Genomic DNA, 57,671 nt, shown 5'->3' with positions numbered 1-57,671 from the left:
CTAAAGTCACCGGTTTTATCCGCTGTGACAGTGGCAATCACCGCGCCATTATCTTTAATGGTAACGATAGCATTAGGCTCTGCACTGCCCGTGATTGGCGGCGTATTGTTCGAGTTATGCGTTGGGTTGGCCAGTCCATTGAGCGTAGGTACTGCCGTTGTGGTATCTAACTGAATATGAGCTGAAGTCGCATCTGTACTATTACCCGCGATATCCGTTGAATGTATTGCAACACTCAAATCACCATCCACAAGCTGTGAAGCGGCGCCCGACTCACCATTTGCTTTGGTTAATTCCACATTCAACTCAAAAGAGCCATCGCTTTTAACCTTAACGTGAGAAGTATCAACGGTTACGCTATGACCTTGACTGTCCGTTACCACTAGGCTATCAAGATGTGCGCCTGCTTCAATGGTACCTGTAATATGAGCTTTGCTTTGCTCTACGTTATTAATAACCCCGTCAAGATTCGCTCCATCTGTTATTACAACACTTGCCACTGTGTGTTGATCAACCACAACAGGTAAACCCGTCACTGTTTGACCATCATGTCCCGATGGATCTGTAACTTTAGCACCTAGATTATGAGTATCCCCCCCTGTAGAAATGGATGAGCCTAAATCTACTTGGATTTCAAAATGACCCTTGCCATCGGTGTAGCCAGAGCCGACTACCTTGCCTGTGCCATCGGTGATATCAACATGGGAGAATGGAATATCGGTATGACCGACCACCGTTGGGGTCGCGTTAAAGGTAATACCGTCGGTATTGCTTGAGCCTGTATCTGTTGCTGACGTTAAACCTGTTAGCGTCACCGTTGGTTGTGCCGGAGATTGAGTTGGCACTGTTGGCGCCGTATTACTCACATTCGTTGGCGTTGGAACTGTAGTGGTGACCGTTGGTTGACCGCCAGTCGTTGATGGCTTGCTAAGCGTTGCAGTGGGTTCGAAAGTAATGAACTTAGTATCTACCCCACCATGATGATCATCGGTGCTCACCTCAAAGGTATCTTGACCTGAGTAAGTGTATGTTTTTGCGTCATAGCTCATGCCTTGATGGATAGCATCAGCATGTAAGGTGTAGTGATAATCACCTGTTTTTGGATCTAAGCTCAGATCACCAAAGGTGCCTGTAGCGATAACCATCTGGCCAGAAGCTGCGCCCGTTTTCACCCCATAAGTGTGCGAATCTTTGCTGTCCACATCGGCTGTTTGTAATGTGCCTGCAATGTGCGTGGTTTGCGCCACAGATAAGACAGGTTTGTCATTGGTCCCGAGGATCGTAACAGTCAGATCGCCAGTATTGGTGTTACCTGCCACATCCGTCACTGTGTACGGTGTATGATCGGTGATCTTCTCACCTTCCGCTAAATGCTGAGCGGCTTTGTTATCTAACTGATACGTGTAATGACCATTTTGATCAAGATGGAACTTGCCATGCTGACCTTGAATATCACCCGCCGTAACCACATCACCGTGTTCGGCATGAGGAATAAGCTCCCCCGCGGCTGATGGTTGATGATCTTCCGTCACCGTATTCGTTGCATCTGGTGCATTCACTGACTGATCAATCACTACCGGTAAATCCGTAGTGGTATGGCTATCATGGCCCGATGGGTCTGTGACTTTAGCACTTAGATGATGCGTATCCCCCCCAAAAGAAGTAGGTTTAGCTAAATCAATTGCGATTTCAAAGTGCCCATTGGCATCGGTATAACCTGAACCCACCACCTTGCCGACACCATCTGTGATATCAACGTATGAATAAGGAATATCAGTATGGCCGACTACCGTTGGCTTAGAGTTAGAGGTAATGCCGTCGGTATTGCTTGAACCTGTATCAGTATTTGGTGTTAAACCCGTTAACGTCACCGTTGGTTGCGCTGGGGTTAAAGTGGGGGTAATTAACGCGGAGGTACTTACGCCAGTTATTGTTGGCACTGTTGTGGTAACGGTAGGGTGACCACCAGCAGAAGTTGGAGCCGTGATTGTTGCTGTTGGATCAAAAGTAATGAACTTAGTATCTACTCCACCATGATGATCATCGGTGCTCACCTCAAAGGTATCATGCCCCGTATAGGTGTGTGTTTTTGCATTGTAATTCATACCTTGATGGATGGCATCGGCATGCAAGGTATAGTGATAATCACCGGTTTTAGGATCTAAAGTTAAATCCCCAAATGTGCCTTTAGCGACGACCGATTGACCTGATGTAGTACCACCTGAGATACCATAAGTATGAGTGTCCGTAGTATCTATGTCTGCCGTATTTAATGTACCTGCTGTATGATCATTTTGTACTACTGATAGCACTGGGACATCATTAATACCCGAAATGGTTACAACAACATCGTGAGAAGTACCGCCATCTTTTGATGTCACCGCAAATGTTTCTGAGAATGACTCACCAACACCAAGCTGCTGAATTGCTTTATCACTATCTAAAACAGAAAATGACCAATGCCCATCCTCATCCATGGTAAACTCACCATGCTGGGCTGAGACATTTAACGGACGAAAGAATGCATCATCATGGTCTGAATCAGTAATATTAAATTGACCTTTTGTATGCAGATTTCCAGCCTGAACATCAGTATCTTCAATGACATGACCAACACCAGCCCCAGAAATAATCGCTTTGTCTTCAGTGCCTCGAATCACAATCGTAATATCATGATTCCAACCACTATTACTTGAGGCAGGAACAACTTCAGTTAGGGTCTCCCCTAGCTTCAATGCCTGAATTCGTGGATCGAGATCATTGGCAGAATACTGCCAGTGGCCTTGCTTATCTAGTTGGAAATGACCATATACGCCTTGAAGATCAGAGTCATTAAACCCTTTTAAGCTAGTCGCACTTTCAACAAGTACACCACTTGCAACCAACTGGCCAGCTTGTACCGCAACATCTTCGGTAACAACAGCCGCAGTATCTCCAGAAATAATTGAAATACCGGCACCACTTTTAACCATGGTAAAAGAGTGACCAACAGCATGCCCATCAACCATCTGATGAACTAAAATGGGTGCAGAGCCACTAACAAGAGTGGGACCTACTGAGAAAACCTGAAATACCCCATTAGAATGCACTTCAACAACACCATGTGGAGTCACAACTTGAGAATGTTGGAATTGTGTGTGATCGCTATTATTCTGAGGTACTACCTTGCCGATAAAGACAGGAGCTGCCACATCATGCTGCGTTAGCACTGGATGACTGATATGCTCAGTTGATTGCGCTGCCGGCAACTCACTCTGTGGATTTTGAACCGATGCGCGTGCAGTGTGCGAATGAGATACCGACTGAGCAGCAACAATATCAACAACCGGCCTTCCCAGTTCATTCTCTTGTACACGAAACTCTGACGCTTTTAACTTCTCTGCTTGTTTCTGTTGCTGTTTCGCTTTAGAGATAGTTTTGTCTTGTGGTGTTTTTGTAGTCTTAGACATTTTTTTCTTTCCTTATCTCTCGCCAAACGCGCCAGTAACATTGGTAAATACGGGTTTCCATAAATATTCAAAAACAGTTTTTTTGCCCGTAATAATGTCGGCCTCACCTGTCATACCTGGAATCGTTTTCAAATCTGTTGAACCCTTTGTAAAATAGGGCTTTTCGATAGCTATTTTCACTTTGTAATAAACTCCACCACGCTCATCTTGATCCGTGGTTGGGGAAATATGCGTAACAATGCCAAGCAATGTGCCGTATCGGCTATAATCGAAGGCATCAATTTTAATTCTCGCAACATCACCTACTCGAACAAAACCAACATCGCGTGGGGATAATTTAGTTTCCATTAAGCCTTGTTTGGTCATAGGGACAATGACAGCAACAGTGCCACCGGGTTTAACTACACTCCCTACCGACTTACTAGGAATAGACTGGATGACACCATCGACAGGTGTTCTCACCGTATCAGCCTTCACCTCATTGGTATTTTTTCTTAATCTGGCTTGAGCTTGGATTAATTCAGTTTGAACTTCGGTTCGTTTTTCAGATACTTCGGCAACTAACTCTGCTTTTTTTTGTAGTGACTGTTGCTGAAGATGAACTAAGGTTTTATTGAGTACGTCATGCTTCCCTTTCAGTACTTTTACCTGACGTAGTAGTGATTCATATTTCTGTTTGGTATCAAGGCGTTGCACCTCTGACACCGCATCACCCACCCCAGGCTGGCTCATCATGTCGAGTTCATCTTTTGACGATTTAAGCTGAGAGCGTAGTACTGGCTCTTCTTGCAATAAGCCCGATACCTCTGCCTGAGTTTTAGCAATTTCTGCCGCTGTTACTCGAATAATGGCATCTCGTTTTTTGTTCATATCATTCAGCGCATCTAAATGGCTTGATATCAACTTGCTATATTTACTATCGAATTTGCTGAAATCTGGGGTAGTGCCACGCATAAAGGCATCAAAACGCAGCAATTTCATTTCTAAATTGGCTTTTTTTGCTTCAAGTTCTTCTTTGGTCGATACGCTGACCACAGAAGAAAAATGAACCAAACTTTCACCTTTTGAGACCACTCCGCCTTCTTGTGCATCTACTGAGAAAATCGTACCGCCATGCTCAGACTGGATAACTCGCTTATGCCCTAGGGGAACAATTTGACCTTTACTCTTAGAGATTTCTTCAACCTCAGCTTGAGTAGACCACAACACCAATCCGGCGATAGATACACAAATAAACAATGCAACCCAACGAATGATGCGGCGATCTCTAGAGGATTCGATGGTGTTTGAAAATTCGTGCTCTGGCCAGTCACGGTTTGAATTGCTCATATGTACCTCATTAATTGTAATATTTGTTTCATCACTAGCATCTAAAGACGCTAACCTGAAACTGGCCCGCTATATGCGATGGTTCCTTTATCCATAACGATGACTTGATCTACATGCTCTAAAATTGATTGATCATGTGTAGAGAAAATGACGGTTTTACTTCCTTTCGCGCTATCTAAAAACTTAGAGAACGCAGCTTTGACGACTGGATTACCACTTGAAATAGGTTCATCCATTAAAATGAAATTAGAGTCACTAATAATCACTCTAGCCAAAGCGATGGCTTCAACCTCAAGTGACGACATCATGATATTGCACGCATCAAATAGATCTTGATTGATGTCCCCACCCACAATATCAAGAAGAGGCTGAGCACCCGCTTGGATTAAGGCATTTAAAATATCTGCGTCTGTCGCATCTGCTTTAACCGCTCTTATATTTTGAGCCAAAGATCCTTCCACTAAATTCGTTTCTGCAGGCGCATAAGAGCACCACCCCCTAAAGACACTTGGATCGTATTGACGAATGTTGCTTTCATTCACCGAAACAAACCCAGCTTGAGGTTCTATCACCCCAAGGGCTGTTAATAACAAGGTGCTTTTACCACAACCATTTGGTCCAATAACGGCGACAATCGAACCATTCTCAATACTGCTTTCAACATTACTAAGTGCTGGAGAACCTTCGGCTGAATATCGAAAAGTCACACCTTTAAATAATAGTTTTGGTGCTTGTTGAATATTGGGAATATCCAACCGCAATTCATTATTCTCAGTGGGAACACTTAAGAATCCATCAAATTGCTTAATCGCACTTTGTATCATGGTGAATTTAAGTGAAGAAGAAAACGCCATTGATGCCGGGCCGGTAATTCGCCAAATAAGCATGACACAAGCGATTAGCGCTCCTGACGTGATTGACTGATTAAGTACTAAAAAAATACCGACAAAAATGGTAGTTAATCCTGTTGCCATCGCCATAAATTGACTAACGGCTGCAAACAAGCCATTACGTTTCGCAAACAAAAAGTTCTGTCTGGCATTTTCTCGATTAACGCGGTGCAAGTTAGTAATCCAACCACTCGCACTCCCTCCCGATTTCAAGAAAAGAATATTTCTTGATAATTCAGTTACTGCATCTTGATGCTCATTGTAAATTAAGGGTAACGCTGCATTAGTATATTTAGTCAGTAGTAACGATATAATATAATTAAGCACCAACATACATATTGGCACTAATACTAACCACCCCGCCAACAGTGCAATAACAACTAACACTATGACGACAAACGGTAAATCAAGCATACTGCCACCAACGGTACCAGCTAATATAGAGCGTACTCGTTCGGTGTTTTTCATACGATTGATATGATTGGTAATACCAACTCGGCTTAATAGCATCAGCGGTATATAACACAATCTATAGAAAGTTATATTGGCAATTTCACGAACAAACTCAGTAACTGTTTTAGATAATATATATCCACGTAGCAGCCTTGCCCCAACATAAATAAATAGTGCAATAACAGCCCCAACTGCAATTTGAGGTAATACCATGACTAAATGTGAGCCAATAACCTTGTCATATACTGTCATGGTAAATAAAGGAATGGATAATCCAGTAATAGTCGACATCAAAGTCAAAATCAAAACAGGCCAATACCACTTACGGCGTTGATTTAATTCTTTTAAATATGTTCGAATATTTATTTGACGACTAGGAAGCGTTTCTAAAACTATAATATGAGAAAAACTTTGAATCTCTTCAAAGCTTATTTCTTCCCAGGTATTTGAACCAACAAGATTAATCTCGTATCTCTTCCCTCTATGACGGAATAGAGATGCTTGGTACTCGTTTTCTGAATCTTTTTCAGCCGTTCGAATACCAATAAAAGGATGATAGCTCTCTTCAAGTTGATTTCTATGAGCCTTATTAACCGTAAAAGTAATATTAAACTTCTTTAATTGCTCAGATAAATCTACAGGCGTCATACGCTCGAGAGTGGGGTTTCTTGTCAGGTTTCTCGCCTGAGCATTCATCCCGACTTGTTTAAGAAGCGCAATAGAGGTGCGCTTTAACGTATCAAAGTGTTCACTATTTTTATTCATTACAAACCACCTTGAGACAAATCAAAATGACCTATCCCATCAGTATCTATGCTAAGTACACCATCAAAATGATCATCAAGTGGCGTTGCATAACTAGAGATCAAAATTGTACGCTTTGATTTTTGCGAGATAAGATAGTGAGTCAGTTTTTCTGACGATGTAATATCAAGAGACAAAAATGGTTGCTCTAACGCAATAATGGTAGCCTCTTGAACAAATGCACGAACCAAGGCAATAAGTTTAATTACCCCTTTATTAAACGAATCCGTGCCACTTTCATTAATCCGCGTTTGGTATCCAGAAGATAATTCAGCCAACATTGTGGTGATACCTAACTCATCGGCAATCTCCATCGCTTTATTTTCTAGAGCAGGAGTAAACATGGTCATATTTTCCAGAACCGTACCTGAGAATAAGGTTGGCCATGCACTAGAGAGCACGACGGATTCACGAAATTGTTCATAGTTGTAATCATAAAGATTCGTGCCCCCTATTTTGACTGAACCTTGACGAGGTGGCTCCAGTCCAGCAACTAAGGACAATACCTCAGAAGCAAAAAATAGAGCATTGGAAGTCACCTTAATAAGGCCGTTTTTAGGAAGCGTGATATCTTTGAATACTAATACTTTACTAACCACATCCATCTCAACATCATCAAAATGAATCTCTTCAGCCTCAAGCTTATCTTCAATTTTCACCTTATTGGCAAACTGAACTTCGGGTAAATCAATAAGATCTTGGACTTCTTTCTTAGCAACTTGAGCTGCCGCAACTCGCGTATAGAGACCAATCAATGAGCTTAATGGTGCGACTGCACGGCCAGCTAAAATAGAGCATGCAGTCAATCCACCGACAGTCATCTCTCCATAAATAACCATAACTGAGCCAAGGAATATAATCGCAAGTGTTGTGAATTGAGAGGCGCCACCGATGCACTCTTGTAAGCGAATAGACAGCCAGTCGACTTGCTTCTGCTGCTGTTGAATACGATAGTTAGTACGGCGAAATTGATTAAAAAGTGTTGTTTCTTGAGCCGTAGCTTTAATCGCCGTTAACCCAGAAAAAACCTTAATAAAAATACGAGATCGTTGACTTTCAGTTAATGAAAGATCATGGGTAAGCCTTGTTAGCTTGCGGCCTAACACGAGAATCATGACACCCACAGCAAGCCATACCATCACTGGAACCCAAATAAGCTTTCCACCGATGAAATAAACAAGCCAAAAAAACAATGCAGCAAAAGGCAAATCCACCAACGCTAATAGCGCTTGCCCTGAATACATATCACGAATATTGGATATTGCAGAAACACCATTAAATACACGTCCAACATTCATTTTCGCAATGTTTTGATAATTCCCCTTAAATAATGAGGATATAACATCTTTAGCTGTATGCAGTTCAAAATTAGCACCTGATGCAGCTAATAACCAACTACGAAAATAACGTAAAATAGCTTCTAAAGTAATAGCGATAAGCACGCCAACAAATAATATAGTGGCTGTATCATAACTTTGATTAGGTAAAATACGATCGTAGGTATGCAACATTGAAAATGGCATAGCCAAAGATAATATATTGATAAACAATGAGATTATTATTAATATATAAGTATTGCTTCCACCAAAGAAAAGCTTAAATTTTTTATTTTTCACTCTTTATCCAATATAGTGGAATTAAAATAGTGAAATATTTTAGTGCTTCTACCTCTTATTAACAAGTGTAATGCCCCGACCTATCACCCCATAATTAAAAACTTACTTATCAAAAATAAGACCCTAAATTGAACTGTCTTACTGTATGATAAATACACAAGCGCTTGATACAAAAACCTTTATTTTTCAGTGCGTAAATCAACCCCAGCACGTTATGCATACTGGCATTAAGTAATACAAAATACCAGATTAATCAATATTTTATAGCATTTGTTTTTATAAACTTATTAGCATAATTTGTTGTTGGCTATCATATGTCTAATCTAATGTTTATGAGTATTTAAAAGAACAGGCGCGTCAACCTGCTTAATAATTACTATTATTTAGATTATGAAATCTTGAACGAATATTATGAAAAAACCATTAGCAATATTGATCGGACTGTTCTTCCTCTCTACCTCAAGCATTACTCAAGCAACAAACTTATCTGAAGTCTATAACCAAGCTAAACAAAAAGACATTAAGTTACAAACAACAAAAGCACAGCGTGATGCTGCTTTTTCTAATGTAGACGCACAACGTTCCCCCTTACTTCCTCAAATTAATTTAGTTGGTAAAGCTGAAGCTTTGGTTCAAGATCACCAGGGTGGAGAATATACAAATGGCAATCATCCTGTTCAAGACTACGAAGAAGGTTACACGACGAGTGCGCGCCTTGTTCTAGAACAAGAGTTATATCAACGCTCTAGTTGGGTCAATCTTGCCATAGCTGAAAAACAAGCCCGTCAAGCCGATGCTGTCTATGCCGCTTCCCAACAAGACTTAATATATCGCACCACTGATGCCTATTTCGCCGTTTTGCGTGCTCAAGATAAATTGGAATCTGTGCGTCAAGAAAAACAAGCCGTTGCAAATCAACTTGATCAGGTAAAGAAAAGACACCGAGCAGGGTTATCTGCCAATGCAGACATACACGATGCCGAAGCACAATATGATGGTGTTGTTGCAGAAGAAGTGATTGCTGAAAATAGTCTAATCAATAGCTATGAGAAACTACGCCAAATCACTGATGAAAAATATCAAGATATCGACACTCTTAATCTTAAGCGTTTTTCAGCAGCACGCTCTACGGCTAGTGAAGAAGAATTGGTTCAAAAAGCTCATAAGCAAAATCTAGAATTACTTGCGGCCCGTATAGAAAAAGATGTAGCCAAAGACAACATTGCAGCCAATCAGTCTAAACATCTCCCTTCTCTCAATCTCAATGCTTCCTACGGCAATGAAGACTACAAAAATGCTTGGGGACGATCCAGTATTGACCACTCGCATGGCAATGAATTAAATGCCGGATTAACGTTAACAGTACCCATCTATTCTGGTGGTAAAACGACCGCCAAATCAGAGCAAGCCGAGGCTGATTTCGTCGCATCTAGTAAAAAGCTAGAAGGTGAGTACCGTACCGTAGATAGTGAAATTCGTGCATACCATAATAATGTGAATGCAGCCTATGGCACTTTAAAAGCATACGAGCATTATATTGAATCAGCTCATGCCGCACTTAAAGCAACCTTGGCTGGATTCAAAGTTGGAACACGTACTATAGTGGACGTCCTCAACTCGAATCGTCGAGTATTTGAAGCTGAACGCAACTTGGCGAATGCTCGTTACGACTACATCCTCAGTGGCCTGCATGTCAAACTCGTTACAGGCTCTCTTACAGAGCAGGATATTTTAGATATCAATCAAGGATTAACAAAACCTCAGCACACTGTGGGTAATAAACAATCGTAGGCTAAGGTTTTTATAAGGAGGTAGAGTCCAACAACATACCTCCGCTATCTATTCTCAATTTATCTAAAGGGATAAATCATCTTTAGAGTTAAACTAAAAAAGCAGCCCGAAGGCTGCTTTAAAGGTATTAAGTTATCAACTTAATTAGTCATGAGTAACATCAATAACTGTGAATGTTACAGAAGCGTATGCTGGAGACTCTGTTCCTGATTTGTTTTGATTATATAGACCTGCTTTGAAGTACATATAATCAGAGGAGTAGAAGTCATCAATTGTAATAGCGTCTGTATCTGTTGAGTTATTAATTAACTGCTTAGAACGAGTTTTAGTATAAGCAATTGAATCGGCAGTAGTATAAGTGTAGCCGTCATGCCATACAGTAACTTTTAGTTGGTCACCTGTTAGGTCAATCTCGTAGCTCCACTCATCGCCTAGTGCAATACCATTTTCTGGTTCAACTGGGTCACCACTTGCGTCTTGGTCAGTATCATTCTTATCCGTGAAACCAATAATGTTGATACGGTCACCTGGGTCGCCACTTGAATCATCTACAGTAAAGAATACCGAACCTTTGTCATGCTCAGGCAGTTTACGGTAGTAGATTTTCACTGGCTCATGATCTTCACCGTGGATTTGACCAACGATGATACGACCAATTTGATCTTCACTATCAGCATCAACCGATACGGTATTAACAACTAGCGTAGCTTTCATGTTGCCATCAACACCACCAACTTTATCTTGGTTCGATGATGATGCTTCACTTGTTACCCAGTTATTTTTAGTTAAACCAGTAACGTTTGCATCGCCGCCATCAGTGTATCGTGTGATAAGTTCACGTAGCTCAGAACGTGGGTAGCTTGAGCCACCTGAACTGCCTGCTTCGTTAGCAACTTGGAAGGTTACACAACCATTTTCAAATGTAATTTCTTCTTCGCCGTCAGCACCCAGTGTTTTGTTATCAACTAAGTCTTGAATGTCTTCAACGTCGTTCATTGATACGCCGTCACCAACCGTGTAACCCCAGATAGACATGTCAATGTTACAGCTACCTACAACTACATCATCACCTGAACCTGAATCGCCGCCACCGGTACCCGAATCATCGCCTGAACCTGAGTCACCTTCACCAGAGCCAGAGTCGTCACCGCCACCTGTGTCAGAATCATCTTCTGTACCATCACAACCATAAACTTGTGTTTCGATGATACTGTTCCAGCTAGAGCCTGCAGAGTTACCAGAGCCCGTAATACGTACATAACGTGCATCACTGTCTTCGACATCGATATCTTCATAACTTGAGTCTGCACCCGATGAAATGCCACCAGCTAATACATTTGTCCAAGTGCTGTTATCTGTTGATGTATCAATTTCGAAGTAAGAACTACGCTGATTACCTTTGTACCACTGAATAGCAACATCAGTAACCGATGCTTCAGCACCTAAATCAAATGTAATCGACTTGCCAACACCGTTTGAAGACCAGCGAGAGTCATCAGTTGTATTATTATCGTACGCATTTTCTGGACCATGACCGTCATTGGTACCGTCATCAAATCCGTCAACAATGGTCAATTCATTGCTTGTAGAACAACTGCCCACAGCGCCTGTATCACCAGAATCTGCATCAGAACCCGAATCATCACCAGAGCCTGAATCGCCATCAGATCCTGAACCAGAATCATCACCAGCGCCTGAGTCGGCATCAGAATCTGAGCTTACTAAAGTGAAATCATCGAAGCGACCTTCGTCGCCATTATAGCCACCATAGATAGTAACTGATGTTGCTGAGCCTGAATTGAATGAAAGAGTGACCTCTTCAAAGTCGTCACCGCCACCAGTGCTGCTGTATGTTTCTCCAGCAACATCTACGCCGATTTCACCCGAACCTTTAATATAAGCACTTAATAAATAAGTAGTATTTGCATCAACGGATAACACCTGCTCAACTTTACCAGCAGAACCTGTGATCTTTGCTGATGCTGAACCTGTGTTAGCGTCTCCAGAAATGGCAGAAGGATCAGTGTCAGCCCATCCATCAAAACTACTTTCAAAACTTGAGTTTTCAATCGAAACAGTTGCGGCATGAACAGCAGGTAATGTTCCAACAGATAAAGCGGCAGCAACAACAGCTGCAATATAGTTACGTTTTGTCTTAAGTATCATAATAATGATATCCCTAAAGATTATTATCTCATGAAGATTTTTTACGACTCAACAACCTTCAATCCCTATCAAACAGACTCATGATGTTTATATTCTTATAATACAAGTTCATTTTCTGTAGGAATTAGAATTGACCAGAAGCGACCACTTCGCAACAAAAAAGCAACCTTAAAATAAGAACTAAGATGCTTATCACAATAAAAATGACACGAAACAGCAACATTTTAATATTGCACACAAGCAGATCACACTTTAAAGCTCTGCTTAAAAGCTTCGAACATGCTGATAAAAAACATAAAGTTCTGATAAAACACGCAATAACCCGCTTTAGATCACACGAGCTATGATGCATTCAAATTGAATCGGTAAAATAGATGGTCAATATACAATCAAGGGGAAAGGTGTCACTTAACATTAATTTATGTACACAAAGGTAACAGTTATCTTATTAATGAGATCTCGAACTAAAGCGTAATTAAATACAACTCACCCGTTAAACGTTCAATTAAAGATAAAAACATAAAACCTGTGAGTATTTGATAAGGAATACTCAGGATACATTCGGTTACAAAGTTCTTTGCTGTATTCACTTATAGTGACCTCATTGAAGTTTGAGACAGAAAAAAGGTTTTATTATGAAAAAATTATGTTTAGTTGCTGCGGCACTTTTACTTTCACAATCAGCTCTAGCAGATGCAGGTAACACATACATTCGCAACGGTAATGTTTACTCTCACCAAGGACAAGCATTCGTCGGTGGCGGTCTAGTTACTGCCAGCAAATTCTATAAAGGCCAAAAACATCAAGTTAGTGCTTACCTTAACGGCGGTTACCACGGTGAAGACTTTAACGCTGACCTAACCGGTGTTAACTATCGTTTCCTAGGTAACAACGACGATGTTCTTAACATGGGTGTTTACGCCGTTCTAAACCCAGGTTTTGATGCGGATGATGCGACTATTCTAAAAGGAATGAAAGACCGTAACCCTAGTGGTGACCTAGGTTTAAGTGCTGATGTACACCTTGGTCAAGGCACTCTTTCTGGTAAATTCCAACAAGATGTGACTGGCGCATACGAAGGCTTCCAATCAGACATCACTTATTACCACCCAATGAACTTAGGCTTTGCAGATCTAGTACCTTTCGCTGGTGTTCACTACTACAGTGAAGACTTTGTAAACTACTACGGTGGCGTTTCACAATCTGATGCAACAGCAGGTCGTCCTGCCTATAAAGCAGACGGCGCGTTTGCTTATAAAGTGGGTTACAACCTAATTATTCCTGTAACTGACCACCTTGATATTACTCAAGCAACTGGCTACTCATACCTAAGCAAAGACTTAGCTGATTCTCCATTGATTGATAGCCAAAACCAATGGGCTACCACTCTAGGCGTGAACTACGCATTCTAATTAGACAAAGGTAATCAATAATGAAAAGCCAGAGAATGAAATTATTTAGAAACGTATCACTCATCACCGTATTGGCATTTATGCTTACGGCGTGCGCCACACCTTACGGCACCAAAAAGAGTTTTTGGACATTTGGTAAAGGGTTTGAAACCACCCAAATTGCATCGGATAGTTGGCAGATTAGTTTTGTCGGTAATAGCTACACTGACCGCTCAAAACTTCGTAAATACATTATGTATAAGTCAGCGGAGCTTTGCCACCAAGCAAACTACCCTTACTTTACCTACACAACAGAGCTGACTAATCGTGACTCTGTAGGTCAAGTTGGTGTCGGTCATACAATGAGTAATGACTTCGTGATAGGCACATCCTCTTCTTTAAGAGAAGGATCGAGCGTTGTTGAAGTAACGGGATTAGCCAGTAAGCCGAGCAGTTCGACAAATAGAGTTTATGACACTGAGTTTATTCTTAATCATTTAAAAGTAGATAACTAATTTCATTTCTCTGACTGACCATTAAGCGCCTTGTTTTTAACAAGGCGCTTTTATTTTATCTCTTTGGCAGGTGTAAAACTCAATCTCATACTTGCCCCGCCAAGATCTTTAGAGCGATGAATCGAAAGTTCCGAGCCCATCCACACTCCAATACGATCAACAATCGCAAGCCCCATACCATGACCTGCATTGTCGCGGCTTTGCTGACCACGAACAAACGGTTTAATCACTTGCTCTACTTCTTGATCTGCCACACCTTGACCATCATCATCGACACTTAATTCAATCACCCCTTGCTGTAACGTCAGCTGTAATCGAATTTTAGAACGCCCAAAACGCTCAGCATTACTTAATAGATTGCCTAACTGAAGTGATAGATATTTAGGATCGCTATTCACCACTAATGGTTGAGAATAAGGAATAAATTCAATTTCATGTGAATATAGGGTGCTCTTAGTTAGCTTATCTTCTAGCCAACTATTCAGCTCAATAGGCTCTAGGTTAGGCTGGATATTAGCCTGATCTAATCTCGCATAATTAAGCAAGGTCGAGACTAATTCTTCCATTGCATCTAAATCACGATTTAAACGGCTAAAGTATTTTAATCTTAATGTTTCATTGTCCGTTTCTTCAATTGCCTCAATACCAAAGCGCAGTCGAGCAATCGGTGTTTTTAGGTCATGGGAGACAGCCCGGCTTAGCAGCTTGTTGTCGTCAATAAGTTGCTGAATACGATCGGCCATTCGATTAAATTCTGTTTCGATTTCGGCGATATAAGAGGACCGATTAATAGTGATTCTTTGCTGCAATTCACCTGAGCCAAAGGATTTAGTCACTTTACTTAAATTAAGTAATTGTTTTATTAATGGAGAAACCCACAGCAATAAAATAAGCACAATTCCTGCATAAAATAAAAGCGTATATAGCTTATTTAAATCGGGACCGACTTGTGGATTAGGCACTAGTTGAGTTTGAATATGCAGTACTTTCCCAGTGTCGGGCAGTCGATAATTAAAGGACAGCCCTTCATCGGACTCAAGTAACAGCTGACCTTCAGATTCAAACTGAATTTTTAAAGACGAAGGGAGTGGAAACTGGCTTTCATCGATTAAAGACAGTTGCTCATCATTGTGTTTATTCCAACTGTCTATCCATTGTGGCAAATCAACATGCTGATCATCCAAAGAGCGAGCAAGCTTTGTACCGGCTAATTGCAATGCTTGAATTCGTTCTCGGTTTACTTCGGAACTAGAATGAGTCTCGTGCTGACTAGCATATTCACTAATAGACCAACCAAGTGTCACAATCGAGGCAAGAACCACCACCACCAGCGAGATAATTAACTTTCTCATACTCAGAACTCTTACTGATTAATCATCATCACGACAGAAAAGGTAACCCTGTCCACGAATGGTTTTGATTTTATATGGCTGCTGTGGCGCTTCTTGTAGCTTTTTTCTTAATCGAGAGATACGAATATCAATCGAACGATCAAATCCATCATATTCAATGCCTCGCAACTCTGTGATCAGATCAGTACGAGCCACAATGGAACCTGCATGAGAGGCCAAAGCCCAAAATGCATCAAATTCGTTAGCATTAAGATCTAAGGTATGTGAATCAATCATGACTGATTTAGCCGTCGCATTAAGGACTAAAGAACCAAATTGCAGTACTTGTTTAGGTTTTTCATCAGTAGAGCGGCGCAGTAATGCTTTAATATGTGCCAGCATGACCTTGGGGCGAATCGGCTTAGTTAGATAGTCATCGGCCCCAACTTCCAAACCTCGTATTTCATCACCATCTTCAACACAGGCAGTCATAAAGAGTATTGGACCGAAGTAAAACTCCCTTGCCTCTTTGCACACATCAAAACCATTTTTCACTGGCAACATGACATCCAATAAAACAAGATCGGGAGTTTCTTCTTCTATCATCTCTAGGGCAAAGTCACCTTGGCTTGCCACTGTCACGCTATAATCATGATCCAGTAAGTAGTCACCAATCCATTCTGCTAATGACGTATCGTCTTCGACAACTAATATGTGCTGTTTATTGGTCAAAATAATCTCCACCCTGACTGAGACTGCTTAGGTGCTTTGTATACCCAGGTTACTTCCACTTTTACTTCAGCTAATAGATCGGTTGTACTTTGATCGATTAAAATAAACTTCGTGGTTTTGCTGCCTTTAAAGCTATATTCAAATTGCTGTACAACATGCCCACTCCAGCAAGTAACTGTTTTTTTACTATCATGTTGCAGCAGACAATATCGACCTTCGTCGGGCGTTTTCCACTGAAAAGTGACGTTTTGATAACAGTCCTGTCCTTTGTGCAACGCAACACATTGCTTAGGGGTTGCCGTAAATTCAATTAAGGCATCTTTTGCAAAGGCAAAACTAGGTTTAATAATCAGTAATAACAGACAGCATAATATTTTATTCATGATGCCACCTAGAACACATAGCTGACTGAAACGTTAAATAACGAATTGTAATCAGCTTGGCTAAATGGGCTATCTGTAATCTCATCGGAGAGTGCGGTTATGCGGTAGGTTGAACGAAAAACCACGTTCTGACTAATTGGGTAAGCCGCTCCTAGCTCAAAGCTGTAGCTAAAGGCATCATCTGGTTCATATTGATGAAACTGAGTTGTTGCCTCTTCACTGCTTACGCCATAGACATTTCGCACCAGTTTACTCGACGAATATATAACGCTACCTAATGCGTGTAAGTCCCAATTTTTCACCTGCCAAGATTTACCTAGCCGTGCCGTACTTTGGAAACCCATATTGTCTTTATAATCGCTTACCGCGCGAAGTTGAAAGACATAATTATCACCCCAATAACGAGTTGCTCTTAGTCCTGCGCCTATAAAATAATCCTCATCACCCATTAAATAAGCATCGCGTTGTTCTTCATTTAACTGGCTAAGATCGACATCATCATCCGATTTTTTCCACACGCCTGTAATATTTGCAGCAAGAAAATCAATAGACCAATGCTCTGAGTTCCAAAAATTGTACCCCAAATTCACCCCATCTTGGGATAGGTGAACCATTTCGACAAAAGCCCCTTTATATTGATACACACCACTAAGAAGCAGTAATGGGCTAATATCTTTATGCTCTGTTTCACGAATATCAATTTGATTGGTCACCAGTAAACTGCCACCAATTTCAAAATATCCACCATCTTCATGGCGACCACCAACATCATTTGATATATCCGTAGCAAAGGCTGATGCCGACAGAAAAAGACTGCTGAATCCAAGCGCTATTAATGGCAAGCGAGCAAAACGGTGCAATCGACTTAATAGGTCAAACTTCATAGCAAGATGAGGCCCCACTGGTATGTTTATATATGATTTTCTTACAGATAAAACCATTATGACTTACGCACTAACATGAGTCTATTTTATCCAATTAATGCTGATTATATTCTATCGGTCAATAGTGCCCTCACTACAGTAGTTAAGCCCGCTCCCACTGCATCATTTGTATGGTTTTTAAAAAATTAATAATTAATCAAAGTCACTTTTAACTAATCAATATTTTAGCCTTACATATACCGCCACCAGCAACACAGCTCAAGCCGTTGATAAATAAAGCATTTTAACCAAGTGAGCTTGATTGAAATCAACTTTAACTCTGCTTTTAATTTGCATTGTAAACGACTCGATTTTTTCTGATTTTAGTATTCCGATTTTTTCGTTCTAAAGGCGCAGGGGTATAATAACCAATAGATATAATGTATTCTTTATGGAAACAAGCGCATATATAAAGGATTTATTATGAAGTGGAAGCTAGCCTCACTGGCTGTAATTGCAAGTGTTTCAACCCATGTTCACGCCAACGAATGCGGTACCGTGACTATCGCCGATATGAACTGGAACTCAGCCAGTGTTATCGCCAATATTGACCAATTTGTTCTAAAACATGGCTATGGCTGTGATGCACAACTTACCCCAGGCGATACCATGCCAACGGCCACCTCTATGATTGAGAAAGGACAGCCTGATATTGCACCAGAGCTTTGGACTAACTCAGTAAAAGACGCTATAGAAAAAGGCGTTGAAGAAGGTCGACTCGCTTACGCTGGTAACGCACTTGTCGATGGTGGTGAAGAAGGATTTTGGGTTCCATCTTACTTGGTAAAACAATACCCAGAATTGGCAACAATTGAAGGCGTCAAAAAACACGCGAAACTATTCAAGCACCCAGAAGATCCTTCGGTCTCTGGTTTCTACGGCTGTCCTGCTGGTTGGGGATGTCAAATCTCTGGTGGTCACTTATTTGAAGCACTCAAACTTGAAGAAGCCGGCTTTGAACTCATCGATTCTGGCTCAAGCGCAGGTCTATCTGGCTCTATCGCTAAAGCCTATGAGCGCAAAGAAGGTTGGTTTGGTTATTACTGGGCACCAACGGCTGTGCTAGGTAAATACGAAATGGTTAAAGTTGATTTTGGTAGTGGTGTCGATGAAGAAGCATTTACTAGCTGTATCGCTGTTGAAGGTTGTGAAAACCCAACCGTTTCTATGTATCCACCATCGCCAGTAAACACGGTTGTCGTAAAAGATTTTGCGAATAACAACCCACAAGCTATGGAATACCTTGCTAAGCGTGGTTTTACCAACGCAGACATGAACAAGCTACTAGCCTGGATGGAAGACGAGCAAGCAAGCTCTGAAGATACCATGTATCACTTCCTTGAAACCTCTCCTGAAATTTGGAAGCAGTGGGTTTCTCCTGAAGTCGCTAAGAAAATAACCGCTAACCTGTAAATTCATACATAAACCAAAACAAAGGGTAACTCGGGTTACCCTTTTTATTATATAAAGGAATGTATATGTTCGATAGCAGTTGGTTGTCCAGTTTTCCGGAAATCGACCGTTCAACAATGCGTACTATTCGCAAAACATTGGACGGTGCTTACAAAGATTTTTCGAGAGAATATGGCGACTTCATCGAATCCCTATTTGATCCCCTTCTTACTTTCTTGGTGTGGTTTGAAAAGCTTTTGCTTGCCACCCCTTGGTTTGTCGTACTCGCGGTCATTAGCGCACTGATTTATATCGCCAGTCACTCTGTAAAACTGACTGTCGGCGGTGTAATCGCACTTCTATTTATTGGTTATCTAGGAATGTGGGAAGATACGATGCGAACGCTAAGTATCATTACCGTATGTACCGCACTGGCCATTATTGTCGGTATCCCTATTGGTATTGCCATGGCGCGATCTAATCGCATCCAAAGTGTTGTCACTCCTATTCTCGACATCATGCAAACCATGCCCGCCTTTGTGTATTTAATTCCCGTGGTCATGCTATTAGGCATAGGTAAAATCCCCGGGCTTATTGCCGTAGTAATTTACGCAATTCCGCCTGTAATTCGCTTAACAAACCTTGGCATTCGCTTAGTAGACAAAGAAGTGATGGAAGCGGCCACCGCTTTTGGCGCAAGTCGCAGTCAACGCTTGTTTGGCGTACAGCTGCCTTTAGCTATGCCAACCATTATGGCTGGTATTAACCAGACGGTAATGATGGCGCTATCGATGGTGGTTATTGCTTCTATGATTGGTGTTAAAGGCTTAGGTCAGCCTGTTCTTAGATCGATTACCAATCAATACTTCACACTCGGTCTGCTCAACGGATTAGCGATTGTGGTATTGGCTATTTTGATTGACCGCTCCACTCAAGCCTACGCAAAACGAACTCAAGCTCACCTAGGAGATTTAAGACATGACTAAGCCTCTAATCAAAATCTCTGGTCTTTATAAAATATTTGGCCCTAAACCAGAGTCGGTATTACCGATGGTTAAACAGGGACTAAGTAAGGATGAGGTACTGGCAAAAACCGGTCATACCGTGGGTTTAAAAGACATCAATCTTGATATTCATAATGGTGAGATATTCGTTATTATGGGCTTATCTGGCTCAGGAAAATCAACATTGATTCGTCACTTCAACCGTCTTATTGACCCAAGTGAAGGGCAAATAGAAGTTGATGGTGTCGATGTAATGAAATTTGCAGCGAAAGAGCTTGAGCAGTTTCGTCGCCATAAAATGTCGATGGTATTCCAACGCTTTGGACTGCTTCCTCATCGAAAAGTAATTGATAACGTTGCTTATGGCTTGGAAATTCAAGGCATTGAGAAATCTAAGCGCATACAAACTGCCACGCAGTGGATAGAGACGGTTGGCTTAAAAGGCTACGAAGAACAATATCCATCGCAACTCTCTGGTGGTCAGCAGCAACGAGTCGGCCTTGCAAGAGCGTTGTGTACCGATGCGGAAATTCTATTAATGGATGAAGCATTTTCAGCTCTAGATCCATTAATTAGAAGTGAGATGCAAGACCAACTTATCGAGCTGCAAGAGAAGCTGCATAAAACCATTATCTTTATTACTCATGATTTGGATGAAGCACTGCGCATTGGTGACAAAATCGCTATCTTGAAAGATGGTGAGCTCGTTCAGCAAGGTACGCCGGATGAGATCTTACTTCACCCTGCAACAGACTATGTCGAAGCGTTCGTAAAAGATGTCAATCGTGCTCGCGCCCTAACCGTTGAGACTGTAATGCAAAAGCCAGCTTTGCGCATTACCACCAGCACCATTGAAGGCGCGTTAAAACAGATGAGAAACTCAGAGCATGATTATGGTTATCATGTGACAGACGAGGGTTATCAAGGTCTTATTACCGAAGAAGCACTACAAGAAGCTTCTCAAGATGATGCGATTGATAACATTGAGCCGTGTTTGTATGAAGATGTACCGACCATTTCATCTGAATCTGCTATTGAAGAGGTGCTTACCGAGGCCATATCTTCTGATTACTCGTTACCGGTAATCAATGAAGATGGCGAACTTGAAGGCACGCTAGAAAGAGATAAAGTTGCTGATATTTTCTCAGATAAAGAAGAGAAAACAGAAGCGAAAGTGAGCTAATTTATCTCTTAGTATTAGCTGACATAAACCCGACACCTTGTTATTCATAGTTGTCGGGTTTTAACCATCTAGCTCTGCAAATTTTTGATAAAGAAAATCTAAAAAGAGACGAATACGCTTAGGCTGATGTCTTTTATCTAAATAATAAACCTTTAAGTCCGAACTGCTATCAGCGGTAGCCGAATTAAAGTTTTTTATATATTCATCAAATAGTGTCACTAAACTGCCTTGCTGAATCTCCTGCTGAATATCGAGTCGAGACTTCATGGCAATGCCCAATCCATCCACAGCCAACTGCTTAATAATTTCACCATCATCGGACAGGTATGCAGGCGATACGGTTACCGACTCTAGCTTTTCACCTTTTCTAAAGTACCAAGTTTTCAGCTCTTCTTGAGAGCTGAGCATAACTAATGTTTTATGTGTGATTAAATCATTAAGCGCTTTAGGTGCACCGTGTTCCTTTAAGTAATCAGGTGAAGTACACAGCACCCTTTCACTGCGACCTAATCGCCTAGAGATAACATTACTATCGTATAGCTCTCCATAACGAATAATAATATCCACTTCACTTTCGGCAATATTATAGACGTGATCATTTAAATAAATGTGAGGCGTCACTTCTGGGTATAACGAGGTAAACTCGGTCAATATAGGTAAAATAACCTGCTTGCCTATATCTTTAGGCGCAACGATTTTAATTGGCCCTTGTGTGGCCCGAGCCCCTTTCGTAAGTAACTGCTCTACATCATAAACACTTTCAAGAATATCAATGCACGAGCGATAATAGGTTTCGCCCGAATCAGTTAATGATATATGCCTTGTGGTTCTATTTAGCAGTTTTACGCCGTAGCGATCTTCAAGGGCGCGTAAGCGATTGGTAATAGAGGCCGCAGAAACACCAAGCTCACGGGCCGCTCCTGCCATTGTCTTTAACTTCACTATAGTGGCGAACATCGCCATATCAGAAAACTTATCCATACCACTTACTCAAAAGGTTCATTCATTAAATTGCACGTAGAATTTGTTCACAACATTAGGATTATTAATCACAAGTAAATAATGTATTCATATTATAGGTAATTATCAAAATATTTATAACAGTCATAATAACGACATAGATAATTTACACCGTTGGAATACTGATGAACCAAGAAAAAATGCCCCTACAAGTATGGATATTAACGCTAGCTGCGTTTGCTATCGGTACGGCTGAATTTGTTATTGCTGGTATTCTGCCGCAAATCGCAACCTCACTATCCATCACTGAAGGTCAGGCAGGTTACCTCATCAGTGCTTATGCTCTAGCGATTGTTATCGGTGGTCCAATTTTGACCATCTACCTTGCTAAGTTTAATAAAAAGAATGTATTGATTGGCCTAATGGGGCTTTTCATTATAGGTAACGTTCTTTCTGCTCTCGCTCCTAGCTACTCTTTGTTATTAGCAAGTCGCGTAATTGCAGGCCTAGTACAAGGTCCTTTCTACGGTATTGGTGCCGTTGTAGCCACTAACTTAGTCTCTGAAAAAATGGCAGGTCGCGCGGTAGGACAAATGTTCGCAGGTTTAACTCTAGCCAACGTTCTCGGTGTACCGGCGGGGACATGGATTAGCTTAACCTTTGGTTGGAGCAATACTTTCTTCACTGTTGCTGCTTTTGGCGCAGTTGCTCTTATCTTTATTATGCTTGCTATCCATTCTTCTGGACACGGCGAAGCAAAAAGCATCAAAACACAGCTTCTTGCATTTAAAAACCCAATGCTTCTAATCAGCTTAGCGATTACCGCTTTTGCATGGTCAGGCTTCATGACTTTGTATGGTTACATTGCTCCTATCGCAATGCACGTGACGGGTTTTGGACAAGATGCTGTTACTTGGATTTTAGTCTTAGTGGGTCTTGGCCTAATCATAGGTAACACCTTAGGTGGTCGCTCTTCAGATAAAAGCTTATCTAAAGCCTCTCTATTTTGGGCTATCGCAATGATTGCATCATTAGTGCTGGTCGGCTTGGTTACTGACAACAAAGTATTATTTGTCGGTGCACTATTTATCTTTGGTATCGCTTCATTTGCTAACGTTCCAGCAATGCAACTTCGCGTAATGAACCACGGTGGTGACGGACAAGAACTAGCAGCAACGGCCAATATTTCAGCCTTTAACCTTGCCAATGCTTTTGGTGGATTCCTTGGCGGAATGGTACTCGATGGACAGTTAGGTGCTAGCATGATTCCTTACACTGCTATTGTTGTTCCATTGATTGGCTTGCTCTTTATTATGAAAGCCAACAAAGCTGAAAAGCTAATGCAAAGTAGCAAGTAGCAGCAGTAAATAACTGCTGACACTATTATCAGGGTGAGATCACGAACGTTATTTGAACAAAATCATGTGCATTATAGGAGCAAGCCTTTATTGCATGGATTTGTGGCATGGATGCCACAATGAAGCCATCAAGGATGATTTCACGGCGTCTTGTGGAGATGATGTACATGATTGGTCGATAAGTGTTCACTCATGCGTTCGCCCTAACACTATTATTGAGTAACAGCCTAAAATAAAAAAAGAAGCCTAATTGGCAAGCTATTACGCTTTTGTGTTGATGAATTTAGGGGATGGTAAAACATCCCCTTTTTATTTATGCTCACACTAACTGAATCGCCATTGCAAGGAGTGCAAATGTCCAAAATCATACTTAAGGGCTTCATCGTAGTATCGAGTGATGATTTACAAACAGTTGAGCAAGAACTGCCAACACACACCAAGCTTACACTTGAAGAAGACGGCTGTTTGGTATTTGAAGTCACCAAAAACAAGGGTAATCCAAACAGATTTGACGTTTATGAAGAGTTCACCGATAGGGAAGCCTTCGATAAACATCAGATTAGAGTAAAGAAATCATACTGGGGGCAAGTTACAGCCAATGTTGAGCGACACTACGAGATTTTTGATTAACTGAACTCTAGGTGTAGAGGATCTTTCTAATTTCAACAGCCTCATCCTGCCTAATGACTTGCGCTCTTTCAGTTAGGTATCTGGCTCGCTCTACTTCCTCATAGATAGCTTGGTTACTTTTAATCGTCATGTAGCTATTACATTTCTTGCAAAGCAGAGAAGAACCGTTGCGCTTAGTTCCACTGATTCGGTAGTTCGGGTCAGAACGTATGTTGCTGGTAGGTATGTTGAAGTTTTGGCAGGTAGTGTTACTACATTAGTTCACATTGATACCGTGCGACTCACGGGGAACTCTTGGTTGAGATTTGCTCTGGACAGATTTTTGTCTCATGAAAGCCTCCAATACACTGCGTATACATCCAGTATATTGGAGGCTTTGATCATTTCTGGCTAGCTATTGATCAACACGAAAGCGTAATAGCTTGCCTAATTGGCTTCTTTTTTTATGCTGAAATATCTAGACATTATTCTTTTAAGTAAATCATCCAAAAGTAAATTCCAACAAATAATCCGCCACCAATAATGTTACCCATAGTGACCGGAATTAAATTATTTACAATAAAATCAACCACGTTAAGGTCGGCATAATCCGCAATATTAGCGCCTGTCATTTGCCAAAACTCTGCTGGAGCAAAAGTCTTAATTGCAATCGCCATTGGAACTTGGAACATATTTGCAATGCTATGCTCAAAACCAGAAGCGACAAACATTGCAACAGGTAGGATCAAAATAACTACTTTATCTGTCAGTGAGCGGGCACTAAATGTCATCCAAATTGCCAAGCAAACCAGCAGATTACACATCAAGCCTAAAGCAACGGCTTGCCAAAATGTATGGTGCAGTTTGTGTTGAGAAATGGCCATAGCATTTAAGCCCATTAAGCCACCATCACTCATATACTCTTTAGTAATCATCATAATAATGATCAGTAGCGATGCACCGACAAAGTTACCAACATAAACCACAGCCCAGTTCTTAAAAAGTGCCTTCCATGACACACGTCCAGTGGCTTTTGCCACTAGCGTTAGCACGCTACTAGTAAATAGCTCTCCGCCAGTAATCACGACCAATATCAAGCCAAGACTGAATGCCAATCCACCCATCAACTTAGCCATGCCATAAGGCATATCAGCCGCGCCCGTTGTAACAACAGTATAAAAAACAAAAGCAATACCGATATGCATACCTGCGGCGACCGCCAGTAGAAACGATTTGAATTGATTCTTATTGACTTTACCTTCGCCTATTTCAGCCGCTCGTTCAGCCATTTGTGGGGGAAGAAAGGACTCAAAAGAGTTCGGGGTAAGATCTGCCATAAAGTTACTTCATCGACTAATTGAAAAATTGAACGCAGAATCTACGCTCAATCACGCAAAGATAACAGACACAAAAATGCAACTTTACATTCACGACACGTCACAGATCACAAAACCATTAAGCATCAAATTGTCACACAAATAGTTAAATCGATTATTTTAATTAATCATACAAATAGAAGTAGACCGTTCTATACCTAAGTATTGTAAAATTACAGTGGTTCTATAAGGATATTTTTCAATGAGTTATGTAACCATTGTGAAACAACCCCAACACCGCTATCTCGGCGGCGAACCAATCCAATATCAGACGTTAAGCTAACGGGGAGGTTCGTAGTTGATAACTGAACCAAGCTATCTTTGTACCATTGAGCTGTTGCTATATGTTCAGGGATCAATGCCCAGCCCATTCCATTTCCAACTAGATCGCCAATTACATAATAACTATCGATGTACCAATGATGTGTCCCTAGAGGTTCGTCTCTTCCCTGCCCGTTTCGATCACATATCACTAACTGCCGAAACTGCTGAAGATCGGTGATAGAGGGCGCATTATGTTGTGTGAGTGGATGATTAAGTCCAGCAATGAGATGCAAACGATATTGCCCTATGGAGGTAAATTCCAACTCTTCATTTATTTGGCGAGATTTAAACAATACACCAAGATCAGCTTTCCCCTGCTCTACATAAGACGAAATATCCTCTCGTGAGCCATTAATAATCGTTAATTTTAAATTAGGGAACGTCTCTCCAAGGGAGACAAAAATAGGAGCAAATGCCATAGCTTGTATCGCTTCATCTACCGCTAAAACAAGCTCAATTTCTTCGTCTTTAGCGACACTTAATGCTCGAGATTGCAAGCGTTGAGCTTGCTCGAGCACACCTTTTGCTTCAATTAATATTTCTTTTCCCAGGGGAGTTAGTTCAGGCAGTTTTCTTGAACGATCAAAGAGCTCAAATCCCAGATCTGCTTCTAGGTTTGCCACAGCTGTACTGACTCTAGATTGCGCCTTTCCAAGCTTGCGAGCAGCAGCCGAAAAAGAACCTAATTGAGCCGAAAAGACAAATGCTGACAGTTGGTCCAATGTCCAATTCATACATAACCTATACGGTTTTCGGATGGTAACTAACTTTTATATATCACATTTAGATGGATAATAGCGTCAACTTTATTCATATTGATCCGATAACATGACAGCCGACAACATAGAGAAAAATGAATCCATAAGCCGCGTATTTTGGCGCTTTGCTATTCCTTCAGTAGCGGCAATGCTGATCAATGGTTTATACCAAATTATTGATGGTATTTTTGTGGGTCATTATGTGGGTTATTCCGGCCTTGCTGGTATCAATATGGCTTGGCCTATTATCGCGACCATTATGGGTTTTGGCATTTTAGTAGGGATGGGGGCAGGCAGTCTTATCTCTATGTATCGAGGGGAGAAACAGCTAGATAAAGCCTCGAGTGTTTTACAAGCAGCCATCGGACTTTGCATTCTGTTTTCTTTAATATCCATGCCTATTGTTGCTCTATGGGGGCGTGATTTATTACTATTGCAAGGCGCTAGCGGCGATTCTCTTATCCATGGCTACGACTACATCAAGGTCTTTGTCTATAGCGCTCCTGCAGCAATATTTTCTGCCGCTATTCCTATGCTAGTCCGAAATGACAACAGCCCCAAAATTGCGACAGTATTGACCATTATTGGCGCGGTGCTCAATATTGCACTTGATTACCTTTATCTTGGCATTCTTGAACAAGGACTACAGGGCGCAGCTATTGCTACAGCGCTATCACAACTAATTGTAATTATGCTTGGCTTTGCTTATTTTTTGTCAAACAAAGCAGAGATTCGACTAACCGGACTTTCCCTTAATATCAATAAAACCATTCGTACCTGTCAGCTAGGCGCATCAAGTATGTTGATGTTTGCTTATTTTTCATTTGTTGTCGCACTGCATAACCGTTTATTAATGGAATATGGCAGTGAAATTCATGTTGGTGCTTTTGCTATTATTGGCTATATCGCGACTCTGTATTACCTTTTTGCCGAAGGCATTGCTTCAGGGATGCAGCCTCCCATCAGCTATGATTTTGGTGAAAGACGATACCATCGAATTAAAGGTACCTTGCTGTTAGCCCTTAAAGTTGTGTTAATTTCAGGGCTTGTCACTGTGGCACTGCTTAACCTATTTCCAGAGTTTTTCATTTCGTGGTTTTCGGACTCAAATACACAATTAATGGCAACCACCACTTTAGGAATGCGCCTTCATACAAGTGCACTGTTCCTTGATGGTGTTCTGTTTTTAGCATCGGTTTATTTCATGTCGGTGGGTAAAGCAGGCAAGGCGATCTTTGTTTCGATAGGTAATATGGTGGTGCAAATACCATTTTTGTTCTTTGTACCTCAATGGCTTGGAGTCAATGGTGTTTGGTTGGCCGTTCCTATGTCTAATATTGTACTAACGATTATCGTGCTACCAATGCTATACAAAGATGTAACGGCATTAATGAATAAAGAGATTACGATGACCAAGTCACTCGTAACCTCTTCTTGATTCCATGCTGATTAAAGCGCCTTCAAATAATCTAACATGCCCACAATCGCGGCAACTTGTGCTTGATTACACTCTTCGGCAGTTGCTTTAGTACTATCAGGGTACACTTCCGTAGTCGTGGTATATTTGGCTTTACTAAATCCAGCACACAAGCCTAATGCTTCTAATGGATAATTAATGACGCCATGTTGCACAACCTCAGAGCCGATGATCGTACCGTCAGGATCAGCTGGGGCAATGTGGGTCACTTTTGCAACGGAGGCAATAATGGCAGCTTGCATCTCTTCACAAGGGTTCTCTGTATCACCTACGGTATAAAAACCATCAGGAATCGAACCTTTACAATATTCCAAGCCATCGCGAGCCGCTAATGCAGGGCGAAACTCATCTTCATCACTATCAGTCGTTTCATGTAAATCAATATGAGCAAGTATTTCAACGTTGAGATCTTGAACAAACTGCATAACCATTGCCGCTTCCGGAGCGGGGCTATTTTCGATAAATGAGCGGTTTGGGTCGACAGCTTTTGGGTTCCATCGATTAATCACTTCATAGCCCCATGGGGACACGCAAGGCGCAACTATCAAATTAAAGTGGCTAAGATACTGCGCCGCTTTTTCCTCTAAAAATAAAAGAGCGCCTTGCACACCACTGGTTTCATAGCCATGCACACCGCCAGTCACTAGCACGGTTGGTTTTTTATCACTCCACTGCTTTGATTTAAATCCAAATAGCGGGTATGGGCCTGTCGGATAATCCAATTCACCGTATTTGATTTTTTCAAAATCAGAAGCAATAGATTCCATCTTGCTAACAACCTCTTGATTATAAGAGCGCTGAATTTCACGGCTATCACACCATTGCTGGACTTGTTGCTGTGTCCACTTTTGTCCTGGCGTGCCTATTGAGTAAAAATGAGTCTGCGACATGCTCTGATTCCGTTATAAAAGAAGATTTAAAATAGATTACCATACTCTGCAAAATGAGATTAATCCGTAATTGCACAAAATTGACGCCTTGCAAAATACATAATTGGGCTAGTTTTCGCCTTATATAATTATTTCATTGTTAAAAATAATTCTTTTGCGCTAAAACCTTGTTCTAAGACAATTCTAAACCGTGAACTTGAACTATTTCGGTGTTAGAATCCGACGCCATAAAGAAACTTTATTACAAAATTTTCACCAGTGCAGACTGATTGGGAAATGCCCTTATTCGTTCTGCAATGGTAAATTCGGCGAAAAAGAATACGAAATAGGCTCAAGTAATGCCTTTTTCTGTATAATTAATCGCCAAGGCAGCGTATTAAAATCAAATGAACCTAAAGTCATAAAGACTCGGTAATTTTTGTAATTTAATTACAAATGAAGTAATATAGCCGCCAGTATCCTATTTGAACTTATGCAATACTTACCGGAGAGTATTTTCCATGAAAAAGACCAAAATCGTATGTACGATTGGCCCTAAAACTGAATCTGTAGAGAAGCTAACTGAACTTGTAAATGCAGGCATGAACGTAATGCGCCTGAACTTCTCTCACGGTAACTTTGAAGAGCACGCTGGCCGTATCGTTAACTTCCGTGAAGTTATGTCTACTGTAGGTAAGCAACTTGCTATCCTTCTAGACACTAAAGGTCCAGAAATCCGTACAATCAAACTAGAAGACGGCAATGACGTTGATCTAGTTGCTGGTCAAGAATTCACTTTCACTACAGACGCATCTGTAGTGGGTAACAAAGACATCGTTGCTGTAACTTACCTTGGTTTCGCAAATGACCTAACTGCTGGTAACACTATCCTAGTAGACGACGGTCTAATCGAGATGGAAGTTCTTGCTACTACTGCAACTGAAGTTAAGTGTAAAGTTCTTAACAACGGTGCACTAGGCGAAAACAAAGGTGTTAACCTTCCTGGCGTTTCTGTTCAGCTTCCTGCTCTTTCTGAAAAAGATAAAGCTGACCTTAAATTTGGTTGTGAGCAAGGCGTTGATTTCGTTGCTGCTTCTTTCATCCGTAAAGAAGAAGACGTTAAAGAAATCCGTGAGCTTCTAAACGCTAACGGCGGCGAAAACATCCACATCATCTCTAAAATTGAGAACCAAGAAGGTGTTGATAACTTTGACGCTATTCTTGAAGCTTCTGACGGCATCATGGTTGCTCGTGGCGATCTAGGTGTTGAAATCCCAGCTGAAGAAGTAATCTTCGCTCAGAAGATGATGATTGAGAAATGTAACCGTGCTCGTAAGATGGTTATCACTGCAACTCAAATGCTTGATTCTATGATTCAAAACCCACGTCCAACTCGCGCAGAAGCGGGTGACGTTGCAAACGCAATCATGGATGGTACTGATGCAGTAATGCTTTCTGGTGAAACTGCTAAAGGTAAGTACCCAGTTGAAGCTGTAACTATCATGGCTCAAATTGCTAACCGTACTGACGGCGCACTTAAAGCTGAACTAGGTTCTCGCCTAGATAGCCCTCGTCTACGCATCACTGAAGCAGTATGTAAAGGCGCGGTTGATACTGCTGAAAAACTTGCAGCTCCACTTATCATTGTTGCTACTGAAGGCGGCAAGTCTGCACGTTCAGTACGTAAGTACTTCCCAACAGCAAGCATCGTAGCTCTTACTACTAATGCTAAAACAGCTGCACAACTAGTTCTTACTAAAGGTGTTCGTCCAGTTCTTGTTGAATCAATCAACAACACTGATGAATTCTACAAAAACGGTAAAGAATACGTTCTTGAAGCTGGTTTTGGTAAGAAAGGCGACATCGTAGTTATGGTTTCTGGTGCACTAGTTGCTTCAGGTACTACTAACACTGCATCTGTACACGTTCTATAATTTATAGCTCAGTTCAGATACAAAAAAGAGAGCCWTAWGGCTCTCTTTTTTTATGTCTAATATTTGTGATAAAACAGATTCTAGTAAGAAAAAAGCTCTCGGCGATGCGTATTCATCAGTAACACCAATGGCAAAAAATAAATGGTATTTAGCGTCATTGCCATAACAAGCAAACCACCAACAATTAATCTTATAAATGTATTTTTAAACATACTTCGCCTCAATCTGATCACGAAGGAGGAAGTCCCTCTCTCTTACTCTGCGATACTGTATTATTCCACAAAGTGTATTTTATCGTTCAAAAAACATTCAATCAATGCTATTTGTATGACTTTTTGTTCTAGCTCTAATTTTTAGCCAATAAAAAACCACCTCTGTATAGAGATGGTTTTAGTAAAACTAATATAAACATTGTTATTTCATAAGGTTAATCAGACTTTATACTTTATGAGAGCATGTTCGATAACCTGTAATGCTTAAATTAAAACTAAGCTTTCAATGCTCTTTCACCGCGTGCAATACCCACAACACCGCTTCGAGCTACTTCAATTACGTCAGTAAGCTCAGAAACAGCTTTGATAAAGGCATCTAATTTATCGCTGGTACCCGCTAGTTGAACGGTATATTGAGATGCCGTGACATCGACAATTTGTCCGCGGAAAATGTCAGCCGTTCGCTTTACTTCTGCACGAGCAAATCCAGAGGCTTTTAACTTCACCATCATCAGCTCACGCTCAATATAATCAGACTCGGTGACCTCTTGAACCTTGAGCACATCAATCAGCTTATGCAACTGTTTTTGAATTTGCTCAAGTTGTAATTCATTAGTTTCTGTTGTGATATTTAGACGAGAAAGGGTTTCATCGTCAGTTGGAGAAACCGTTAAAGACTCAATGTTATAACCACGTTGAGAAAACAAACCGACAACGCGAGACAGTGAGCCAGGTTGGTTTTCCATTAGTAACGAAATGATATGTCTCATATTAAGTTCTCTCCGTCTTGCTTAACCACATACTATCCATGCCTTCACCTTTAACCTGCATTGGGTAGACGTGCTCTGTTTCATCAACACTAATATCGACAAAGACTAAGCGATCTTTCAGATCAAGGGCTTTTTGTAGCCCTGACTCTAACTCATCCGGTGAAGATATGCGGATACCAACATGTCCATAAGCCTCTGCAATAGCGGCAAAGTCAGGAACTGATGTCATGTATGAGTTGGAATGACGCCCTTCATAGATAATGTCTTGCCACTGCTTAACCATGCCTAAGAAACGGTTGTTTAAGTTAATGATTTTAACTGGGATACCATATTGCAGAGCGGTAGAAAGCTCTTGGATATTCATTTGAATACTGCCATCTCCGGTCACCACTACTACTTCTTCTTCAGGGTGAGCGAACTTAACTCCCATACCGGCAGGTAAACCAAAGCCCATAGTGCCAAGTCCGCCAGAGTTAATCCAACGACGAGACTGCTTGAACGGATAATATAGCGCTGCAAACATTTGATGCTGACCAACATCGGATGCAACATAAGCATCGCCATCAGTCAGTTTGTGCAGTGTTTCAATAACTTGTTGTGGCTTAATTTTGTCTGATGATTTGTCATAAGCTAAGCAATTACGATCACGCCAAGTTTGAATTTCGCTCCACCAGCTATCGATTGCTTGCTTATCATTGTCTGCATCTTGGTTATCTAACAACGACACCATGCATTCCAATACTTTATCCGCAGAACCAACAATAGGCAGATCAGCGCGTACATTTTTAGATACTGATGAAGGATCTATATCGATATGAATGACTTTTGCATCAGGACAGTATTTTTCTAAGTTGTTGGTTGTTCGATCATCAAAGCGAACACCCACACCAAAAATAAGATCAGCATTGTGCATTGCCATATTGGCTTCATAGGTGCCGTGCATTCCTAACATCCCTAAGGAGTTATTATGCATACCAGGGAAAGCACCTAAGCCCATCAATGTACTGACTACAGGTAAGTTAAGCTTCTCAGCTAGATTTAGGAGGTATTTATCAGACTCAGAGATGACCGCGCCACCACCAACATACAGTACTGGTTTTTTCGCTTCTAGAAGCGCTTTCAATGCCTTTTTGATTTGCCCTTTATGCCCAGACGTTGTTGGGTTATAAGAGCGCATTTTGATAGTTTCTGGGTATTGATAAGGCAATTTAATTTGCGGGTTCATGATGTCTTTTGGCACATCAATGACCACAGGACCAGGTCGACCCGTCGAGGCAATAAAAAAGGCTTTTTTAACCGTTTCAGCGATATCTTCAGCGCGCTTGACTAAAAAACTATGTTTTACAATTGGTCGAGACACCCCAACGATGTCACACTCTTGAAACGCATCATTACCAATTAAACTATTTGGTACGTTTCCTGAGATCACGATCATTGGAATTGAATCCATATAAGCGGTTGCGATTCCAGTTACTGTATTGGTCGCGCCAGGGCCTGAACAGACTAATACAACGCCGGGTTTACCTGTTGAACGTGCGTAGCCATCAGCCATGTGTGTGGCTGCTTGCTCATGGCGAACTAAAACGTGTTTTATTTGGTCAGTTTTTGCATGAAGGGCATCATAAATATCAAGAACGGAACCGCCAGGATAGCCAAAGATCTGCTCAACTTGCTCTTCGATCAATGACTGGACGATTATTTCTGCGCCAGATAACATTTCCATTAACTTTCTCCTTACCATCGACGAATAAATGTGGGTTATTTATTCGTTGGGTTACATAGCTAGGGCTTATTCGTAGCCTAAAGTATCTTATTCCCTGTCGAGTAACCTAAGTGCTACCTCAACAACGATTCTACTATGTTCTTATGTCAGCTATAGCTGACATAGATAACTCGTTCACCATACCGTTTTTGCCCACTATCTGTCCACGACAAAATCACATTTCATTAACAGTAATATGAGTACTAAATAAGTCGTAGCATTAGACGGTTAAGGTTGTACTCTTTATCCCTACAAATAAAAAACCCCTGTAACCTAAAACAGGTTACAGGGGTTTATTTATTCGATTAAGCCATTACTTTTTAGGCTTTGACTTACTTTTGTCTTTGTCATTGTACATTTCTTCAATTTCGTCTTGATAACGGTCATTGATAACCTTACGACGAAGCTTCTGAGTTGGCGTAAGTTCACCCTTCTCCATAGAGAATGCCTTTGGCAGAAGTTTGAATTTTTTTACTTGTTCAAACTTAGCTAAGTTTTTCTGTAACTCAGTCACACGAGCTTCTAGCATTTCCACTATCTGACTGTGTTTTAGCAAATCCACTTTATCTTGATATTTAATATTGAGCTCTTTGGCATGCACTTCTAATGCTTCGTAACTTGGTACGATAAGAGCTGAAACAAATTTACGAGTATCAGCAATAACCGCAATTTGCTCAATAAAATGATCTTTACCAATAGTGCCTTCAACAACTTGTGGCGCAATGTATTTACCACCCGATGTTTTCATCAACTCTTTAATACGATCGGTAATAAAAAGACTGCCATTATCATCAAAATGACCGGCGTCACCTGTCTTCAGAAAACCGTTTTCATCAAAGGTTTTCGCGGTTTCTTCAGGAAGTTTATAATAGCCACGCATGACCATTGGCCCTTTAACTAGAATCTCATTGTTCTCACCGATTTTAACCTGAGCTCCTGGCATTGATGTACCAATAGAGTCAGGGTCAAAGTTAGGTTCATCCCAACAAGAAACCGTAGCGGTTGTTTCTGTCATTCCATAGCCAAGCTTAACATTAAGCCCTAATGCATGGAAAAAACGACCGATCGTTTCATCTAGTTTAGCGCCACCACAAGGCATCATGGTGATATTGCCACCCAATAAAGCTCTTAACTTGCTCAGTACCAATTTGTCAGCTAGTGCATGGCTACGAGTGAGTAAGTAAGAAGGTTCACGCTGCTCTTGCTTACACAGTGCTAGGCGCGCCCCCATGTTGACAGCCCACGTAAACATCGCTTTTTTCACAAATGAAGAATGAGATACTTTTTCGTGAATAGCAGAGAAAATTTTCTCATAGAAGCGCGGAACTGCACACATAACGGTAGGCTTAACCTCACCTAGTGCATCACGAACTTGCATGGTATCAACTAAGTAAGCATTTGTTGCCCCAGTGTAGAGAACAAACATCGTCCATGCGCGCTCAAAGACATGAGATAATGGCAAGAAGCACAATGAAACATCATCTTTAGTTAAGTTAAGACGTATCGCATGTCCTTCAAGCTGGGAGGCAAAGTTAGCATAATCTAACATGACACCTTTTGGCTGACCCGTTGTACCTGAAGTGTAAATCAACGTAACGAGATCATCTAGAGTGGCATCTTGAATGCGCTGTTCAAACTCTTCTTTGAGTGTTTGAGCATTTGCTGACTGTGATTGTGTAAACTGCTGCCATGAGACACTGAAATCGTTATCAGCTAATTTAATGCTGTCACACATCGCAACGATAAGCTCAAGTTGCTCACACTGCTCAAAGATCGAAACTGATATATCGTATTGTTCCTGCTCGCCAACGAACAGTACTTTTACATCAGCATTTTGAATAACGTATGCAGACTGATCGGCAGTATTAGTCGGATAAATAGGAACAGTAACAACTCGTGCTTGTAGTGAACCTAGGTCTGCCATTGTCCATTTAGGCATGTTATTGGAGTAAATCCCAACTTTATCTTGAACACTCAATCCTTGAGCTAAAAGTGCCATAGAAACAGCATCCATTTGCTGTCCAAACTGTGACCAAGAAATATCACACCAAGCACCATTTACTTTATGCTTAAGTGCGACACGGTTTCCTCCGTCGACAACTTGCTGGCGAACCTTCTTAACTATGTGAAACTTTGAGTTGCTCATAAACCTCTGCCTTTTGGCTTACACGTGTAAGCTGAGTAAGTTAAATAGTTTACAGTCGAGTAAATAAAAGGCAATTCCAGTTGCCGTTCTATTATACAAAATTGAACATAAGTCCGCTTTTTTATGACTGGTAAGAGCAGCAATCACCAATAATTGAACATAAAAAAAGCACCGAAGGCATTAGCTTCCGATGCTTGGCAATTCATCAAATGATACTAGGTGAATATGTGTGATTACCCTTTCTCAACAACATCGTTGCAAACTGTCATCAGTTGCTCTCGCATCCAAGTATGCGCCGCATCACTTTGACGAGATTCATGCCATGTTAAATAGGTTTTTATGCTTGCTTGCTCACCAGGAAATGGCATCGCATGTAACTCTAAACTTGTTGGGAAAAAGTCTTTTACCCAACGAGGTACTACGCAAACAAGTTCTGATTGCGCTGCAATGGCAATCAAGTTACCTAATGTTGCTCCACGATAAGCCCACTGTACTGGTAGATTATGGTAGACAATGGTATTCAAATCCATCACATCGCTAGAAGGAGACAAACTGGCATGTTGCTCAAGTAACAATTGATCCATCGTCAGTTCAGTTTTTTGTCCTAATCGAGGATGATTGAGAGCACATATCACGACCAAATCATCACTGAACATTTCTGTACTAATAAAACCCACTTCATCAAAGCATGTGTTATCAATAATAAAATCTATTTCTTGCTGAATGATTTGTTCTTGAAGAGAAACGCCACCAGCAGAATCAAGATGTAACTTCACGTTTGGTGCTTTCTTAGTGGTGCTATTAATAAGCTCTGGAGCAAAGCGCACATCGTTCGGTGTCGCTATCGCCACAGAAAACGTATGGCTAGAAGTTTCAGGATCAAATAGCTCTCCTGGCAATTCATTTTTTACTAACTGCAATGCTTGACGTACTGGTGTTGATAATTGGCGAGCGCGCAGCGTTGGAGCGATACCGCGTCCTTTACGCATAAATAAGTCATCTTTAAACATCACTTTTAAACGTGATACTGCATTACTAACGGCAGGTTGAGACATATTTAAATTTCGAGCTGCACGAGTAATATTTTGTTCTTGCATCACTGCATCAAACACGATCAACAAGTTAAGATCGACACCTCTAAGTGTGCTTCCCTTGTTACTTGTAGCTTGTGGTAATTCATGTGTACTATTACTCATCAACATTCGCTTTTCTCTCTATTTAGTCCCCTACTGAGTATTGGTTTTAACGGTAAATTTCATATCAAGAAAGTGAGGTATGAAACAAAAACCGACCAACAATCATTAACGGGGTGAATACTCAATAGCCCTAATATGTTGCATATCATTAGGTCAGAACAAGCAAATTGACAAAGAATCAGTACATTTTAGTTATTACCATGTTTTGCCATAAAAAAACAATAACTTAGGTAAAACCTAAAAAAATAAAAAGTTATTTTTAGATAAGAAAAACACAGTCTATCGCTTAATTAACGTCGGATATTGATAAGAAAACCCCCATCTTTGATGGCGGTTCTCTTAAACAACTTATTGATCAAATCAATTTTACCATTCAAAAAACAGCAATTGATTAATCTAGCAGATGGGTCATATGTGTTGGGAAACTGACTTGTTTCCACAGATTTTGACTGAGCTTTTGTTGCTGGTTCCAATCCCCTTCCAACACCCAATCAGAAATTGCGCCTGCAACATCAGGGTAATGAATAGGGTCAGGTGTATCCTCTTCAAGCCACTTACGTATCGTACCCAATTCAAGCTCAAGCATTGCGCTACCCAAACCAAGATACTCTAATGTTGCGACATTACTTTGCTGCTCAAATTGCCCATCAAGAGGTTTTAGCAACAGCTTCTTTCCTAAAGAAAGAGCCTCTGACGGTAACTCAAAACCGCCATTGGCAATCACACCGTGACAACTGGCAAGGTCTCGTTGAAACTCGCTAAATGACAGAGGGCGAAGCTGCACGTTATCAGTATCTCGCGCTTGCTTAATATCAGGGTGATAACAACGAAAAGAATACCCAGAGAGACGTTGCAGTAACTCTCTCACTTGCTTTAAATCTTCAAAAGGTAAATACACCAAAACAAATGCTTCTTCGGCCGTGCTTTGTGTATCACACACGTGAACAATAGGCGGTAAGATCGGCTGATCAAAATGATACCAATGCAGTCCAACCTGAAAATCAGATGGCGCAAAATGATGAATAATGGTTTTATCCATTAGCCCATACCCTTTTTTGGGTACTTGGTAGCGAAATGCATTTTGGTGACTAATGCCGATACAAGGCACTTTATGTTTCTTGGCAGCCCAAGCACTAATCGGCTCAAAATCATTAAGCACTAAATCGTATTTTTTAACGTCTAGAGTTTTAATATCTTGCAGTAACTCAACCACATTATTATTGGTGGCTGTTTTTAAGTAATCCACTTTTCCGCTATTAGAGTTGAAGGTCAACCCGGAAAAAGTGCGATAACCATCAAAGGCATCCATAGAGAAATACTTTTGTTTTTCTCTACCTGAAAAGACAAAATCAACTTCAACGTTATCTCTTTTTTTAAATGCTTCTGCCATCGCTCTTGCTCGTGCAATGTGGCCATTACCTGTGCCTTGAACACCATATAATATTTTCATGTTAAGCCCCTATAATCGCCATTGCAGTCAGCGCGCTGACTAAACCAAGAATCATCCCAGCCACGATGTCACTGAAAAAGTGCACACCAAGCAATATACGAGATAGTGCAATTAGACTTGCCCAAACAACGGCAAAAATGGCTAGGCTAGGAAAGAACATGCTGATATTGATCGCCATGATAGTGGCAGCAGCGGTATGCCCCGAAGGTAAACTGTATTTATCTGATGGTTCTATAAAGTTGGTAAAACGTGCAGATAACTCATGAGGACGGCGACGGCGAACACTATTTTTAGTTAGCCAATAGATGGGAAGCTCAATAGCAAAAGCGAGCAGACCACACGCTAAAAACAAGCTACCAATAGTTGAATCAATCATATAAGCGATTAACGCTAATACGACATATAAATGACCATCTCCCGAATGAGATACGGCGCGACTAATTAAGCTCACTTGATTGGCATATTTATGTTCGGTACAAAATAGTGAGAATGCTAAATCGAAACGAACAATAGGGTTGATACTTTGCCTACCCTGGCTATCAAAATCAAAACTACTCATTTCCCTGTCCTACTTAACTTCCTTAGTTTAGTTGATCCCAAGCTAAGGAAGTTAAGTGACAAATAAGTGACGTTTTGTTTGCTATGAAATTACAGTTTCATAGGTTTTTTATTTATAAAAACTAAGCTTATGATTTAAAACTAATTATCAAGATTTTCATGCTTAGATATCTTTCCAAAATCAGCCAAAATAGTGTACGCACATGGCACCATAAACAGCACCAGTACTGTTGATGCAAAAATACCAAACACAATAGAGATGACCAATGGCTGAATAACCTGTGCTTGTAAGCTGGTTTCAAGCAAAAGAGGTAGTAAACCTGCGGCTGTTGTAAGGGAGGTAATAAATACGGCGCGGAAACGCTCCTGACTGGCTTTTACCACCGCTTCTCGTACTGTCTCGCCTTCATCTATATGAAAACGAATATATTGCACCAGCAGTATCGAGTCATTCACCACAATCCCTGCTAATGAAATAAAGCCCATGATGCTCGGCATACTCATGTTATGCCCCAGAAAGAAGTGCCCCCAAATGACACCAATTAGCGCCAGAGGGATCGCCAACATCACCACAAAAGGCTCAATGTAACTGCGGAACTGGTAACTTAAAATGGCAAACACACCAAACAGGCCGACTAAAAATCCTTTACCCATAGAAGAGCTGGTTTTAGCGGTGTCTTTCGATTCCCCTTCAAAATCAATACGAATACCGGGGTATTCTTTTTTCAGCTTAGGCAGTTCTTGAGTTCTAAAGGTGTTAATAATTTCACCTGAACTTGCTTTCGCAGTATCTAAATCACTAAACACCGCGACCGTTCGCATACCATTAATGCGCTGAATTCGTACATAATTTCGCTGAAAATCAAAACTGGCTAACGTTCCAAGTGGGATCTGTGCGCCACTAGGCATGATGATAGGGAAATTAGCCAAGCGCTGTAGATTACCAGCTTCTGCCTCATCAAGACGTACTTCAACTTTTATGTTTTCTACGCCGATTTGTATTTCATCAGCGGTTTCACCATAAAATGCCGCCCGCAACTGGCTCGCAATCATCTGTCCATTCACCCCATAAGCCTCAGCTCCAGGACGTAATTTTACCAATACCTCTTCTTTACCCATTCGCATGTCATCAAGCACCCCATGGACGCCATCAAATTCGTTAAGATAAGATTGCACTTCAATAGAAGCCGCTTTCAAAGATTCAAGGTTGTCATGTTGTAGACGAATTTCAATCGCGCGACCACCCGGCCCCATTGTCGGTTGTTTGAAGACTAGCGAAATGGGGGTAGCAAGCTCCCCTACATCACTTCGCCAAGCATCAATAAAATCATCTAAAAGAGTATTTCGCTCTTCCGCTCCCAGTAAGTCTAAACGTACTGTCGCAATGTGCGGACCGGATTCGTTGGCATCGGCATTAGAATTATAACTGGCCGTAATGTGCTGAATGAGCGGTACGCCATTTTCTACGTTTTTCGTCCACTCTTTATCCAGTTTCTTAGCTGATATAACCAAACGGTCAACCACAGCTTCAGTTTGAGACAAGGTAGAACCTGGAGGTAAAATAATTCGAGCTTCGGCGATATCACCATCTAAATCGGGGAATGGTACAAACTTAAGATAGCCACCAGCCAATAACGAAACCGATATCAGTAAGGCGGCAATAACAGAGCCCATAAATAAGTAACGATACTCCACCACTTTGTCGACAGCACGGACTAATGTGCCATTGCGGAACTCATCAAACTTTCTTAAAAAGACCGTTTTAAAATGCAAATCTGGTCGTTCTTTTTTCGCACTATGCAGTGAATGAGCTAGATGGTGGGGCAAAATTAAAAATGCTTCGACAAGGCTTAAACTCAATACCAATATCAGTACTTGCGGCACCGCTTTCAGTACTGCGCCCATCTCACCATCAAGAAACAGTAAACTACCAAAAATACACACTGTAGTGAGAAAAGAAGAGACAACACCGGGAAGTACCTTTTTGACCCCTTCATAGACCGCATCATCAATATTTAGCCCCCGATCTAAATGGGAGGCGATGGATTCGGCAATGACTATGGCATCATCCATCATGATACCTATCGCCATCAGTAGCCCTACTAGCGACATAATATTGATAGAGATGCCTAAATTAGCCATCATAAATAGTCCGCCTAAGAAGGCGACAGGCAGACCGGCAGCAACCCAAAAAGAGTAGCGCAAACTGAAAAACAGCCACATGGTAGCGAAAACTAGCACAATGCCTTGCCAGCCATTGCGCACCATCATGGTCAATCGATCCCACAATACCGATGAAAGATCGTTAGTCATACTGATGGTGACACCATCAGGGGCGATAGCTCGCTGCGCCTCGACAAATCGCACCACATCATCTTTAATTCTTAATGCATCATCTTCTTTGTTTTTACTGACTTTTAATATGGCTGAAGGTGTTTGATCAAATAGAATCTTTTGTTCGTCTAACTCGAAACGATCGGTGATCGTTGCGACATCGCGCAATCGAACAATCGCGCCATTAGAGCCTGAACCCACCACTATATTCTCAAGTTGATCTGGCGTAATTTGTCTCTCATCAAAACGTATAAGTAGATTCTTTTGCGGAGTTTCAACACTACCACTTGGCAGTTTGACGTTTTGCTTGCCTATTTGCGTGGCGATATCATTAATGGTTAGACCCAACTGACGCATTGCGTATGTATTGAGTTCAACGCGGTATTCATGATCAGAGAAACCAGTCACATCAACCAATGAAACGCCATAATCTAACTTCATAATACGCTTTAGATGTTCCGCGTATGCTTTAAGCTCTGGCCAACTGGTATTGGCGGTAATTGCCACATCGACAACGGGTTCATTCCAATCAAGCTCTTGCACGACCGGCGATTCAATTTCATCAGGAAAGTCGTTAATGGCATTAATTTTGGTTTGCACATCCACCAGCATGCGGCCTATATCAGCCGAAGTGTTGAGCTTCAATGTCAACCTTGCACTGCCTTCTACAGCCTCACAGGTGGTTTCTTCGATATTCGATAAACCGTCTACAGCATCTTCCATGCGCACACACAAGCTCTCTTCTACCTCCATAGGAGAAGCGCCCGGATAGACTATCGTAGCCATAATGTAAGGAGGTGAAAACTCAGGGAAAGTTTCACGTTTAATTGTTGGCAAAGAAAGTACGCCAACAAGGAAAATCAAAAACATCAATAAGTTGGCAGCGGTTGGATGCCTTGCAAAAAAGCGAATCACGCAGCATCCTCCTGATCTTTAGGCTCATCACTTACTGTTTCAAGCTTAAGGGACATATTTGAGATAGCCGGCAGTAGATCGTTCAAGATCAGTTGATCACCTTTCGATAGATCCCCCTCAACAACAACCTGCTGATCACGTCGATAATAAACCGATACTGGTAAAATCTTTAATTTATTATTCTCAAATATATACACATGATCCCCATGCAGAGCTCTTTCCGGGATAGCCCATGACGATGATGCTATTCCATCAATTTTAGCTCGCACAAGCATGCCACTTAACATGGATAAGGTACGGTTTGATAGGTGCTGTAGATCCGTTTGTTTAATCTCAAGAATCACCCCCACAGTCGCATGAGTAGAATCGATAGAATCGCTCACTCGCACCACTTTAGCTGGCCACACTTCTTTGAAGTGACCACTGGATAACGTAACTGACGCTGTAAGACGTGAAAAATCTGGTAATGAATTGGTTGAGTTATTTTGCTTAGTGTTTAAGCTTTGCGTAAGCAGTTGCATGTCATGAATGGATATTTGCGCTTCAATTTCCATGACATCTAACCCTTGAGCCGTAAACATCTGTTGTTGCATGTTCACTACCTGATTAAGTTCTATATCAACAGTGGAAATACGCAGGTCGCGAGGCAAAATGACTTTCGTTTTCTCAAGAGAACGTTCAGCTTCTTTTACTTTCGCTCGATTCACTTCAATTAATGCTGCGGCGACTTTCTTTTCATCAGGATACAAGGCAATTTGATTTTCAATATCTTGTACTAATTTTTGCTGTGCAAGATAGGCTTGCTGCTGGGTATCGACATCTGATTGAGAAGCCACTTTCTTGTTTCTCAAATCTTGAACTCGTTTCAACTCAGTATTGGCTAATTTAAGACGAGTTCTTTCAATTTTCAGGCTGTTTTGACTGTTTTTATTTTCTAATGCGAGTTTTTTAAGCTGCGTTTGTGTTGAGCTTAAATCGGCTTTAGCTTGCACTAGCTTTAGCTCGTAATCTAAAGGGTCAATCCTCAATACTTCGGTGCCCGCTTTTAACACTCTTCCGCGCTCTAACTGTGGATTTCGATAAACCACTTTACCCGATACTTCGGCAATTGATTTCCACTCAAACTTGGCCGCCACCTGTCCAAAACCAATAGCCTCAGGCGCGATTGAGATAGGATTCATGGTCATCACTTTTACCGGTTTTGCTCTATCTCCGGCAGGCTTAGTCGGTACATCCGGACGAGTTTCAATCATGATCAATAAGATGATGACTCCAACCGCGACAGCAGGGAAAAAAAGAAATTTACGATTGAGTTTCATGGATTATCGTCCTAGTGCTGTAGCGATTTATGTCATCATTACTAATGATAGGATGCAAAACAAATGCTTAAGCATATTTTCGAGAAAGTTGAGGCTATTAAATAGTGCGTTTTTCAAATTACACTCGCGACAGTCAATAGCCATATTTTGCTGAGTCCCAGATCCATATAAATCAATAACATCTGCTACCAACTAGACCTGAACCATGTACTTTATCATCGTTAGTAGCAAAAATGACCTTATCATTAAGATACAAGCGGGTTGATAAAGTTAAAAACAAGCAATTACCTTATCTATTTCCTTTATAAGATAACGAGAGCTTATAGGTGCATACATTTCTACTGTAATAGTCAGCTGATTGATTAACGATAGTTGCAGTATCGTTATAATGAAGTTCAAATTAATTAACCGAAATAAAACAGCGCAGATAACCTTTAAGTTTCAATTGCTTACATGAAGTCCAACTGCGTATCCAGTCATAAAACCTTCTTTATATGAATGATTATTGAACTTTCTTCTTGACGCTTATAGGTAAATTGCGGTATTAATTTGTTAACTCATTTGTGGATTGTTTTAAAAATGAAATTTTTCGTTTCAATATCTCTGCTCCTCCTGCTAATCGTGACATAAACACGCGGGTTGCTAGTGGAATAAAAACACCACCAAGATTGATAAAAACCCGCCCTTCAAGTGCGGGTTTTTTTGTATAGAAACATAATTACAATGCTGGAAAAGGAAGCCAATATGAGCAATCAGGTCATTATCTTTGATACCACACTACGAGATGGCGAGCAGGCTCTTTCTGCAAGCCTAACCGTCAAAGAAAAATTGCAAATTGCCTATGCTCTTGAGCGCTTAGGTGTTGATGTTATTGAAGCTGGTTTCCCCATCTCTTCTCCGGGTGACTTTGAATCAGTACAAACCATTGCCAAACACATCAAAAATAGTCGTATTTGTGCTCTATCTCGCGCAGTGGCTAAAGACATTGATGCAGCAGCGCAAGCACTAAAGGTTGCCGATCAATTTCGAATCCACACCTTTATCTCAACTTCAACCATTCACGTTCAAGATAAACTGCGTCGCAGCTACGATGATGTGATTGAAATGGGTGTAAATGCAGTTAAACATGCAAGAAATTACACCGATGATGTCGAGTTTTCATGTGAAGATGCTGGACGTACTCCAATCGACAATCTTTGTCGTATGGTGGAAGCGGCCATCAATGCTGGTGCCAGTACCATTAATATCCCCGATACTGTGGGCTACACCATACCCAACGAATTTGGCAGCATCATTGAAACACTATTTAATCGTGTTCCGAATATTGATAAAGCCATTATCTCTGTGCACTGTCACGATGACTTGGGTATGTCTGTTGCCAACTCTATTGCCGCGGTTCAAGCGGGTGCACGTCAAATTGAAGGCACAATTAATGGCATCGGTGAGCGAGCGGGTAACTGTTCTCTAGAAGAAGTGGCGATGATCTTAAAGACTCGCGAACCCTTCCTAGGGGTACAAACTGGTCTTAAACATGATGAAATTCATCGCACCAGCAAACTTGTCTCTCAACTTTGTAATATGCCAGTGCAAGCTAACAAAGCGATTGTGGGCGCCAATGCATTTAGCCACTCTTCTGGTATTCACCAAGATGGCATGCTTAAAAACAAAAACACCTATGAAATCATGACTCCAGAGTCTATCGGCTTAAAAAACCAAGCGTTGAATCTAACCAGTCGCTCCGGTCGTGCTGCTGTGAAGAGTCACATGGACAGCATGGGTTACAAAGACGAAGAATATAACCTTGATGCACTTTATGCTGACTTCTTGAAGCTAGCTGATCGTAAAGGCCAAGTGTTCGATTACGACTTAGAAGCATTGATGCATTTCTCTAATCTTCGTGATGAAGATGATTTCTTTAAATTGAAATACCTAAGTGTTCAATCCGGTAGCATCATGGCAACCACCAGTATCAAACTGCTTTGTGGCGATGAAGAAAAATGCGAAGCCGCGGTAGGTAATGGGCCTGTTGATGCGCTTTATCAATGTATCTATCGTCTAACGGGTTACGATATTGTATTAGATAAATTTGACCTTACTGCAAAAGGCGAAGGTGAAGACGGCCTAGGTCAGGCTGATATCATTGCTAATTACAAAGGTCGAAAATATCATGGTACGGGCTTGGCAACAGATATCGTTGAAGCCTCAGGTCAAGCGCTTCTGCATGTCATTAATAGCATTCATCGCGCCGACCAAATCGAAGAAATGAAACAAAAAAGACAAGCAACAGTTTAAACCATTACTCCCCCGCTCATTATTTAAGGGGGAGGTATAAACAAATATAATTTAAGGAAGACCATTTCATGGCAGATAAATCTTACAAGATTGCCGTTTTACCCGGTGACGGTATTGGCCCAGAAGTAATGCAACAAGCACATAAAGTTCTAAACGCTATCGAAACTAAGCATGCGCTTAAATTTGAGCGTAGCGAGTTTGATGTGGGTGGTATTGCGATCGATAATCATGGCTCACCACTACCACAATCAACATTAAATGGTTGTGAAGCTTCTGATGCGATCCTATTTGGCTCTGTCGGTGGTCCTAAGTGGGAAAACCTACCACCAAATGATCAACCTGAGCGCGGTGCATTGCTTCCTCTTCGTAAGCATTTCCAACTGTTTTGTAATCTGCGCCCTGCACAAATTCACCAAGGTTTAGAAGCTTTCTCACCACTTCGTGCTGATATTTCTGGTCGTGGTTTCGACATCGTAGTGGTTCGTGAATTAACCGGTGGCATTTACTTTGGTCAGCCAAAAGGCCGTGAAGGCGAAGGCGCAAACGAAAAAGCATTTGATACTGAAGTGTATCATCGCTACGAAATTGAACGCATCGCACGCATTGCTTTTGAATCAGCACGTTTACGCGATAAAAACGTTTACTCCATTGATAAAGCCAATGTTCTACAAAGCTCTATTCTGTGGCGTGAAGTGGTTGAGGAAGTCGCAAAAGACTACCCTGATGTTGAGCTAAACCACATGTACATCGATAACGCGACCATGCAGTTGATCAAAGAGCCATCACAATTTGACATTATGCTGTGTTCAAACATCTTCGGCGATATCATCTCTGATGAATGTGCCATGATTACGGGCTCTATGGGTATGCTACCTTCAGCAAGTTTGAACGAAAGTAACTTTGGTTTATATGAGCCAGCAGGTGGTAGTGCTCCTGATATTGCAGGCAAAAACATTGCCAACCCTGTCGCGCAAATTCTATCAGCAGCGCTAATGCTACGTTACAGCTTAGGTGAAGAAGCGGCTGCAAAAGATATTGAAAATGCGGTCTCTAAAGCATTATCAGCAGGCGAACTAACCGCAGATCTTGCAAGCGATAAGCCAGCACTTAGCACATCAGAGATGGGCGACAAAATTGCACAGTACGTTCTTAACTCTTAATAAACGAATCGATTAATTTCCTGTGTGTCTTTAGGGCGCTTTAGCGCTCTTTTAATAAAATACATGGGAAATAAGGAAATAGTCATGGCTAAAACTTTATACGAAAAAATCTACGACGCACATATTGCCGTAGAAGCTGAGGGTGAAAACCCGATTTTGTACATTGATAGACACCTAGTTCACGAAGTTACCTCACCACAAGCATTTGATGGGTTACGAGAAAAAGGCCGTCGCGTTCGTCAAACTAGCAAAACTTTTGCAACGATGGACCACAACGTTTCGACCACCACTAAAGACATTAATGCCTCTGGTGAAATGGCTCGTATCCAAATGGAAACCCTTTCGCAAAACTGTGCCGAGTTTGGTGTACGTCTATACGATCTAAACAGCAAATACCAAGGTATTGTGCATGTAATGGGCCCTGAGCTAGGCATTACTCTGCCGGGTATGACGATTGTTTGTGGAGACTCACATACCGCCACTCACGGCGCATTTGGTTCTATCGCCTTTGGTATTGGTACCTCTGAAGTTGAGCATGTGCTTGCAACGCAAACTTTAAAACAATCACGTGCTAAGACCATGAAGATTGAAGTTAAAGGCAAAGTTGCACACGGCATTACCGCGAAAGACATCGTACTGGCCATTATTGGCAAAACAACCGCAGCTGGCGGTACAGGATACGTTGTTGAATTCTGTGGCGAAGCGATTACAGACCTTTCTATGGAAGGCCGTATGACGGTATGTAACATGGCCATCGAGCTAGGCGCTAAGGCCGGCCTTGTTGCACCAGATCAAACCACTTTTGATTATATCAAGGGACGCAAATTTGCACCCACTGCTGATGATTGGAATGAAGCAGTTGAATATTGGTCGACTCTAAAAACGGATGACGACGCTAAGTTTGATGCTGTTGTTACCCTAGATGCGACGGAAATTAAACCACAGGTGACTTGGGGCACAAACCCAGGTCAGGTGATTTCTGTTGATACCCCAATTCCTAACCCGACTAGCTTTGCCGATCCTGTAGAAAAAGCTTCTGCAGAAAAAGCATTGGCTTACATGGGATTAGAAGCCGGTAAATCTCTATCGGATTACTCTGTTGATAAAGTGTTTGTTGGCTCTTGTACTAACTCTCGCATCGAAGATATGCGCGCTGCGGCAAAAGTAGCACAAGGTCGACAAGTAGCGGAGCATGTACAAGCACTGATTGTCCCAGGCTCTGAACAAGTGAAAGCGCAAGCTGAAGCGGAAGGCTTAGATAAGATCTTTATTGCAGCAGGCTTTGAATGGCGCTTACCTGGCTGTTCTATGTGTCTTGCGATGAATAACGACCGTCTTGGGCCAAAAGAGCGTTGCGCTTCAACCAGCAACCGTAACTTTGAAGGTCGCCAAGGTCGTGAAGGCCGCACACACCTAGTCAGCCCTGCAATGGCCGCCGCCGCTGCCATCGCTGGTCACTTTGTTGATATTCGTTCTTTTGAGCAGCAGTAAGAGGAAATAACATGTCAGGTTTTAAACAACATACAGGCTTAGTCGTTCCTCTTGATATCGCTAATATCGATACCGATGCCATCATCCCAAAGCAGTTTCTACAAAAAGTAACTCGCACAGGTTTTGGTCAGCATTTATTTAATGACTGGCGCTTTCTTGATGATGCAGGCCAACAGCCAAACCCAGAATTTATCATGAATGCAGCGCGTTATCAGGGAGCAAGTATCCTGCTGGCTCGTGAAAACTTTGGTTGTGGCTCATCTCGTGAGCACGCACCTTGGGCACTTGCCGATTACGGTATTCAAGTCATGATAGCGCCTAGCTTTGCCGATATTTTTTACGGTAATTCAATCAATAACCAAATGGTGCCGGTCCGTTTAACTGAAGCTGAAGTTGATGAGATATTCACTTTTGTTGAGTCAAATGAAGGCGCTCAAATCACCGTTGATCTAGAAGCAATGACCGTGACAGCAAACGATAAACAGTACAGTTTTGAGATTGATGAGTTCCGTCGTCATTGCTTGCTAAATGGTTTAGACAATATTGGTCTAACCCTTCAGCACGCTGAGAAAATTTCACAATATGAAGAGAAGATTCCTGCATTTATGCGCTAATCATTCTATTTTGAAATAGATTTCACTCTAGAAAGGTCTTGTTATTAATTACAAGGCCTTTTTTATTGGCTTACAGCGGAGAAAAATATGCTAAAAGTATGGATGCTCATTATCACACTATTATCATTTAATAGCGTTGCTGCTCCAAAATCAGAGCTTTGGTCATATTGGGATAAACACACTCAAAGCCAGCAAAGCATTGATCATAGTCAGTGGCAGTCTCTATTGGATCGCTACTTAATAAAGCAAGGTGATAATACTCTGTTTCGCTACTCTTCTGTTACGCCAAAAGATAAACAAGCTCTCAAAGATTATCTTGCAACACTGGCGAATATTGACCCTCGCCAATATACAAAAGCACAGCAATACGCCTACTGGGTGAACCTCTACAATAGCCTGACGGTCAATCTGATTTTGGATAACTACCCAACAAAATCGATCACCAAATTAGGGGGATTATTTAGCTTTGGTCCATGGGATAAAGAACTGATTAAAGTCGCAGGAAAATCATTAACTCTTAATGATATTGAGCATCGAATTTTACGTCCTATCTGGAACGATCCTCGAACCCATTATGCAGTCAATTGTGCCAGTCTAGGTTGCCCTAACCTGCAGCCACAGGCATTTACTGCGCAAAATACCCAGCAGCTTTTACAGCAAAGCGCTAAGGCATTCATTAATAGTGATAAAGGCGCGAAATTAATTGAAGGAAAGCTTCAGCTATCCTCCATTTATGAGTGGTTTGCAGTAGATTTTGCAGGTTCGAAGCACGTTGTTGAGCATCTATCACGCTATAGAACGGATATCAGCACATTCAATGGTAAAATTATTTATGACTATAACTGGCAGCTTAATGAAGCGAAATAAACAACATTAGAAGAAAGAATCTGGCTGTGTTAAAAATTCTAATTCTTCTGCGCTACTTTGACGCCCTAACACTTTATTTCGATGCGGATAGCGACCAAATTGCTCCAAAATAGCCGTGTGTTTCAAATGAAACTCTCTATTTTGTTGCAGGTTGCTTTGAGTAAATAGTCGTAAACCATGCTCATGTATAAGTAAGGACTCACTATGCATATAGGGCATGTAAAGAAAGCTTCTTTGCTGTTCAGATAATTTAAGATCTACACCTTGTAACACCGCCTCTTGTGCGAGAACTAAAGCTTGCGAATCGCAAGCAAATGCGAAAGGTGAATCTCTAAACATGTTACGAGAAAACTGATCCAGAACAATGATCTCAGCTAAGCGCCCTTGCGCACAACAACGCCAACTGACAAGCTCACATTGAATGGCTCTTTGATGTAATTGAGCAAATTTTTGAGTGATTTGTTTATCTAAATCTGAGTTTGAAACAAACCAATCTTTAGGCTGTAACTCCTCAAACCAAAACTCTAAAACGTCATTATAGTTATCCATCATCGAGCCCCTATTATTTCAGTTTGTTAGTTAACTTATTATTTAAAGCCTCGCTCTTTCTTAACTACATCATAGGCGTTTTGAATTTCTTGTGCTTTTTCTTTTGCCACTTCTAGCATCTCTGGTGGCAAGCCTTTCGCTGATAATTTATCTGGATGATGCTCATTCATCAGCTTACGGTACGCTCGCTTAATCTCTTTAGGCTCTGCTGTGGCTTCAACACCAAGAATCGCATAGGCAGCTGCCAATTGATCTTGTGTGGTTGCCTGTTGCTGATAACCACCACCAGAATACTGACCACCATGACCACCACTTTGTTGAAAGCGATAAGCGGCTTCTTGCATCTTTAAGCGACGCTCTAATTGAGCTGCGTTAAATCCAAGCACTTCTGCCACAATGTGCAAAACATCACGCTCATTCGGATGTATGCTCCCATCAGCAAAAGCAGCTGAAATCTGCAGTTCAAGGAAGAATTGTATAAGATCACGTCGACCACTACTGACTTCCTTAACCCGGTTTAAGACATCTCTAAGAGGAAACGATGAAGATTTACCTTCACGAAACGCAGCTTGAGCGACTTGTCTTTGGCTTTCATCCAAGTTCATACGTTGCATCATGATGCTTGCAAGCTGAATATCTTCTTGGGTTACTTTGCCTTTCGCTTTGGAAACATGTCCCATAACCGAAAAAGCGGCTTGGAAGAACTCCGCCTGTTGAGCTGGATTAGCGGTTCTTTGATACCCACCAAAGCCGCCTCTTCGAGCCTGACTGATAGTTTTTGCCCTATCAAAACGGTGCCCGATATACATTCCGATCAGTGCGCCAACAGGCCCGCCGAACAAAAAACCAAAAAATGCGCCTAAAATCTTACCAAAAAAATGCATGCTTCTTTCTCAATCTACTAATTTTTATAGAGTAATGTTCTCTTTTAGTGCCTGATGCTCCAAATTCTATTATCATAAGGAACATTCTGCCGAGTAAACGGTCAACTACAGTCTACGGACTTATTCATCATCAAGGAAGTTTCTATTCGATGTCAAAATTTCCCCGCACCTGGCTCGCTCTTTCTATAACCACAGCATTGTGGGTTACAAATGCGCAGGCAGAAACTAGTGTGCAGGAGAACTCCCCTGAAGATCAAGGCTCAGTTGCAAATGTTGATCTCAGTGGCTCTCAGACTGACAATTCTACTGTAGAACAAAATGCAGAGCCTGCTGCCGAGTTGACAGCACTACTTTCTGCAGCCAAAGAGCAAACCTTTGATCTTACAGAGCAGTGTTTGCCCCCTGCAAATGCCGAGCAAGAAAACGCTCTGCCAACTCGTGTAGAAGCTGACTCTCTTGATGGCATTAATGGTAAAGAAGCAACTTATAGTGGCAACGTTCAAGTAACGCAAGGCACAAAACGTGTCAACGCAGATAGCGTTACGCTTTATCAAGCCGAAAATACGATTGTGGCAAAAGGCAACGTTGAGATGACCAATGGTCAAATCAAGACGACTTCAGAGACTGCCACAACCAACCTTGATACGGATGTCACTACGCTGGAGATGGCAAACTATCACCTGCTATGTCAAACCGGCCGAGGTGATGCCAAGGTTATTCGTGCTGAAGGTAAATTATTCTATGAACTAAAAGATGGCACCATTACCTCTTGTCCAGAAGATGATGACTCATGGCGTTTAGTTTCTTCTTCTATTGAAATCGATCAAGAAGCAGAAGAAGCCACCTTATATAATCCGCGTTTTGAAATTCAAAAGGTGCCAGTATTTTACTTACCTTGGTTAACAGTACCCATCAGTGATGCTCGTAAAACCGGTTTTCTTTATCCAACAGTCGCCTATGGCACCAGTGATGGCTTTGAATTAGACGTTCCTATTTATTGGAACTTAGCGCCAAATTATGACTTGGAAACCACCTTTAAATACATGTCAGAACGTGGCCTACAAACTGATGGGACCTTCCGATATTTAAATGACTGGGGCCGTGGTCAAATAGAGGCGCAATACCTAGCAGACGATCAGAAATACCCTGATCTCGGAGATCGTTGGGGAATTGGTTACTCGCACTATGGTGTGTTTGACCGAAACTGGAAAGTAGAAGTTGATTACGCAAAAGTTAGTGATATTGAATACTTCTCTGATATTTCATCCAACATAGGTGAACGAGAAGATGGCCAGTTACTGCAACAAGGTAAAGTTTCTTATCGCAATGAGCACTGGGATACCAGCCTATTAGTCCGTGATTTTCAGTTATTATCAGATACAGATAACTTGCCATATAGAATGCTGCCACAGCTAAGTGCGCATTATTTCTATCCTCAGCTAATGAATAATGTCAATTTTGACGTTATCAGTCACGCAACTCATTTTACAACAGATGATGAGCGTAATAGAAAACCTACGCAAGCAACACGAGTCCATATCGAACCAGGTGTGACAATCCCTCTAACAACGACTTGGGGCAGTTGGGAAAGTGAAGGACGTTTATTAGGTACTTATTACCATCAAGATCTTAATGATGTCGATATGAGCCACGAGGATACTAAAAATCTAGAATCTGATGTCACTCGTTTTATCCCTGAATTTCGCAGTACAGGTACACTTTTCCTAGAGCGCGATACCACCTTTATTGATGGCTATACACAAACTTTAGAGCCTAAAGTTCAATACTTGTATGTGCCGTATGAAGATCAAAGCAACATCTATAATTACGACACTTCATTATTGCAATTAGATTATTACGGGCTATTTAGAACCCGTAAGTACGGTGGTGTTGATAAGATAGCGGCGGCAAACCAAGTCAGCTATGGTGCGACCACTCGCTTCTATGACTCGAGTTATAAAGAAAGAATGAACGTTTCTTTCGGGCAGATTTATTACCTACAAAACAGTAATACCAACACAGGTGATCCTGCTGATTCAAACTATTCCGCATGGGCGGTCGAGAGTGACTTTAACTTCAATGATTACCTCTTCTATCATGGTGGTATTCAATATGATATTGGTGATGAAGAAATACAGCTTGCCGACAGCGCTTTAGAGTATCGTCGTGGGCCAGGTTATATCCAAACCAACTACCGCTATGTCACTCGTAGCTATCTAGACAAAACTGTAGGTAATTCCATTCACTTAGATCACATTACAACTGATGGTATTTCGCAAGTTGGTGTTTTAGGCGGCTATAAAATCAATAAAAACTGGAGTGTGAATGGTCAGTATTTTTACGATACAACAGAAAATATGCCTCTTGAATCTCTTGCAAGAGTGACTTATACCTCCGACTGTTGGTATGTAGGTATTACTTATACCGATCAATTGCGCTCATGGACCAGAACTCAAACACCAGATCCGGGTCCTGAATATGAAGAGAATATTAGCTTCAATATCGGCATTATTGGATTTGGTACTAACTTTGGCACAGATTTTGGTGACGGGGGTAACGCTCTAGGTTACGGTCGTCCTTTCTATTTAAATAACTAGAATGTCGCGGGAATAATCCGGTGACTCATAAGATGTATTGGAAAACTAATGAATAAGTTTAAACGACTCATTGCTTCGATGATCCTAATCTTGGTTCCTGCTATGACTATGGCAGCACCGGTTGAATTAGACAGAGTAGTTGTAATCGTTAACGATGGCGTAATTTTACAAAGCGACATTGATGGTGCAACGAAAACGCTAAAACTCCACACTCAAGAGAATAACCAAGCGCTTCCTGAGGCCAGTGTTCTAAAAGAGCAAGTTATCGATAAATTGATTATGGATAAATTGCAATCTCAAGAAGCGAAAAGAATTGGCGTAAGAATTGATGATAATCGTCTTGATCAAGCCATCAAAAGCATTGCTGAGAAAAACAAACAAAGCCAAGCTCAACTCATGGCCAGCGTTAAAGCTCAAGGGCTAAGCTATACGGAATTTAGAGAGCAAATTCGTACTGAGGTTGCCATATCAGAAGCTCGTAACGCTTTGGTTCGCCGTCGCATCAATATCCTTCCAGCTGAAGTTGAAACTCTAGCGGGAATGCTTGCGCAAGAATCCAATAAAAACGTTAATTATAATATTTCCCATATTCAGCTTCGTTTTAATGATGAACAATCTAAAGCTGAAATTGAAGATAAAGCGAACCAGTTAGTAGAAAGACTTAAAAACGGCGATAAGTTTGATGATCTTGCCATTGCCTACTCTAAAGGGCCAAAAGCATTAGATGGCGGTGAGTGGGGTTGGATGCATAAAGAAGAAATGCCAACTATCTTTGCCGACCAAATCACCACCCAAGGTAAAGATGCCATTATTGGCCCTTTCCGCAGTGGCGTTGGTTTCCACATTCTAAAGATCAATGATGTTCAAGGTCTAAAAACCGTTGCCGTTACAGAAGTTAATGCACGTCATATCCTAATTAAAACATCTGTTATTTTAAGTGATGATGGTGCAAAACGAGAGCTCACTGATTTTATTCGTAAAATCAATGCTGGCGAAGCCACATTTGGTGAGTTAGCTCGCCAATATAGTGCCGATACAGGCTCTGCGGCCCGCGATGGTGAACTCGGCTATCAAACACCAGACCTTTACGTTCCAGAGTTTAAACATCAAGTTGAAACCTTACCTGTCGGTCAAATCAGTGAACCATTTGAAACCGTACATGGTTGGCATATTGTCGAAGTTCTTGACCGTCGCCAAGTTGACCGCACTGATAGCGCGATGAATAACAAAGCTTACAGAATCTTGTTTAACCGTAAGTTTAATGAAGAAACCAGTGCTTGGATGCAAGAACTAAGAGCCAGCGCCTTTATCGAAAGACTGGATCAACAAGATGATGAAGAGGCTGAAAATGACCTGTAAACGAATCATCATCACCGCAGGCGAACCTGCAGGTGTTGGCCCAGATCTAGCGCTATCACTAGTCAGTAGTGATTACCCTCATCAATTGGTAATCTGTGCTGATAAAAATATGCTAGAGCAGCGAGCATTGCACCTTGGTATTGACGTCGAGCTAATTAATTACAATGCAGAGACTAAGCTAACTCCGCAACGCAAAGGAACATTACTCGTAGAGCATATTCCCTTAGCGGAACAAACGGTAATAGGGCAACTTAACGAAGCCAACGGACACTATGTATTAAAAACTCTAGAAAGAGCAGCTCAAGGCTGTATGAATGATGAGTTTGACGCTATAGTTACCGGCCCCGTACACAAAGGGGTGATTAACCGAGCTGGTGTGGCATTTAGTGGTCACACTGAGTTTTTTGCTGAGCAATCCAATACCCCTATGGTGGTAATGATGCTCGCTACGGAAGGTCTAAAAGTAGCACTGGTTACCACTCATATTCCTTTAGCTTATGTATCAAAAGCCGTAACTGAAGAAAGAATTGAGCAAATTATGCAAATTTTGCATAAAGATATGGTCACAAAATTTGCCCTGCCGAAGCCTCGTATTTATGTCTGCGGATTAAATCCTCATGCAGGAGAAGATGGTTGTTTAGGACAAGAAGAGATTCAAACTATCTCTCCTACTCTAGACAAACTAAGAGCGCAAGGCATGGATATTGTTGGTCCATTACCTGCTGACACCATTTTTAATCACAAATATCTGCAAGATGCAGATGTGATTTTAGGTATGTATCACGATCAAGTACTTCCAGTGCTAAAATATAAAGGCTTTGGACACTCCGTGAACATTACTTTAGGTCTACCCTTTATAAGAACCTCTGTCGACCATGGCACAGCCTTAGATTTGGCCGGCACAGGCAATGTGGATACAGGAAGTTTCCAAACTGCACTTTCCCACGCGATTGAATTAGTTGAGAAAAAACAATGAGTAACGATGTCCACTTAGGACACAAAGCGCGCAAACGTTTTGGTCAAAACTTTCTACACGACCCGTATATTATTGACGGTATCGTTTCATCTATTAACCCAAGACCAGGCCAAAACTTGGTTGAGATTGGCCCAGGTTTGGGAGCAATTACGGAGCCAGTGGGTAAACTCGTTGATAAGCTAACCGTTATTGAATTAGACAGAGATTTAGCCGAGCGTTTACGCAACCATCCAGACTTGAGTGAAAAGCTAACAATTCACGAAGGTGATGCGATGCGTTTTGACTTCACCCAACTAGTGAAGCCAAATAATAAGTTACGTATTTTTGGTAACTTGCCATACAACATCTCTACGCCGCTGATGTTCCACCTTTTTGAGTTCCATAAAGACATTGAAGATATGCACTTTATGCTGCAAAAAGAAGTGGTTAACCGTCTTGCTGCAGGTCCTGGCACTAAAGCTTATGGCCGTCTTACTGTGATGGCGCAATATTACTGTAAAGTTATGCCGGTTCTAGAAGTTCCACCGACTGCATTTATTCCACCACCGAAAGTGGATTCTGCCGTGGTTCGACTAATGCCGTATGAAGTCCTACCTTACCCTGCTAAAGACCTAAAATGGCTAGACAGAGTATGTCGTGATGGATTTAACCAACGCCGTAAAACCATTCGTAACTGCTATCGTTCATTGGTCAGCACAGAAGTTATGGAGCAACTGGATATCAACCCAGGTATGCGCCCAGAAAATCTGACTCTGAAACAATTTGTCGATATGGCCAACTGGTTAGCGGACCATCATAATAACTAATAACTAATAACTAATAACTAATGCACTAAGGTCACAGACCTTAACAAGGAGGCCACATGGACGTCAGTCAACCTTGTATCAAATGTCATGTACAAACCAAATACATAGAGGCCCAGTCAGAGCCTGATAACGGTCACTATGTATTTGCCTACATGATTACGATAAGAAACCTCAGCCAACACCCCGTACAACTCCTTTCTCGATACTGGCTAATCACCGATGGTAATGGCAAGCAAATTACGGTTGAAGGTGATGGTGTTGTTGGAGAAAAACCCACAATTGCAGCCAATGATGATTACACTTATACCAGTGGTTCAGCCTTAGAAACGCCGGTCGGGGTTATGCAGGGCCATTATGTTATGCAAACCAAAGATGGTGCGCTCTTTAATGCCCAAGT

At 41.4% G+C, this 57,671-nt stretch carries 43 protein-coding genes (2 of these 43 running past the window's edge); 20 read left to right on the top strand and 23 right to left on the bottom strand.

What is annotated here, in order from left to right; all coding sequences use genetic code 11:
- The 4 genes from A9260_RS04710 to A9260_RS04695 form a co-directional block, all read right to left on the bottom strand.
- The coding region annotated (locus A9260_RS04710) for an Ig-like domain-containing protein (RefSeq protein ID WP_156684001.1) crosses the window boundary (this coding region is incomplete at its 3' end): on the bottom strand, positions 1-3,449 show 3,449 of its 7,658 nt. The annotated region extends 4,209 nt beyond the left edge of the window.
- Between the two features lie 12 nt (positions 3,450-3,461).
- Positions 3,462-4,778: an HlyD family type I secretion periplasmic adaptor subunit gene (locus tag A9260_RS04705; protein WP_068696700.1), complete on the bottom strand. Its 1,317-nt coding sequence runs from the start codon at positions 4,776-4,778 to the stop codon at positions 3,462-3,464.
- A gap of 50 nt (positions 4,779-4,828) precedes the next feature.
- Positions 4,829-6,886, bottom strand: a complete 2,058-nt coding sequence (locus A9260_RS04700; protein WP_068696698.1) for an ATP-binding cassette domain-containing protein — start codon at positions 6,884-6,886, stop codon at positions 4,829-4,831.
- Complete coding sequence (locus A9260_RS04695) at positions 6,886-8,541, bottom strand: ABC transporter transmembrane domain-containing protein (protein WP_082957056.1); 1,656 nt, start codon at positions 8,539-8,541, stop codon at positions 6,886-6,888. The genes A9260_RS04700 and A9260_RS04695 overlap by 1 nt, the downstream gene beginning before the upstream one ends.
- Positions 8,542-8,952: 411 nt before the next feature.
- On the opposite strand from A9260_RS04695, the gene A9260_RS04690 reads away from it, so the two are divergent.
- Positions 8,953-10,332 carry a TolC family outer membrane protein gene (locus tag A9260_RS04690; protein WP_068696696.1) on the top strand — a complete coding sequence of 460 codons (1,380 nt, stop codon included), beginning with the start codon at positions 8,953-8,955 and terminating at the stop codon, positions 10,330-10,332.
- Between the two features lie 144 nt (positions 10,333-10,476).
- Here the strand turns inward: A9260_RS04690 and A9260_RS04685 are convergent, their stop codons facing one another.
- Positions 10,477-12,498, bottom strand: coding sequence for a polysaccharide lyase family 7 protein (locus tag A9260_RS04685; RefSeq protein WP_068696694.1), 2,022 nt, complete (start codon positions 12,496-12,498; stop codon positions 10,477-10,479).
- A gap of 635 nt (positions 12,499-13,133) precedes the next feature.
- On the opposite strand from A9260_RS04685, the gene ompV reads away from it, so the two are divergent.
- Positions 13,134-13,910 (top strand): outer membrane protein OmpV, encoded by a 777-nt coding sequence (gene ompV, locus A9260_RS04680; RefSeq protein ID WP_068696692.1) that lies wholly within the window; start codon positions 13,134-13,136, stop codon positions 13,908-13,910.
- A 20-nt stretch (positions 13,911-13,930) separates the two neighbouring features.
- On the top strand, positions 13,931-14,404 hold the full coding sequence (locus A9260_RS04675; protein ID WP_197485247.1) for a CC0125/CC1285 family lipoprotein: 474 nt from the start codon (positions 13,931-13,933) through the stop codon (positions 14,402-14,404).
- 50 nt (positions 14,405-14,454) lie between these two features.
- Here A9260_RS04675 and A9260_RS04670 read toward each other — a convergent pair whose 3' ends face one another.
- Genes A9260_RS04670 through A9260_RS04655 form a run of 4 tightly spaced genes read right to left on the bottom strand, consistent with a single transcriptional unit; the run spans position 14,455 to position 17,734 of the window.
- Entirely contained in the window at positions 14,455-15,756 is a 1,302-nt protein-coding gene (locus tag A9260_RS04670) for an ATP-binding protein (RefSeq protein WP_068696690.1), read from the bottom strand.
- An 18-nt stretch (positions 15,757-15,774) separates the two neighbouring features.
- The gene (locus tag A9260_RS04665; RefSeq protein ID WP_068696688.1) at positions 15,775-16,467 is read right to left on the bottom strand and encodes a response regulator; all 693 of its coding nucleotides are present in this window, start codon (positions 16,465-16,467) and stop codon (positions 15,775-15,777) included.
- Positions 16,464-16,850: a DUF3019 domain-containing protein gene (locus A9260_RS04660; RefSeq protein ID WP_068696686.1), complete on the bottom strand. Its 387-nt coding sequence runs from the start codon at positions 16,848-16,850 to the stop codon at positions 16,464-16,466. Before A9260_RS04660 ends, A9260_RS04665 begins: the two co-directional genes overlap by 4 nt.
- Positions 16,851-16,858: 8 nt before the next feature.
- Entirely contained in the window at positions 16,859-17,734 is an 876-nt protein-coding gene (locus A9260_RS04655) for a MipA/OmpV family protein (protein WP_082957055.1), read from the bottom strand.
- Between the two features lie 462 nt (positions 17,735-18,196).
- On the opposite strand from A9260_RS04655, the gene A9260_RS04650 reads away from it, so the two are divergent.
- The 3 genes from A9260_RS04650 to A9260_RS04640 all read left to right on the top strand — a co-directional run bounded on the left by A9260_RS04650 (position 18,197) and on the right by A9260_RS04640 (position 21,352).
- A complete protein-coding gene (locus A9260_RS04650; protein ID WP_068696684.1) occupies positions 18,197-19,186 on the top strand; it encodes an ABC transporter substrate-binding protein in 990 nt (329 codons plus the stop codon).
- Positions 19,187-19,251: 65 nt separating this feature from the next.
- Positions 19,252-20,151, top strand: coding sequence for an ABC transporter permease (locus A9260_RS04645; protein WP_068696682.1), 900 nt, complete (start codon positions 19,252-19,254; stop codon positions 20,149-20,151).
- Positions 20,144-21,352, top strand: a complete 1,209-nt coding sequence (locus A9260_RS04640; RefSeq protein WP_068696680.1) for a quaternary amine ABC transporter ATP-binding protein — start codon at positions 20,144-20,146, stop codon at positions 21,350-21,352. The genes A9260_RS04645 and A9260_RS04640 overlap by 8 nt, the downstream gene beginning before the upstream one ends.
- Before the next feature lie 60 nt (positions 21,353-21,412).
- Here A9260_RS04640 and A9260_RS04635 read toward each other — a convergent pair whose 3' ends face one another.
- The gene (locus A9260_RS04635; protein ID WP_068696678.1) at positions 21,413-22,333 is read right to left on the bottom strand and encodes a LysR family transcriptional regulator; all 921 of its coding nucleotides are present in this window, start codon (positions 22,331-22,333) and stop codon (positions 21,413-21,415) included.
- Between the two features lie 164 nt (positions 22,334-22,497).
- Between A9260_RS04635 and A9260_RS04630 the strand changes: the two genes are divergently transcribed.
- Together A9260_RS04630 and A9260_RS04625 are read left to right on the top strand one after the other, a co-directional pair.
- A complete protein-coding gene (locus A9260_RS04630) occupies positions 22,498-23,670 on the top strand; it encodes an MFS transporter (RefSeq protein WP_068696676.1) in 1,173 nt (390 codons plus the stop codon).
- A gap of 354 nt (positions 23,671-24,024) precedes the next feature.
- Complete coding sequence (locus tag A9260_RS04625; protein ID WP_068696674.1) at positions 24,025-24,300, top strand: putative quinol monooxygenase; 276 nt, start codon at positions 24,025-24,027, stop codon at positions 24,298-24,300.
- 464 nt (positions 24,301-24,764) lie between these two features.
- On the opposite strand, the gene focA is transcribed toward A9260_RS04625, so the two are convergent.
- Positions 24,765-25,616: a formate transporter FocA gene (gene focA / locus A9260_RS04620; protein ID WP_068696672.1), complete on the bottom strand. Its 852-nt coding sequence runs from the start codon at positions 25,614-25,616 to the stop codon at positions 24,765-24,767.
- A gap of 212 nt (positions 25,617-25,828) precedes the next feature.
- The gene (locus tag A9260_RS04615; protein ID WP_068696670.1) at positions 25,829-26,713 is read right to left on the bottom strand and encodes a LysR family transcriptional regulator; all 885 of its coding nucleotides are present in this window, start codon (positions 26,711-26,713) and stop codon (positions 25,829-25,831) included.
- Positions 26,714-26,807: 94 nt separating this feature from the next.
- Here A9260_RS04615 and A9260_RS04610 point away from each other — a divergent pair, with 94 nt between their 5' ends.
- Complete coding sequence (locus A9260_RS04610; RefSeq protein WP_068696667.1) at positions 26,808-28,175, top strand: MATE family efflux transporter; 1,368 nt, start codon at positions 26,808-26,810, stop codon at positions 28,173-28,175.
- An 11-nt stretch (positions 28,176-28,186) separates the two neighbouring features.
- Here A9260_RS04610 and A9260_RS04605 read toward each other — a convergent pair whose 3' ends face one another.
- Complete coding sequence (locus tag A9260_RS04605) at positions 28,187-29,104, bottom strand: M14 family metallopeptidase (RefSeq protein WP_068696665.1); 918 nt, start codon at positions 29,102-29,104, stop codon at positions 28,187-28,189.
- 500 nt (positions 29,105-29,604) lie between these two features.
- Here A9260_RS04605 and pykF point away from each other — a divergent pair, with 500 nt between their 5' ends.
- Positions 29,605-31,017, top strand: a complete 1,413-nt coding sequence (gene pykF / locus A9260_RS04600; RefSeq protein WP_068696664.1) for a pyruvate kinase PykF — start codon at positions 29,605-29,607, stop codon at positions 31,015-31,017.
- Positions 31,018-31,504: 487 nt separating this feature from the next.
- Here the strand turns inward: pykF and ilvN are convergent, their stop codons facing one another.
- The 8 genes from ilvN to A9260_RS04560 form a co-directional block, all read right to left on the bottom strand.
- Positions 31,505-31,999, bottom strand: coding sequence for an acetolactate synthase small subunit (gene ilvN / locus A9260_RS04595; RefSeq protein ID WP_068696662.1), 495 nt, complete (start codon positions 31,997-31,999; stop codon positions 31,505-31,507).
- 1 nt (position 32,000) lies between these two features.
- Positions 32,001-33,722, bottom strand: coding sequence for an acetolactate synthase 3 large subunit (locus A9260_RS04590; protein WP_068696660.1), 1,722 nt, complete (start codon positions 33,720-33,722; stop codon positions 32,001-32,003).
- A 352-nt stretch (positions 33,723-34,074) separates the two neighbouring features.
- Positions 34,075-35,907, bottom strand: a complete 1,833-nt coding sequence (locus A9260_RS04585) for an AMP-dependent synthetase/ligase (RefSeq protein ID WP_068696658.1) — start codon at positions 35,905-35,907, stop codon at positions 34,075-34,077.
- 233 nt (positions 35,908-36,140) lie between these two features.
- The gene (gene leuO, locus A9260_RS04580; protein WP_068696656.1) at positions 36,141-37,109 is read right to left on the bottom strand and encodes a transcriptional regulator LeuO; all 969 of its coding nucleotides are present in this window, start codon (positions 37,107-37,109) and stop codon (positions 36,141-36,143) included.
- 385 nt (positions 37,110-37,494) lie between these two features.
- Positions 37,495-38,553 carry an MJ1255/VC2487 family glycosyltransferase gene (locus A9260_RS04575; protein WP_068696654.1) on the bottom strand — a complete coding sequence of 353 codons (1,059 nt, stop codon included), beginning with the start codon at positions 38,551-38,553 and terminating at the stop codon, positions 37,495-37,497.
- 1 nt (position 38,554) lies between these two features.
- Positions 38,555-39,112, bottom strand: coding sequence for a phosphatase PAP2 family protein (locus tag A9260_RS04570; protein WP_068696651.1), 558 nt, complete (start codon positions 39,110-39,112; stop codon positions 38,555-38,557).
- Positions 39,113-39,252: 140 nt separating this feature from the next.
- A complete protein-coding gene (locus A9260_RS04565; protein ID WP_068696649.1) occupies positions 39,253-42,360 on the bottom strand; it encodes an efflux RND transporter permease subunit in 3,108 nt (1,035 codons plus the stop codon).
- Complete coding sequence (locus A9260_RS04560) at positions 42,357-43,679, bottom strand: efflux RND transporter periplasmic adaptor subunit (RefSeq protein ID WP_068696647.1); 1,323 nt, start codon at positions 43,677-43,679, stop codon at positions 42,357-42,359. Before A9260_RS04560 ends, A9260_RS04565 begins: the two co-directional genes overlap by 4 nt.
- 744 nt (positions 43,680-44,423) lie before the next feature.
- Here A9260_RS04560 and leuA point away from each other — a divergent pair.
- The 5 genes from leuA to A9260_RS04535 all read left to right on the top strand — a co-directional run bounded on the left by leuA (position 44,424) and on the right by A9260_RS04535 (position 50,103).
- Positions 44,424-45,971 carry a 2-isopropylmalate synthase gene (leuA, locus tag A9260_RS04555; RefSeq protein WP_068696645.1) on the top strand — a complete coding sequence of 516 codons (1,548 nt, stop codon included), beginning with the start codon at positions 44,424-44,426 and terminating at the stop codon, positions 45,969-45,971.
- A gap of 68 nt (positions 45,972-46,039) precedes the next feature.
- Positions 46,040-47,131: a 3-isopropylmalate dehydrogenase gene (gene leuB, locus A9260_RS04550; protein ID WP_068696643.1), complete on the top strand. Its 1,092-nt coding sequence runs from the start codon at positions 46,040-46,042 to the stop codon at positions 47,129-47,131.
- 84 nt (positions 47,132-47,215) lie between these two features.
- Positions 47,216-48,622, top strand: a complete 1,407-nt coding sequence (leuC, locus tag A9260_RS04545; RefSeq protein ID WP_068696641.1) for a 3-isopropylmalate dehydratase large subunit — start codon at positions 47,216-47,218, stop codon at positions 48,620-48,622.
- Between the two features lie 11 nt (positions 48,623-48,633).
- Positions 48,634-49,236 carry a 3-isopropylmalate dehydratase small subunit gene (gene leuD / locus A9260_RS04540; RefSeq protein WP_068696639.1) on the top strand — a complete coding sequence of 201 codons (603 nt, stop codon included), beginning with the start codon at positions 48,634-48,636 and terminating at the stop codon, positions 49,234-49,236.
- Between the two features lie 87 nt (positions 49,237-49,323).
- Positions 49,324-50,103 carry a DUF547 domain-containing protein gene (locus A9260_RS04535; RefSeq protein ID WP_068696637.1) on the top strand — a complete coding sequence of 260 codons (780 nt, stop codon included), beginning with the start codon at positions 49,324-49,326 and terminating at the stop codon, positions 50,101-50,103.
- A 6-nt stretch (positions 50,104-50,109) separates the two neighbouring features.
- Here A9260_RS04535 and A9260_RS04530 read toward each other — a convergent pair whose 3' ends face one another.
- Complete coding sequence (locus tag A9260_RS04530; RefSeq protein ID WP_068696634.1) at positions 50,110-50,655, bottom strand: DUF924 family protein; 546 nt, start codon at positions 50,653-50,655, stop codon at positions 50,110-50,112.
- Positions 50,656-50,690: 35 nt separating this feature from the next.
- Positions 50,691-51,536, bottom strand: coding sequence for a co-chaperone DjlA (gene djlA, locus A9260_RS04525; RefSeq protein ID WP_068696632.1), 846 nt, complete (start codon positions 51,534-51,536; stop codon positions 50,691-50,693).
- A gap of 149 nt (positions 51,537-51,685) precedes the next feature.
- On the opposite strand from djlA, the gene lptD reads away from it, so the two are divergent.
- The 5 genes in view from lptD to apaG are tightly spaced (at most 56 nt apart) and all read left to right on the top strand, a layout consistent with a single transcriptional unit that may run on beyond the window.
- The gene (gene lptD / locus A9260_RS04520) at positions 51,686-54,133 is read left to right on the top strand and encodes an LPS assembly protein LptD (RefSeq protein WP_068696630.1); all 2,448 of its coding nucleotides are present in this window, start codon (positions 51,686-51,688) and stop codon (positions 54,131-54,133) included.
- A gap of 48 nt (positions 54,134-54,181) precedes the next feature.
- A complete protein-coding gene (gene surA, locus A9260_RS04515; RefSeq protein ID WP_068696628.1) occupies positions 54,182-55,492 on the top strand; it encodes a peptidylprolyl isomerase SurA in 1,311 nt (436 codons plus the stop codon).
- Positions 55,482-56,468: a 4-hydroxythreonine-4-phosphate dehydrogenase PdxA gene (pdxA, locus tag A9260_RS04510; protein WP_068696626.1), complete on the top strand. Its 987-nt coding sequence runs from the start codon at positions 55,482-55,484 to the stop codon at positions 56,466-56,468. The genes surA and pdxA overlap by 11 nt, the downstream gene beginning before the upstream one ends.
- Entirely contained in the window at positions 56,465-57,274 is an 810-nt protein-coding gene (rsmA, locus tag A9260_RS04505) for a 16S rRNA (adenine(1518)-N(6)/adenine(1519)-N(6))-dimethyltransferase RsmA (protein ID WP_068696624.1), read from the top strand. The genes pdxA and rsmA overlap by 4 nt, the downstream gene beginning before the upstream one ends.
- Before the next feature lie 56 nt (positions 57,275-57,330).
- Positions 57,331-57,671, top strand: partial view of a Co2+/Mg2+ efflux protein ApaG gene (apaG, locus tag A9260_RS04500; RefSeq protein WP_068696622.1) — the 5' portion only. Its footprint extends 40 nt past the window's final position; only the first 341 of its 381 coding nucleotides appear in the window; it begins with the start codon at positions 57,331-57,333; the stop codon falls past the right edge of the window.

Source organism: Vibrio sp. UCD-FRSSP16_30 (assembly GCF_001676025.1).
GTDB lineage: Bacteria > Pseudomonadota > Gammaproteobacteria > Enterobacterales > Vibrionaceae > Vibrio.
Note: the sequence above shows the minus strand (reverse complement) of the source record. Positions and strands in the feature narration are given on the sequence as shown.

What these genes read in the sequence shown, in the direction of transcription:
- A9260_RS04705 (WP_068696700.1), bottom strand. Translation starts at nt 4,778, where the DNA reads ATGAGCAATTCAAACCGTGACTGGCCAGAGCACGAATTTTCAAACACC.
- A9260_RS04700 (WP_068696698.1), bottom strand. Translation starts at nt 6,886, where the DNA reads ATGAATAAAAATAGTGAACACTTTGATACGTTAAAGCGCACCTCTATT.
- A9260_RS04690 (WP_068696696.1), top strand. Translation starts at nt 8,953, where the DNA reads ATGAAAAAACCATTAGCAATATTGATCGGACTGTTCTTCCTCTCTACC.
- A9260_RS04685 (WP_068696694.1), bottom strand. Translation starts at nt 12,498, where the DNA reads ATGATACTTAAGACAAAACGTAACTATATTGCAGCTGTTGTTGCTGCC.
- ompV (WP_068696692.1), top strand. Translation starts at nt 13,134, where the DNA reads ATGAAAAAATTATGTTTAGTTGCTGCGGCACTTTTACTTTCACAATCA.
- A9260_RS04675 (WP_197485247.1), top strand. Translation starts at nt 13,931, where the DNA reads ATGAAAAGCCAGAGAATGAAATTATTTAGAAACGTATCACTCATCACC.
- A9260_RS04670 (WP_068696690.1), bottom strand. Translation starts at nt 15,756, where the DNA reads ATGAGAAAGTTAATTATCTCGCTGGTGGTGGTGGTTCTTGCCTCGATT.
- A9260_RS04660 (WP_068696686.1), bottom strand. Translation starts at nt 16,850, where the DNA reads ATGAATAAAATATTATGCTGTCTGTTATTACTGATTATTAAACCTAGT.
- A9260_RS04655 (WP_082957055.1), bottom strand. Translation starts at nt 17,734, where the DNA reads ATGAAGTTTGACCTATTAAGTCGATTGCACCGTTTTGCTCGCTTGCCA.
- A9260_RS04650 (WP_068696684.1), top strand. Translation starts at nt 18,197, where the DNA reads ATGAAGTGGAAGCTAGCCTCACTGGCTGTAATTGCAAGTGTTTCAACC.
- A9260_RS04645 (WP_068696682.1), top strand. Translation starts at nt 19,252, where the DNA reads ATGTTCGATAGCAGTTGGTTGTCCAGTTTTCCGGAAATCGACCGTTCA.
- A9260_RS04640 (WP_068696680.1), top strand. Translation starts at nt 20,144, where the DNA reads ATGACTAAGCCTCTAATCAAAATCTCTGGTCTTTATAAAATATTTGGC.
- A9260_RS04635 (WP_068696678.1), bottom strand. Translation starts at nt 22,333, where the DNA reads ATGGATAAGTTTTCTGATATGGCGATGTTCGCCACTATAGTGAAGTTA.
- A9260_RS04630 (WP_068696676.1), top strand. Translation starts at nt 22,498, where the DNA reads ATGAACCAAGAAAAAATGCCCCTACAAGTATGGATATTAACGCTAGCT.
- A9260_RS04625 (WP_068696674.1), top strand. Translation starts at nt 24,025, where the DNA reads ATGTCCAAAATCATACTTAAGGGCTTCATCGTAGTATCGAGTGATGAT.
- focA (WP_068696672.1), bottom strand. Translation starts at nt 25,616, where the DNA reads ATGGCAGATCTTACCCCGAACTCTTTTGAGTCCTTTCTTCCCCCACAA.
- A9260_RS04615 (WP_068696670.1), bottom strand. Translation starts at nt 26,713, where the DNA reads ATGAATTGGACATTGGACCAACTGTCAGCATTTGTCTTTTCGGCTCAA.
- A9260_RS04610 (WP_068696667.1), top strand. Translation starts at nt 26,808, where the DNA reads ATGACAGCCGACAACATAGAGAAAAATGAATCCATAAGCCGCGTATTT.
- A9260_RS04605 (WP_068696665.1), bottom strand. Translation starts at nt 29,104, where the DNA reads ATGTCGCAGACTCATTTTTACTCAATAGGCACGCCAGGACAAAAGTGG.
- pykF (WP_068696664.1), top strand. Translation starts at nt 29,605, where the DNA reads ATGAAAAAGACCAAAATCGTATGTACGATTGGCCCTAAAACTGAATCT.
- ilvN (WP_068696662.1), bottom strand. Translation starts at nt 31,999, where the DNA reads ATGAGACATATCATTTCGTTACTAATGGAAAACCAACCTGGCTCACTG.
- A9260_RS04590 (WP_068696660.1), bottom strand. Translation starts at nt 33,722, where the DNA reads ATGGAAATGTTATCTGGCGCAGAAATAATCGTCCAGTCATTGATCGAA.
- A9260_RS04585 (WP_068696658.1), bottom strand. Translation starts at nt 35,907, where the DNA reads ATGAGCAACTCAAAGTTTCACATAGTTAAGAAGGTTCGCCAGCAAGTT.
- leuO (WP_068696656.1), bottom strand. Translation starts at nt 37,109, where the DNA reads ATGTTGATGAGTAATAGTACACATGAATTACCACAAGCTACAAGTAAC.
- A9260_RS04575 (WP_068696654.1), bottom strand. Translation starts at nt 38,553, where the DNA reads ATGAAAATATTATATGGTGTTCAAGGCACAGGTAATGGCCACATTGCA.
- A9260_RS04570 (WP_068696651.1), bottom strand. Translation starts at nt 39,112, where the DNA reads ATGAGTAGTTTTGATTTTGATAGCCAGGGTAGGCAAAGTATCAACCCT.
- A9260_RS04560 (WP_068696647.1), bottom strand. Translation starts at nt 43,679, where the DNA reads ATGAAACTCAATCGTAAATTTCTTTTTTTCCCTGCTGTCGCGGTTGGA.
- leuA (WP_068696645.1), top strand. Translation starts at nt 44,424, where the DNA reads ATGAGCAATCAGGTCATTATCTTTGATACCACACTACGAGATGGCGAG.
- leuB (WP_068696643.1), top strand. Translation starts at nt 46,040, where the DNA reads ATGGCAGATAAATCTTACAAGATTGCCGTTTTACCCGGTGACGGTATT.
- leuC (WP_068696641.1), top strand. Translation starts at nt 47,216, where the DNA reads ATGGCTAAAACTTTATACGAAAAAATCTACGACGCACATATTGCCGTA.
- leuD (WP_068696639.1), top strand. Translation starts at nt 48,634, where the DNA reads ATGTCAGGTTTTAAACAACATACAGGCTTAGTCGTTCCTCTTGATATC.
- A9260_RS04535 (WP_068696637.1), top strand. Translation starts at nt 49,324, where the DNA reads ATGCTAAAAGTATGGATGCTCATTATCACACTATTATCATTTAATAGC.
- A9260_RS04530 (WP_068696634.1), bottom strand. Translation starts at nt 50,655, where the DNA reads ATGATGGATAACTATAATGACGTTTTAGAGTTTTGGTTTGAGGAGTTA.
- djlA (WP_068696632.1), bottom strand. Translation starts at nt 51,536, where the DNA reads ATGCATTTTTTTGGTAAGATTTTAGGCGCATTTTTTGGTTTTTTGTTC.
- lptD (WP_068696630.1), top strand. Translation starts at nt 51,686, where the DNA reads ATGTCAAAATTTCCCCGCACCTGGCTCGCTCTTTCTATAACCACAGCA.
- surA (WP_068696628.1), top strand. Translation starts at nt 54,182, where the DNA reads ATGAATAAGTTTAAACGACTCATTGCTTCGATGATCCTAATCTTGGTT.
- pdxA (WP_068696626.1), top strand. Translation starts at nt 55,482, where the DNA reads ATGACCTGTAAACGAATCATCATCACCGCAGGCGAACCTGCAGGTGTT.
- rsmA (WP_068696624.1), top strand. Translation starts at nt 56,465, where the DNA reads ATGAGTAACGATGTCCACTTAGGACACAAAGCGCGCAAACGTTTTGGT.